Genomic DNA, 57,671 nt, shown 5'->3' with positions numbered 1-57,671 from the left:
TGATAATCTGAGTTGGATTTATTTCAGAAAATTTATCAAAAAAAGATGCAATAATAATCTTATTATTTATTAAATCAAGAAATAATTATTGACAAATTGATAAAATATAGAAGTAATTTATTCTAAAATGTTATGATTTAGTAAAATATAATCTGAAATTATTTATTGTGATTAGAATATTATAAGTAGAAAGCATAAAAAAGGTTTCGATTTTGTTCGAAACCTTCTTTTAATCTATTTTAATTCCAAGATAATCTAACAATGCAATACAATTCTCTTTGGAAAACTGAGCACCTTTTAATTCATTATCATTCGGATTTATAGTGAAGTTATAAGCCGTTTTGAAGTTGGCTTGCTTTAAATTGGTCTGATAGAAAATGGCGTGAGCCAAATTGCAGTTCATAAAATAGGCTTGACTGAGATCTGCAAAAGAAAATTCTACATTTTGTAAAGAACAATTGCTAAACTTTGTCTTTTTTAACGGTAATTCATAAAAAGATGAGTCGTTTAACGTACAATTTTCAAATGAAATACTTAATCCAAATTTGTTTGAATTTTCGAGATTGAAACCAATCATTTTACAATTAATAAATTCAACTTGCTGAAAGCTTGTATTTTCTAAAGACGAATTACTCAAATTACATTCGATAAATTGACATTGAATAAATTTGATATCGCTTAAATCTAATCCATTCAAATCACAACTTAAAAACTCACAATTCTCGTATTCACCAGCTATATTTTGATTTTCTGAGAAATTAATTTGTTCAAATTTTTCTTCGAAATGATAATCCATAAGCTATTTTTTTACGATCAAATTTCTTAGGGCTAACCAGAAAATCATCACAATCATGTCAATGTAAATAGTAACTTTTAATTGATCGATTTGCGAACAAAGATTTTTTCCTGTTATAGTAGAAATACAAGTGTCAACTCCGTCGGTTTCATATTTTATACTAACCATAGTGTTAATAATCATGTAAAAAACAACAGGAATAATAAGAATAATTATCGCTAAAATAATGTTGTAATATCGTTTTGAGATCATAATTAATCTTCGAATGTAACTTCTATTTCTTGTCCAAATTGTAAGATATAACCATTGTTGTCGTAGATTGCAAATTCGCGCATATCCCATTCAAAGGTCTCAATTTCATACACAACTTCGCAATCATCTTTCACCTGATTCCACAACTCGTCTATATTGTCTACAACAAAATAAAAAGAACCTGTGAAATTAGCTCGTTCAAAATCTGCTCCTTCATTTGGATAAGCCAACATAATTTCTACATCGTCTTTTTGCAAGCAAGCCCAAATCCAATCTTCATTTTGATCAGCAATTTTAAATCCTAATTTTTTATAGAATTTTGTTGTTTTTTGTAAATCTTTCGTCCAAATTATTGGGCGCAAACTTTTAAAAGCCATGTTATATTATTTTGGATAAAATTACTTCAATTTTTCTTAACTCTCAATTCCATTTTTAATGATAATTATGTTATTTATTCATATTATTTTACCGAAAGTTTATCCCATAAAAAAACTCCTATCAAATAGGAGTTTTATTCTCTAAATCAAAACTGATTTAAGGATTATATTTTTTGTTCAATGCTTTCAAGATTGCCCAAGTTTCAGCATCTACAACTCCATCGTATTTTTCTGGACGGAAATGCATCTGAAATGCCACAATCGCATTCTTAGTTTGTGCATCTATCATTCCATTTGTAGGAACGTTGTACCCATATTTTTTAAGATCAGTTTGCACTTGAGTGATAAAAACTGAACTTGTTGTATCCCAAGGATATTGTTGCATAAATACATACTTGTCTGTATCATCGTACCAAGCACCAACACCGTAATCTGTATATAATTTTTTCCATGGGAAAAGTGGACCCGGATCTGGTTTTCTTCCTGGCGCAACATCAGAATGCCCAATTACGTTAAAAGGGGAAATATTATAACGTTTCACAATATCTTGTGTCAATTCACCTACTTTTTTGATTTGATAATCTGGATAAGGCGTGTAATTTGGATAAGCATCTGTTCCTTTGTTTCCAAGATTCACGATTTCGATACCAATAGAAGAAAAGTTAATATTATCCAATCCTTTCCAACTACTAACACCTGCATGCCATGCACGTTTTGTTTCGTCAACTAAAAGATTAATTGTTTTGTCATCATAATCATTTACCAAATAATGCGCACTTACATCTTTCTGAGTCAATACTTTTAACGATAACTCTGTGTTAATAGCTGTGTAGTGTAACACCAAAAATCGCACACGTTCATCTTGCGAAATAGATGGATAATAATCTGTTGTCACCTTGTACTTGTCAAGCTTTGCAGCTCGAGTCATTTCCGGTTGATCTGTTTTTGAATTAATAATGACTGTGTCACGAATTACTTTTGTAATTGTTTTTGGTGGAACTTTTTTAGTTGCACAACTAGCCAAAATAAAAAAACAAGAAATTGCCGAAAATACTAATCCTTTAAAATTCATTCTTTTAGTTCTAAATAGTCTTTTGAATAGCCAAAATTAAGCCAAATAATTTAATTTTTTTTCTAAAAAGACTTGTTTTGCAATAAAAGTCAATATATATTTGCAACCGCTTTATGAGACTAATCAGTCTTATTTTTAAAAGTTAGGAGAGGTGCCAGAGCGGTAATGGAGCAGATTGCTAATCTGTCATCGGGAAACCGATGCCAGGGTTCGAGTCCCTGTCTCTCCGCTTTTTTAAAGCTTATAATAATACACCATTCGGGGTGTAGCGTAGCCCGGTCATCGCGCCTGCTTTGGGAGCAGGAGGTCGCAGGTTCGAATCCTGCCACCCCGACCACTCTTACTACAAGTAAGGTCAAAAACCCTCAAATTCTATGAATTTGAGGGTTTTTTGTTTTATTTCGTATCAAAATATCCTAAAGAATATCAATGTAAATGTGAGTAAAACGGTGAGTCTTTTTAAGTTTTAAATTTACTCACCGAATAGCTTTTAGTAAACTGTAAATCAGCTGTTTATTTAATTTATTTTGATGCTATTTGTTATTGTTTGACTTCTTTTCTGTGAGCCCATAAATAGTTGAGGCAAAAGAACTGCGCTAAGGAGCATTTGTCGAACTTAAAATAAATGGATATGAAGAGTAGAAACACCTTTGGGATTCAATTTGTATTGCGGTTACCCAAAAACAAAAAAGACGAGATGGCTGTTGTTTATGCACGAATTACAGTAAATGGTCGAAGAGCTGAAATTTCCTTAAAAAGCAAAGTATCGATCAACAATTGGGATGAAGCAAAAGGAAGAGCGAAGGGAAAACGAGATGAAATCATAAAATTGAACAGTCACTTGGAACAAGTGCGTTCATTGATTTTTGATAGCTATCAAGAATTGATACAGCAAAACAAACCAGTTTCGGTGGATGCCGTTAAAGCCAAGTACCTTGGTGAGGATATAGAAGAAACGATGACCTTGTTAAAGATGATTGACTATCATAAGCAAGTAGCTATTGGGAAACTTGCACCAGGCACCATGAAGAACTATTACACGACAGAGAACTATCTCAAAAAGTTTGTTAAACATCAATATAACAAAAGCGATATATCACTGGATGAACTCAACTATAGATTCATTTTGGATTTTGAAAACTTCCTTATTAATTATGAATCGGTTGATCATCATAAATCTCTTAATAATAATGGAGTGATGAAACATATGGAACGTTTGCGAAAAATCGTAAATATGGCTGTTATGATGGACTTACTGGAGAAGGATCCTTTTTCCAAATATAAACTCCACTTTGATAAAGTAGAACGTGGTCATCTTACGAAAGAAGAACTAAAGGTGTTAAGTAAGAAAAGCTTTAAAATTGAGCGATTACAAGCTGTACTTGACATGTTCCTCTTTAGTTGTTATACGGGGCTTGCTTACATTGATATATTCAATCTAACCCAAGAGAATATCGCTAAAGGAATCGACGGTCGGGACTGGTTAATGACCAACCGACAGAAAACAAACACATCAGTTAAGGTTCCTCTCTTGCCTGAGGCTGTTCAATTGATTAAAAAATATAAAGACCATCCTGTAGCTGTAGCAAAAGGCACACTTTTTCCAGTCGTTTCCAATCAGCGTATGAACGGTTATTTAAAAGAAATTGCGGAAATCTGCGGAATCGATAAGAATTTCACATTTCACCTTGCAAGACATACATTTGCTACCACCGTTACTTTGAGTAATGGAGTGCCAATAGAATCTGTAAGTAAAATGCTTGGTCACACTTCTATACGTACTACGCAGATTTACGCAAAGGTGGTGGAACATAAACTGAGTGAAGATATGCAGAATCTAAGGGAGCGAATGGTTGCTAATAATAGATGATTTCTAGAAAGCAAAATACCTTTTAGCGCCAAAGACTACCAATAGACGCCATATTATAAAGCTCAACATAAAAGTTTTGTTCATTTGGATTCATAAGGCATGATTTAGTATAAAATACTTTTTTTCTGCCTTTGTGATATAATTGAGTTTTAATGATAAAAACGAGAACAGATGAAAGTTGAGCTTATTACACGAGAAGATTTGGAGAACTTTAAAAAGGAACTTTTGCAAGAAATTAGAAGAAATACGCCACACCCTAGAAAATCAGCAGAAGAACCAAAGGAATGGTTGAAAAGCTATGAGGTGCGTAAATTATTAGGAATTTCGCCAGGTACACTTCAAAACCTTCGACTAAATGAAACGTTACCCTATACTAAAATAGGTGGTTTAATGTATTATCGTTATGAAGATATTCGGAAATTAATGGATGGAGTTGATGGAAGTTAGAATATTAGAAAGATGAATTAAGCAGGATTTCTAAATCCTGCTTTTTTTATGCCCCTATTTTTCCGTCCTAAAAGCACATTTATTCTTCCACTGTAAATTCATAGCGCATAAAGGAGCTTTTATTGGATATTTTGTTTTAAAAATATGTATTTGAATTATTTGTGAATGAAATGTATTTAAGGTAATAATAGCGTTTACAATTTATCAGTTGAAAAACTGCCTAAATTCCAAAGGTGTTTGCTTTGTTTTTTGTTTAAATAATTTACTAAAGGATTGTGGATGTTCAAATCCCAATTCGTATGCAATCTCACTCACTGACAAATTAGTTGTACTCAATTGCTGTTTGGCATAATCAATCAGTTTGTTTTGAATGTGCTGCTGGGTATTTTGTTTGGTGTGTAAGCGTAAAAGTGTTCCTAAATAATTAGGTGAAATGTTTAGTTTTTCAGCAAAATCAGCTACAGTAGGTATTCCTTTTTCTGCTAATTTGTTGCTTTCAAAATGCTCCGAAAGTAATGTTTCAAACCGCGCTAACAGTTCGTGGTTTGATTTTCTTCGGTTGATAAACTGACGTTCGTAAAAGCGTTCTGCATAAATGAGTAACATTTCGAGTTGAGTAACAATAAGTTCTTGACTATATTTATCCATATTGGATTGATATTCCTGTTCTATTTTCAAAAGAATATCAGCTATAATTTTCTCTTCTTTGTCTGATAGAAAAAGAGCTTCATTTACCGCATATTGAAAAAAATCAAAAGATTTTATTTTTTTTACCAAAGAGGTATTCCAAAGAAAATCGGGATGGATAAGCAATAACCAGCCCGTTGGTTCTGCTATAATATCTTGATTGATTTCTAGATTCAAAAATTGAAGAGGTGAAATAAAAGACAAAACACCCGAATTGAAATCGTACTGTTGTTGTCCGTAATTGAATTTAGCATTGACATTCCGCTTTAATCCAATCGTATAAAAGTTCTGAATCCATTTTACATTCGTATCATCAAAGGGATAGGAAACCCTGCTGTAATCAATCAAACTAATCAACGGATGTTCTGGATTAGGTAGGTTACAGAATGAGTGAAACTGGGCTATTGAATCAAGGCGGAATGTTTTTTCCATAATGCTAATTTAGTTTTTTTCTTTATATAAAATCATCCCAGCGTGATATAAAACACCGTCTTTAAATACACCGTCTGCTGTAAATCCTGTGTCATCTTTGTAATCAATATGATTGCCAGAAATTTTATAATTACCCTGATAAGCACTTTTTTGGTTTCCACGTGCTTCGTCATATCGGTTATTGGGTAGTAATTCGTGTCGAATATAACCATCTTTCGTTACCCACATACCGATATAATCTTTTGTTTCTTCTATTGTTTTATTTTGTTCCATTGGTATTTATTTAATATTTATACAACCTATGATTAAGAAAATAATCGATATTAAAATGCCGTAGAAAGCGTGTGTTTTTTCCATTGTTCAACATCGTTTGTCATGATTTCAATTTTTCTTTTCAGAATGTCGTAAGCATCATTGCCTAACAACAAGTGTACAGGAGGATTTTTTTCTTGACTGATCGCAATCAATACATCCGCAGCTTTTTCGGGATCATTGGGCTGATTACCACTGATGCTTTCAAGATGTGCCTGTTCGGATTGTCGAGCGGTTTCATACTCCTGCATCGGCAAATCCGGTGTTTTTACAGAACCTTTAGAGAGAAAATCCGTTCTAAAATAACCCGGGTAAACTACTGTAGCGTTTATCCCAAATATTTTTGCCTCTTCGGCTAATGCTTCGGTAAATCCTGCAACAGCAAATTTTGTAGCACAATAAATACCCCAACCAGGAAAACCAGCAAAAACACCACCTACCGATGAAACATTAAAGATATGTCCTGATTTTTGCTTTCTTAAATAAGGCATTGCATTTCTAACAACATTCAACGTTCCAAAAACGTTAATCTCAAAGTTTCCTCTTGCTTCATCATCAGTCAGTTCTTCCAATGTCCCAATTTGACCATAACCAGCATTGTTCACAACGACATCAATTCTACCAAAATGCGCGATACTCTTTTCAATGGCAGTTTTTACATCATTGTTGTCCGCTAAATTGACCGCAAGCGGCAAAAAGAGAGCGGTGGTGCTTCCGATTTCTTTTTCTAGGAATTCTAGAGTACGTGTAGTAGCCACAACACGATAGCCATGTTGTAATAATTTCTTCGCTAAAATTAGGCCTAGTCCTTTTGATGCACCAGTTACAAACCATACTTTTTTTGCTTCCATTTTTTACTTGTTTTAGTTTATGATGCAAAATTGAATAATTGCGAAACGGCTATAGTAGCTAAATCAATGAATATTGTAGTTAAATCGTGTTTTTATATTATTTAATTGGTGTAAGTACATTCCACTTTTTAGGAAAAACCTTGGAAACAATCTCTACAAAAATGCAGTAATCTTAACGTTCCTGATTCTTTTATACCCCTATTTTTATCCTCAAAGTACATTTATTTACCCTTTGCTAATCCCACCGCACATAAAAGAGCTTTGAATTGATTTTTGATTAAGAGTGTTGAAGCAAATCCCTTCCTGTTTCCTTTTCATTATTTTCTTCAACACCCTTACTATCGGTTCTTAAACCGATCGATTTAAGAAGGAGAACTAAGTTTGGTTTTAAGGGCTTATTTACTCAGTAACCGAAAGATAAGTTTCCACTTCCGCATCATTTCCGTGATAATATTTTTTGCCATGGATTGTAAAATCAGATTTGTAAGCGCGTTTTGAATTTAATTCTTTATCAGCCCATATTTCCAGCCAAGTGTTTCCGACAGCTTCGGGCATCTTTCCTTTTGATACAAGTTTCTGGTACGTGCAAGTTTCTATTTCGAGACCGACAAATCCATCGGGAATTATAGCCAATGAACTTACAGGCAGACCAATAATGGTGGTGTAAGCACCAGTGAAATCAGTTTCATAATCTGTATAAACAGCATAAATTTCATCACTAATCACATTAGGTATTTGACTTTGAATATCTTCCTTCCAGAATTTTTGCCATAATACTTCAATGTCAATTGCCGATTGTCCATTTGTATTAATTGTACGAGTTGAAATTCCAATGATCTGAAATTTTTGAATGGTTTGATTGTTCATTTTGTTCTTTATTTTTAAATGCACTACAAAAATAAAACACAACTGTGACAACCCTATGGCAAGGGTTAATCACATTTTTTTAATGTCATTTCAATATATTCTTCAAACGTGATTTTATGTTTTTCAAAAGAATCAGTTAACACGAGTAAACTCTTAATACGATCGAGTCGAAATGACCTGTAATCCTTACGTAGACGACAAAATGCAATCAATAACCAATTCTCTTGCGTGGTATAAATAGCAAACGGTTCTATGGTTCGTTGGGTTGTTTCATCATTATATGGTGAATGATATTGAATCTGAACAAGATTAAAATTCGTTAATGCCAGTTGTAAAATCGACAGATTATTACTGGTACGACTATTTTCTAAATTCTGCGCAGACAAAATTCTTTCCGAAAGCAAATTGGCTTTATCTTTTGTGTTATTCCGTAAGACAGCTTTTATCTTATGGATAGCATCTGTATAATCCTTTACCAATGAAGCATCTTTGTTCTTTCGTACCAATTGTTCGGCCGTAATTAAAGCATTGGCTTCGTTTTCAGTAAACATAACAGGAGGAATTCGGTATCCTTCCATTAATGTGTAGCCTTTTCCTTCCTCCGTCAATACCGGAACACCAGCTTGTTCCAAAGTTCTAATATCCCTATAAATGGTTCGTTTACTTATTTCGAATTTCTCTGCAAGTTCATTCGCCGTTAGAAGTCTTTTAGACTGTAATTGAATTAAAATGGAGGTTAATCTAGTTAGTCTTTTTGTATCCTTATCTGTCATTAATTGTTACGTGTTGAGAGCTCATTCTTTACTTCAAATTTACGAAATTATTCACTTGTAGGCTCTATGAAATAACATCGCTTATGATTGTTGTAAAGGAATAAATTTAAATCAAGTCAAAAGAGAAATAGCTGAGTTATGCAGGATTTCGGAATCCTGCTTTTTTTATGTCCTTATTTTTTATAAACAAAAGCACATTTACATTCCCCTCGCAAATCCCTCGCTGTAAAAGAGCTTTTGGCTATTTCTTAAATAGAAACTTGAAAAAAGAATCTCCTCTCTATTTTAGTAAGACATCCTTTTTTCAAACTTCTCTTGTAGGTTTTCACAGCCTACTATTATCCCACAAAATTAAGAACAGAATATTTCCATAATCAACCGATAAAAAGGCAGCCAAAGTACGGCGGTCACCCCACGCTCTAGTCCAACCAAAAGACTACGGCATAAACGGTTTCCTCCCTAAAGGTACCCTCCAATTATTCCGTTTCCTTTTGGCTTTTTCTATTGACCGCCTTGATCGTCTGCTTTCTTTTTTCCGGTTTTTCTTTTGGAAAAATTTATGCGAAGCAAGGCGAGCGACATCAAAAGTAAGCAGGTGACAAGAAAAGCGAACATAACAAATTGTACAATTTTAAAAAGGAACGATTATGAACATTATCGGACGATTGACGAGGGATGCGGAAGTACGCACCACGTCACAAGACAAACAGGTAGTAAGTTTTTCAGTAGCTACTAATGAAAGCTATCGAAACAAACAAGGCGAACGCATAGAGCAAACGACTTATTTCGATTGTGCCTATTGGATTTCTGCCAAGGTTGCAACGCTATTGACTAAAGGTACTTTAGTAGAACTTACAGGCAGGGTAAGCACTAGAGCGTGGACAGGGAATGACGGAGAACCAAGGGCAGGATTAAATTTCCATACTTCAAACATCAAGTTTCACGGAGGTATCAAAAGAAACGAAACTGTACAAGCTTCTACAAAATTTACGAGTATCAAGGTTACAGCAGAAGGAACGGAGGACGACCTCCCATTTTAAACACAAATATTCAATCATTTTTTAACATCATAATTTTAGAAATCATGGCACATAATATCAATTTTAACGAGAAAACAGGACGTTATTCATTTTTTAGCGTACAACAAAAAGCATGGCACGGATTGGGGCAAATTGTAGAGCAATACCCGACAAGTGCAGAAGCAATTAAACATGCGGGTTTAGATTACGAAGTTGTAAAATCGCCACTATTTACCAAAGGTTCGGGAATTATTGAAACGGCACAAGGTATCGAAATAGGCAGTAACGAATTGGAAGTACCTAACTACTTTGCTAATATTCGTACCGATAATAATGCCGTATTGGGTGTGGTCGGTAAAGATTACCATATCGTACAAAATAGAGAAGCTTTTAATTTTTTCGACGCTATTGTAGGTGGTGGCGATGGTATTCTGTACGAAACAGCAGGAGCGTTAGGAAATGGAGAACGTATATTTATTACAGCCAAATTGCCCGATTATATTCGTGTGGGCAATGGCGATGACGTAACCGAAAAATATATTTTCCTCACAACCTCGCACGATGGTAGCGGAAGTATTACAGCAGCGTTTACACCAATTCGTATTGTTTGCCAAAATACTCTAAACGCTTCTTTACGCAATATGACGAATGTTGTGCGTATCAAACACACTTCTGGAGCAAAACAACGTATTGAGAATGCTCATAAAATTATGGGATTGGCTAATACGCTAAGTACACAGCTAGAAAGTATCTTCAATGGTTGGACAAAGGTAAAAGTAACAGACCAAGAGGTTAAAAAGTTAATCCAGTTGGCACTTTGTCCGAATAAAGAAACATTGGATTTACTGCAAAAAGGTGCTGAAGACGAGATGTCAACCGTTTTTAAAAATGTTGTTGAAGATGCTTTTGCTTATGCGATGATAAGTGATACACAGCAAATGGAAACGACCAAAGGCACTTTGTTTGGAGCGTACAATGCCGTAACAGGCTACTATCAAAACGTAAGGAATTACAAAAATGATGAAGCCAAACTGCAAAGTATTGTATTGGGTGGAACGGCTCAACTCAAATCACAGAAAGCATTCGATTTATGTACCTCTTTTGCGACAGATGGTGCGGATATTCTAAACTTAATTTAATAAATCAACAGGCTACCACTTTAATCGGTGGTAGCCTACTAAAATCAAATAGTATGGCAAATTGGTGCAGTAATACGATAGTTTTTGAGGGAAACGAGGAAGCTATCAAACAGATAGAACAGCTTTTCCGAACAATGAGAAGCAAGGAAGAAAAAACAAACCAAGGGCAATTACCTGATTTTGTCACCGATGAAAATGGTGGTTACTTTTTTAATATCTATTCGAATGAAGGCGACACAGGTATTTTTCAATACGAAACAAAATGGTCACCCAATATTGAAATTGTTCAAAAGATAGCAGCCTACTACCAGGTGAATTTTGTACAGGATTATGAGGAAATAAGTAATCTTGTATATGGTAGAGTAACATTTTCGGACAAGCTACTCACAGATATTTATTTGGATGATGAAGATTTTGAACAATATCAGTTTGATGAAGAAACAGATACCTACTCTTTTGAGGGTGAAATCTATGACAGTGATTGTGAAATATTAGAAACGTTATTGGAAAGAAAAATTTGCCAGCCCTAAAGTATTAGGACTGGCGGCGAAAAGACGAATCCTTCCTTTGGTCGGAACCGTCTTTTCGTTTTTAATCGGAGCAACCACTTTGCAAAATGCTCCGCATAAAGCAAACAACTTGCGAAATATTTTGACGGATTTGTGAATCCGTATTTTTGAATAGGATTTGGGAAGTTAAAAAACAATTTCTTCCGATGGTCAAAAACGTTTTTTTACTAAATATGGTGCAACCACTTTGATAAATTGTTTACTTCGTCATTTTATCAAAATAGGTTGCGAAATATTTTCGTGGGATATTCGGTATCCCAATATTTGATTTTGAATTTACATCTTTTCTTTTCACACAGCGACCAAAGAAAAGAAGCAAAAGAACGTCGCTTTATTGATAACGTATTTTTAAATGATACCTGTTAAAGTGGTTCTTAAATTCATTAACTTAGTTTACGATTATAAAAATGAATTAATTGCGACTTTACTAAATACGAGTTGAGCATATTTAAGAATTATAAATAAGGATAAATGAGGACTCAGCATATGAATGAATTTACAAAAATACTAATGGGAAATAGTACCCCAATTGAAAAGAAAGGTAGAATGTTTATTTATGGAATTAACAACAGAGTTGAGGCAAGCCTTGAATTTATTAAAACGAAATATAAAAATTACCCTGAATTAGAACTTGCGATTGATTACATAGAATATTTTCATTCAGAAACGATTATAGCAGAAATTAGTCAATTGGAGAAACTTGGATATTATCCATCTACCGAAACTGAAATGGAACTTGATCATTCCATAAAACACGCATTGATTGGTTCATATAAATCGTCGTTTTCAGATTTAAGAAGAGCTTTAGAGTTAACGGTTACAGCTGTTTATTTATCATCAGAGGGAGTTGATAAGCAAAAAGCTGTCCAATGGATTATGTCGATTGAAGATACTCCTGGGTTTTCAAATGTTCTGAGTAAATTGATTAAAAATGGACGATTTAAAGATATAAATGAGAAATGTGAATGGAAGACTAATCTTCAAAAATTATATTGGCTGTTGTCTGATTTTAGTCATAATAAAGGACAATTGAAAGGGTATAGGGAATTAAACAATACAAATTTCTTTTCGGCAGGAACTTCTATGCCAACAATTAAAACTGATACTTTAAGATTATTTTGTGATTTATACATTAAGACTGTTAAAGAGATTGTTGCTTTACAATCCTTATATAACCCTGTGATTTTAATAGGAGTACCTTTTGAAGAGAAGTTTGGTATAGAAGGACCTATGTCAGGATATTTAAATGATATACAATCTGGAATGGTAAATAGTTTAATACCATTAGAATATAAGGAATATTTTAATCAGGTAATTGAGAATGATGAAGAAATAAAATCTGTAATCAACTATTTTAATTTATTACCTGACTTAACTGAGGAAGATTTAAAGGAACAAGCAAAACGACAGGATGTTTTTTTTAACGAAATGAAAAGCAAGAAGAAATAAGATCTAGCCGTTAACATGGTTTTACAAAATAACTGATTTTTGTTTAAATTAAAACTTTTCAATTCAATTTATACCTCTGACGCCAAGCTCCGAAGCGCTCCTGAAAGACTAACCACACAAAAATATATGGATTTTAAACACGAATTCTCAACTGTAGATTTACTAATCACTTCTAATTTTGAAACTAGAGGTGTTGATGCATTTATTTTAGCTTTAATAAAAGTTGAGAAACAAATGCGTAGAATATTTACTTTCTTAATATTTCAACATTCAAATTTCTCTGAAACCAAACATGCTCTTGAGTTACGTGATGTACTTTCCGACAATAGAGATATGTATTTTGAAAATTTTATAAACGGAATAGATAAAATTTACTCAAAATCTGTCAAATCAATTTACGGTGAGAATTATAATGAAGATCTCGAAAAAATTAAAGAAATCGTAAAAGATCGTAATAAGATTTTTCACGGGCAAATAACATCCAAAAAATTATCGAGAAAAGAGCTTTTAGAAAAAGTAGAAATTCTTAAAAATTGGAGTAAAAAAGTAGCTGAAAAATTTGAAGCAGAAATTGGCTATGATGGTTTTGCAAGAAACTCATATCAAAAAGCAAAAAAAGAATTGAACCTTATATCGATAAATGACTTTTCGAGTGTAGAAAAATTCAAAACGTTATTAGAAGAAATTGATAGAAAAGGAAATTTAAAAATTAAGCGTCACTTTAAAGAACCCAAATGATTAGAAAGAAGCAAAGAGTTCTTCAACATTTAATGGAGGACGAATCATATGAAATTATTAAAAGTCAAATTCCAAAACATTGGGTAATAAGAGAATTTAATCGACCAGATTATGGAATTGATTTAGTTATTGAACTTTTTGAATTAATTGATAATAATATTGCTGAGACCCTGGGCGAATTCATTTATGTTCAAGTAAAATCTGTCAAAGAATTGCAAGTCAAACAAGAAATTATTTATGAAGTTGGAAATGTTGCAAAAGGAGTATGGAAAGAAAATAGAAAATCATATACAACACTTGATGTAGTAAAATATCCTTTTGACACGACTTCAATTTTCACGATTCAATCACTTGGGGGTAGTGTTCCTGTGTTATTATTCGTTGTTGATATCAAAAATAGAGATACTTATTTTGTTTGTATAAACGATTATATTGATAAAATAATTTTACCACAGATCCCGAAATATGTTGAACAAAGTTCGTTGACGTTCAAAATACCAGCACTTAACAAACTATCTAACGTTGATATTGCAAATAATGCACTTAAATTTTATGGAAAAAGAGCTAAACTTCTTGCTGCTTTTTCGAAATTTTCATTTCAAAAAAATGAAATCAAACATATTTTCGGCTACAATGATTATCCGGTTTGGACGTACCGTAATGAAATAGAGAAAGATAAACAATATGAACCTGATGAAATTAAAACTCAACTTTTATATTTTGTATCTCAAATAGAAGATTTGGATATATGGCTACATAACGAATGGCAAGTATTACCACAAGCAAGATTTGACTTAGAGCAAATTAAAGTTCTTCTAAAAAGTGATGAAATCGATTGGAGGATAATGAAAGATAAGGTTATTGTTTTGTGGCATCAGTTAACAAATTTAGGAACCATGTATGAGGATATTTGTCGAGAGTGGTTTCTTCCTAAAATGATTAGCTTAATGACATCTTATCCAACAATGCCAGATATAATAATTGATGAAGAATAAAAGCAGATGGATAACAATAACTGTTTCACAAATAGTATTTCTTCAAAGTAATCAAAATATTTGACCTCGTTTAAAGCTTTTTAAGCGAGGTTTCTTATTTTATGAAGTCTGTTAATTAATTATTTTATGACTTTCTTGAAATTATCAACATCACTGCCAATTAGTAAATAGTTCGAAAATCCAATATCTAAGAGCGTATTGCCAACCTTTACATTGTCGATATCACTATGAGCATTAAGTTTAATGCTGGGATATTTCGTTCTGAATTCCTGGAGTTGTGCGAATATATTTTTGTCGTAAAAGTCGAGATCAAAAATACAAACATTGGGTAGTTCTGTTAATGAAGACAATTGCAATGTCCCTGTGCGATTATTTGTGAATGGTTTGACAGAAGAAAAGAAAGCTAATTTTAAATATATCCAAGGAGCTATTGCGAAAACAAAGGGTGAAAGTCCCGAGAAAAAAACAAGACAGAAAATCAAATTATAATCAAAAGTGGACTATTCTTTAAGGGTATCATAATGAAATTATACTGGCTGTTCAGCGGAGGGAAAAAGAATTCTAATTAATATTGACAACATTTTTTTTACCAAATGTGAAATAATTAAATAACATCAATTACTAATTTTGTAACAATGAAAAAATTGATTGAATATATTTTGCAGTTTGGGAACTTAAACAAACAACAAATAGACCTTATTACAAGTAGAGTAACAGAAATAGAACTTAGCAAAGATGAGTATTTTTCGGAAGCTGGTAAAATCCCCCGACAAGTAGCATTCGTAGTGGATGGGATTGTTCGTGGTTGCTATTACAATAACAAAGGAGAAGAAATTACACGTTGCTTTATTCCCGAAAATAATTTAGCAGTCGATTATACCAATTTTGAAAACAATTCTACTTCTACCGAATATTTACAGGCAAGTACCAAGTGTAAATTGGTTGTCTTTTCAAAACAAAATTGGGACGAGCTTTCGCTTACTATTGTGGGATGGGACAATATTAAAAATAAAATGGTACTAAAATGTTTCTATCAAAAATCAAGAAAGAGTCCTGTCATTTCACAAGACGCAACAACTCGTTATTTGGAATTTCTTGAAAATTATCCGACGTTAACTAATCGTGTTTCGCTTGCTCATATTGCTTCTTACTTGGGCATTACACAACAATCGTTGAGCAGAATTAGAAAAAACATTCGCTAAAATTAGTTTTTACCATTTGGTAAATAACTTCATTTTTTAATGATGCAACTTTACATCATAAATATTAAAAGATAGAAAATGAGAACAGCACTTATCACAGGAGCAAACAAAGGCATAGGTTTTGAGACAGCAAAACAACTTTTACGAGAAGGGTTTTACGTTTATCTTGGAAGCCGAAATTTAGACAATGGTTTACAAGCATCTCAAAAACTGAAAGCAGAAGGATTAACAAATGTAGAAGCCATTCAGATTGATGTAACCAATGATGTTTCCGTAAAAAATGCTCGTATTGAAATCGGCAATAAAACAGGCCGTTTGGATGTTTTAATTAATAATGCCGGTATCACTGGTGGTATACCTTACACAGCATTGGAAGCAAGTCCAAGTCAATTTTTCGAAGCATTTGATACGAACGTTTTTGGAGTAGCAAGAGTAACGCAGGCATTTATTGATTTGCTTAAAAAATCAGATGAGCCAAGAATTGTGAACGTAAGTACAAGCGTTGGTTCATTATCACTTCAAAGTGACTCTAATTGGTTAGGTTACAACTTTGCAAAATATGCTGTTTATGGTTCATCAAAAGCCGCTTTGAATATGTATACTGTTCATTTGGCTTACGAACTTCGTGAGACACGTTTCAAAGTAAATGCAATTTGTCCGGGTTACACGAAAACCGATTTTACAGGTTACAATGGTGGTGAAGTAGAAGTTGCTGCACAGCGCATTGTAAAATATGCCTTGTTAGACAAAGACGGAGTGACAGGGAAATTCATTAGCGAAGAAACCAATCCCGAAACAGGCGAAATTGCTTGGTAACAAAGGATTAATAAAAGGTTCTACTATTAATATCGGTATAAGGGAGAAATTGAAAGTTTCTCCTTTTCTTTTTGCAAACCTTTTATCTTACTTTTTTTAATTAGTCAAAATAAAGTTTGACTTTAGTTACGCACCGTGTTAGTCTAATATTTTTGGCTTTTAACCCAATACAAACTTAAAACATTGTTGGTATTAACATTACCTTATGTTTTTCTAATCTCTTCACGATGCTCCGTTCCCCAATCTGAAAGACTTCGAATCACAGTTGTTAATTTTTTTCCATGGGCAGTTAGTTCATATAATATGGTAACAGGGCGTGTGTCAAGAACAGTTCTAGTAACAAGCTTATTTAATTCTAATTCTTTGATTTCTTTACTCAACATTTTATTAGATATTCTATTCACGTCATTGAGTAAATCCGTGAATCTACGGTTTTGGTTAAAACAAAGAGAGGCAAGAATTGAAATTTTCCATTTGCCACTCAGCACATACATAGCATCATTTACTGCTCGTACGTGTGCATCGCATTCGTTGTTTGGGGCTTTTATCGCTGTCATATGTTACTTGGTTACCGAAAGGTTACAGTTACTTTTTGATACTATGTTACAAATATAAATACGTTAACATTATCTTTGCAAAAGAATTCAAAAGAATTTCTATAATAAATAATTAAATCCCTTTACAATGGAAAAGTTTACTCTCGTAATTAAATTTACAGCAAAGACTGATAACTACGAAAAATTTAAAGAAGCACTTACAAATTTATTTAAAAAAATAGATGAGCAGGAGAATTTTATGCATGCAACAATTCATCAGAACATTCAGAAACCCGAAGAGTTTTTAGTTTATGAGGCTTGGAATGAAGATATCGAACATTTTAAGAATGTTACATTAAAGCAACCACATGTTTTGGAATGGGAACAACTGTTGGTTGATATGGAAATAGTTCGTGATTATGCTGTTTACCAGTCATTTGCGAAATTCAAAAAGTAATTCTATTCTATCAGAAATCAATAATTAGATTATGGTCATATTTTTTGATATCTAGCATCTATGTTTTAAACGTCATTAAACACAAATAGTCCGATTTAATCGGACTATTTGTGTTTAGCTAAACTATTTATTATTTCGCAAATAATGCAGATTTTAATACCGCTGATGCTTGAATAATGGATGTTTTAACTGCTGGTATATGTTCTAAGGGATTCAACATTCCATAATCGTGAATAAAACCTTTGTATTCAGTAATTGTTGTCGGTACGCCAGCTTCATCTAACTTACGGGCATAAGCTTCACCTTCGTCATGTAAAATGTCATTTTCTGCCACTTGTACTAATGCTGGAGGTAATCCTTTTAATTCTTCAAGACTCGCTTGCAATGGTGATGCGTATTTGTTTTTTCTTTTTTCTGCGTCAGGCAAATAATTATCCCACATCCATTGCATTAATGGTGTTGTAAGGAATCTTTCTTGTGCGAATTTATCATAAGAACGTCTGGTAAAATCGGCATCAGTTACTGGCCATAATAAAATTTGTTGTTGAATTGTCGGCCCATTTTTATCTTTTGCCATTAAAGCCACAACAGCAGCCATATTTCCTCCGACACTGTTTCCAACGACTGCTAATTTGCTGCCATCAACTCCAATCTCTTTCCCATTTTCTGCAACCCAAACTGTTGCTGCATATGCTTGATTAATCGCTACCGGAAACTGCGCTTCAGGTGACGGAGTATAATCAGGAAAAACTGCTACAGCTCCACTTTGTACTACTAAATCACGAACCAATCTTTTATGTGTAGGATAATCTCCTAATACCCAACCACCGCCGTGGAAGAACATAAAAACGGGTGAATCTTTCTTCGCATGAAGAGGTTTTACAATATGCAATGTTAGATCTTGTCCATTGTATCTAATTACTTTTTCGGACTCCTGAATATCAGAATAATCAAAATCTACAGATGCTTGAGCATCTACTAATACCTGTCTAGCATCTTTGGGTGCTAAAGTTTCCAATGGGGATCCGCCTCCTTGGTTTAATACATTTAAAAAATCTCTAGTTTCTTTAGAAATATTTAAATCATTTGCTGCTGGTTTACTTTGTTGTGCCATACTTAATGAATTTAGAGTTAATGCAATTGCGCTTGTTAATAATAATTTTTTCATCTTATGTACTTATTAATTTTGATAGGACAAAGGTACTGTGGTTTACCATCTGAATCATTAGACGAATTTCATTAAGTATTGTACTTTTTTCTTTTTTATGGCGATAATTATAATTTTTTGGTTTTTATTGTTGGATTATTAGGTGTTTTTTGAGTTTTCGTTCCTGAAGTTCAAAGGTGATTGTCCCATTCTTTGCACAAAAAAACGATTAAAATAGGCAGGATCATCATATCCTAACGTATATGCAATTTCCTTAATACTTAATGAGGTGTATATTAATAATCTTTTTGCTTCTAATATGATACGATTCTTAATGTATTCATTTGGGTTTTCAAGATTTAATTTTTTAAATTTCGTTGTTAAGATCTTGGGAGAAGTTTCCAAAAGATCGGCATAATCACTGACCGAATGCTTTGAACGGTAATGTATTTCTATTAATTGACTAAAGTTTCTGAACAAATCTACGTCGAGAGGTATATTCGAACTGATTTTGTTTTCTAAATTTTGTTTTTTCCAAATACGAGTTGAAAATATAATTAATTTTTTTAAATAAATTCTCAACATTTCTTCAGTTGACGAATCTGCTAAGTCCATTTCATCTTGTATTTCTCTTAATGATTCTTTTACTTTATTAGATTCTTCAGTTGCTAATTGAATCATGGGTAACTGTAATACGTTACTGAATAATAAACCATCACAAGCAACTTCCTTATCATGTATCTGTATACAATAAAAATCTCTATTATAACCGATTATTTTATTAGATTCGCCTGTAATATGATCAATCCACACATATTGATTTACATTCACAAAAAACAAAGCATCATCCGAAAGATCATAAGTTTTAAAATCAATGGTGATGGTATTACCTTTCTCTAAAAAAATAACCTTAATTCGATCTTTAAGGAATTGCAAATTTGATAACAGTTGAGATTCCGATAGTGGATATAACGCTATCAATTTATGGTTATCTTGGAAATATGCTGTAGGAGACAAAGCCTGTGTAATTGACATAACTGTATCAAAATTAATAGTAAATATACCTAAATTTAAGTTTGGATATTTCAATTTACTATGGTGTTTTTTATATTGATCGAGAAGGTAGCGAAAAATTCATCATGTATCATTGGTAGTATAATTACCCAAAGCGTATTACTCATGTTCTTTCGTTGGATTATTATAAAATATAGTCTTTAATTGCTATAGATAGCTTTTTTAAAGTGATCAGCATCACTACCAATTAGTAAATAGGTCGAAAAACCAATACCCAAAAGCTTCTTGCCAACTTTTTCATTGTCAATATCACTATGGGCAATAAGTTTAATTTGGGGATATTTCGTTCTGAATTCCTGAAGCTGCGCCAATATATTTTTGTCGTAAAAGTCGAGATCAAAAATACAAACGTTGGGCAGTTCTGTTAATGAAGATAATTGCGATAATCCTTCATCAATGTTTTCTGAACGGAAAAACACTTCAAATCCGGAAGCAATGAGTTCATTATAAATACAATCCAGAAAAGGACTTTTATCATTGATAAATGCGAGATTGATTTTTTGTTGTGCAGTACCAGTTTCCATATACAATATCTTTTAGAGGTTGATGTAGCTCTGCACAAAAAATAAAGCGCAGGCAACTACACTTACACCGACATTGAGGCACTGGTATACCCGACAACGAATAAGCGAGCGCCCACGCCTATGGCATGAGCGTTCTTCCTTATTGTCCCGTTGTCTTAAAAATTACCAGTTTTCAATGTGGGACTTAAAGTAAAAACACTTTAAGATTTTTCTATATGTTACTACAAAGATAGTAAAGTGCTTCCGATACGAAAACACAATCTTCATAAAATTTGCTTATATGTGAGTAGTATTATTGATATGGTTGATACCCTTAAAAAACATAAAATCGGAAAACTTTTAGGTTGTCCAATTTATTTTAAAGAGGTATTTATAAAAATTATTTACGTTGAACAGGTTGTTCGATAGTTTCTTTTTCCTTCTCTTTTTTCTCACGAGAATAAGCCCATAATGCTAATAATCCGAAAATTATCATTGCGTAAGCTATCCATTTACCGATCCTTTCAAGAAGTTTAATAAAGACAGAACTCTCATAAGATGAAAATCCTTCTGCGCCCATTGGACTACGTCTGTAAAACTTTCTTCTGTTAATCCAGTAACGCAGTACCAATCCTCCAACCAAAAATAGTATTCCGATAACCAATGATGCAATCATAATAAAAGCTTTAAATCTACCCTTTAAAAATACGAAAAATTTTGCGTTCAGCATTTCACAAAGAGAAGAAATCCTGCTTTCTGGGCAGGATTTCTTTCTATCTTAATTAACGCTGTTAAACTGGAAATTCAATTGTTTTTCATTCCCAAAGCTATCCGAAATCCAGATATCGAAGGATTGTGATACAATGGAATTTGACGTGTAATACAAGCGAAATTGTTCCGCAGGTAATGAATAGAGGTCATTCGGTAGATAAGGAGCATCATCGTAATACCGCAATATTCCATTTCCGTCAAATTGGAAGTATCGTAAATAATATTGTGTATTATTGTAATTGCCTGTACGCTGAATGGTAATGCGTATTTCTATGGTTTGTCCATTGGCAACCTCTTTAGGTACTGGCATTACATTAATTTCGAAAGGAAAATCGTTTTGTATTTCAAGTCCGTCATCTTTGCTACAAGATGCCAACGAAAATGATGCTGAGAGGATTAACAGTAGTAATACTGTTTTTAATTTATTGAATATTGCTATCATGGTTTCTATTTTTAAAAGTTAAATCGTAATCCAACGCCTGCCGATGGTCGAAACTGTTCGAAATCTGTTCCGCATAAAACTTTTGTGCGTCCTTGTAGAATCACCACAAATCTGTCTGATAGATAGGTTTCAAAGCTCAGTCGTCCACCAGCTCCGTAGATGAAATTATCCTCGCTCAGTATTTTCGCTCCATCATATAATAATGTTTCCCCACGATTGATGGTTTCGTAACCAATCACTCCTATTAATGCGAAATTCAACGTAATGTTTTTTCGGGTGTCGCCTAACAGAAAGAAGCTGTAACCACCTTCAGCGGTATACGTTTCTTGTGGTATTTTTAGGTTTTTATAATTTTGAAATTGATGGTTGTATTCAAATGCCCACAACTGATAATTGCCGTTTGTTCCATTGACAGTCATTCCAATATTGATGTAGTAATCATTTCCGATTTTATCATTGGACAATATTCCTGTACTAACTTCCAAACCTTTCTGTTTAGGTAACATTCGTTGTGCCTGTGTTACCGTGATGGCCACAAAGAGCAGCATCATGGTATAGATATACTTTTTCATTGTACTTTAGTTTTAGGTTTATTAAAATTTCAGGTGCATATCGTTAATCAAACGAGCTTTGATTAAATCTGAATTTTCCACCTGAAGTGTTTGGTGTCTTCCGCCATTTCTCTCAAATATCTCAATCAGCAGTACCTTGTCATCCGCAATCGTAAATTGATCTAATAGAAACACATTCTGTTCCTCAGCTTGCCCTGAAATTTCTGTAAGAGGTTTATACGTTCGAAGTGGCGTTATTGAGCGTTCTTGTACCACCGTTCGGCTGGCTACTTTCTTATCGACAACTTTGAAATTGATAAAATCAATCTGAAAAGGCACATTCGTTTTGTTCTTCAACGCGGTGTGGAAATAGTATTTACCGTTGTGGATATAAATTCCTTTTAGGATATACTGAATACCGAAACTTTTAGCTCCAATATGCTTAACAATACGTTTGTCCTTGTTGTAGATGGTTTCTAAAAGTAGACCAGCTAGTGATGGTGAATTGTTGCCTAATTCTTCGAAAAGAACGTCGTTTCCATTGGCTTTGTCTACTGATTTTTGCATTGTCAAAAGATCATAACTCAATACGTCAGGATAAGGGCTGTAAAACACGTTGAAGCTGTAAAAACGTCCGTCATCGGTAATCACAGAAAAGTTGGTTTCAGTTTGAAAATCCCTTAGTGATGCTTTTACTCGTAACACGTTTTCTGCTTCTTCTGCTTTACCTGCTATCAGGTAGTCACTTCCCAAATCAACATAACGAATAGCAGTCGGGAAAATTAAATGAGATGTTTTGTCGTAAGTAACCTCCATACGGTAAGGTTCTATCTTGCCCAATGTAAGAGGTTCTTTGATGCTGTCTTGAGCATAAGATTGTATGGCAAAGCCGAATATCAGGGCGATTAACCAAAAGGTTTTTAAATGATTTTTCATCGTTTTAATAATTTATAATTGCACATTATTTTTTAGATACCAAGAAGACCTGATGTCCTGCCTTTAGGGTTACTTTTGGTGTTCTTACTTTTTTAGCGAAGTAACCCGAAATACCCTGTACTACGCCACGACTTAAGTCTGCGGCAACCTGCTGTCCGGCATTCTGCGTAAGCATCACACTGGTTCCGCCTGTCTGGCTCATGTTACCTGCCATTTCAGTAAGGGCATTCATTTCGGGCGAATACGGAACATACAAACCTTGTTGTCCATCCAAATCGTAAATAGTAATATCTACTGGAATGATATTTCCATCTAATTCTAGAGACGTAATCTTTAGTTGTAAACGTCCGCCTTGAAATTTAGCATTGGCTGTAACGACAGTTCCTTTGGGAATAGTACGCTCAGGAGTTTGAGCAGCTTCCAATAAACGCAATCTCACACCTGTTTCACCAATCACAGTTTGTGCATCATGCACACAGGCTTTGATGCTATTTTTAGGTTGTACAACTTGCTCTACCGAACCTGCGGTATAAAAACCACGGTTTCTGGTTTCGCTCCAATCTTCCAAAAAAGCACTGTCGGTAGGTTCACGATACAAGGCTGATACCGTATTCTTTCTTACAGATGTAAAGGATACGAAATGCTCTTTTTGATTGGAAGGTTTTACATTGGAATTTCCAGTAGGAACAACCGTTGTATTATCGGTATTTGTACCCGAAGGAAGATACTTCGCTGCCATTTGATAGGACTTTTCCATTAAAGCCAATTGATCATCCACGGTTGCAACTTTTGGTACATCTTTTTCCGCTAATTGTTCTTTTAAATCATCCAATTGTTTGCGGAGTTCGATAGCTTCCGAATTGTCGTCTTGATAGAATGAACCCAATGTATTTTGCATATTTCGGTAACTGTTCAATCCAGGATTGTTGTTTCTTCCTGCATTTCTACTACCACCATAATCGTAGCTTTCTTCTTCATCAGCATAGGATTCGTCGGTAAATTCTTCCTTATCTTCTATATTCCAATAATCGGACAAAGTGGCAAGTGCATTGCGTTTTTCTTGTTCTTTGTTATGAAGCATTTCTTGTTCGTACGCCTTACCTTTGTCATCGGGCATTCCTGCGCCGGTAGCTTGCGGTACGGCATCATTCAGTCCAAGATTTTCTAATACTTTTATGTCTTCTGATGGTTTAAAGATGAGGTACATACAACCTACAAAAACAACTGTCATTAAGCCGAATATTAGGGGCTTTTTAAGCTTTTCCTTAGTATCTAGTGTGCCGTTTTGCAACACATCAACGGTATCTTTCGGGATTCCCTCGGTTACCCGAACAACCGATTTTTTGTTTTCATTTTCTTTCATAAATCTTATTATTTAAATGTTAATAAGGTGTCTTGTAATCTTGTAGAAGATTCCTTCTTTTTAAGCACTGGGTTTTCGATATGCTTGATGTTGATGGCCTCGTTTGACGTAGCTGTATCATGCCATACGTTCCAAATAACGGCTGCAGTTAGTATGAAATACCCCATAAAAAAATATAAGGTGTATTGTCGTTGTTTCCGTAGCGGTAATGCTCGAAATCGATCGTCCAGCTTGTCAAAATGCTGCTCTATATTTGCTCTTAATTTTTTCATATCCTGAATTTTTAACGTTCAATGACTTCGATATCCCTGTTTTCTACTACTGCAAAATTTTCGATATTAAACCCTTGAGGATTATTATCAGAGCGAACAGAGTTTAAGAGATTGCAGGAAGTAATAAGGTTACGTTTGGTCACATTGCTCGAACGGATAATGAATTGTTTGGCATAGGTTCGCACCGAATAAGGATAGGTGTCGAAATTGCAAACGACACTATCAACCTCTATGCGTTGCTGTACGTTACCCGAAATAATGCGACTGTAATAGCCTTTTTCTGATAAGTCTTTGTAATAATCAAAGGCACTTTTATCGGCAAGATTGAAGGCTCTCTTCATATTGCTTTCAATAGCGTTCTTGTCAGGAGCGAGGGTAAAAAAGAGTTCGTGAAATCTCCGTACGTGTTCTCTTGCTTCCACAGGTCTGTTGATACTTGCATCTTGTGCTAAAGCCAGCATCAAGGATTTACCATTGTCTAGGACATAAACCTTTTGGCGTTGTTGCTCCGCAAAGCTGTAGGACTGCCATACGGCATATCCTACAACACTTATACAGAGTACGGCAAATACAATGGTGTACAGCCTGATTTGGCGAAAACTATTTTCAATATTTCTTAATGTTTTAAATTCCATTTTCTTGAATGATTAGATTGTTCTTATTTTCCCATCAATTTGCCACCGATGTTTCCTGCGGCTGAACCAGCTCCGGCTCCAGCAATATTTCCGGCTTTCATTGCAGATTGATTTACATTTCGAGTAAAATTTCCAGCTCCTCCAGCTTGGATTACCCAGCCTGTTACAGTCGGTATGGTGAAGTATCCGACAATGCCGATAATCATAAAAATGATGTACACGGTATTACTGGTATCAGGTATATAGGTCGGATCGGCTAACATGGCTATATCTCGTTCAAGTATCAGCGATTGTATCCTAGCAAGCATAGAGCTAAATAAATCAGAGACAGGTAACCAGAGGTAAACACTGACGTATCTCGTAATCCATTGCGTGAGCGTCGACTGAAAACCATCCCATACTGATATGGCAAAAGCTATGGGTCCGAGTATGGAGAGAACGATCAAAAAGAATGTTCGTATGGTGTCAATCACCAAAGCCGCTGCTTGAAAAAGTATTTCTAATAAATTGCGAAACCAGTCCTTTAACGCTTTTTCTACTTGATAACCTGTTCTATCCATATACATTCCAGCCATTGTTCCGATGTCAGATGGTGACCAGCCTAATTCATCCAGTTTTTTATCAAATTCTTCGTCTGATACCATATAGGCAGTTTCTGGATTTCTGACCATTGCCTCATATTCCAATCGGTCTTTTTGCTCTTGTAATTTGTTCAGATCAAGTACTTGATGTTCGAGTATGCTGTGAGTTCCAGTTACAATCGGACTTAGTACGGCATTAATAGTCCCCAAAACGATGGTCGGAAAAAACATGATACACAGTCCTAAAGCGAATGGACGTAGTAATGGGAAGACATCAATTGGTTCGGCACGACTTAAAGCTTGCCAAACTTTTAATGCCACATAAAATAATGCGCCCAATCCTGCCAAACCTTTAGCTACTGCCGCCATATCACCTGCAAGTGGCATCATATCATCATAAAGCGACCGCAGGAGTTCGTGAAGATTATCCCATTCCATCTTTACCAGTATTTTTGGTTAGCAGTTCCGTACAGATTTAGTACTCTTTTTGCATCATTTTTCTTTTTCGCTCTTAGGTAGCTTACAGAAATGTTTTTATTGGTATAGTAGCGTACAAGGCTGTGGTATTCTTTTACCTCATTGTACACTCGGTCAATAATGTCCATGCGTTCTTTGTCGTTCAGTGATAAGCTTGAAGAGGTTACAATCTGTTTCAACTCTTTCAACAGTTCACCACTTTCATTGAGTAATGCAGAATAACCGTTACCAATAGCGACCAATTCCTGTGGAGAGAAATTTGGATCGTTCATCATCTTACCAAAATTTTGTACATACATTTCGGATACATCGCCCACTAACAATACCGTTTGTTGAACTTTTCGTGCATCTTTTACAAGGTTGTTGATTGCTTTTAATTTGTCGTAATATTCTTTTCCTTGGTCATACACCTTCTTTACTTCGTTGAAGTTTTTAACGACGTTGCTTACAGTCGAAGAAGTTTGAATGATTTCGTTTGCGGAGTTAAGAATACCCGATGCCAGATTTGCAGGGTCGGTAACTACAAATTGGGCTTTTGCTGATGGTGCTGCGATTAACATGAATGCCGTGCACAGCAGATAAATTACTTTTTTCATTATTTCTGAATTTTTAAACTGAGCTTTTACAAGCTCCTTGTTAATGACTATTGTTTTGATTTGTCTCGCCTTTGCATAGCGATATGCTTAATAGCGAGTTCTACATTCCCGTCTAGTTCGGATGCGAGTTGCATGACTTCCATCTTTTCGGTCTCTTCGGTGGTATAAGCCAAATATTCTGCAACACTCACTTCGGTAGCGTATACAGCCGATTCTGTTCCACCTAATCCAATCCAAACTTCTTTGTAGAGTCGGTTTGTATCGTTGTTCATGTTGATAGAAAGTACCTGTCCTTTTTCTTTGTCGGTAAGACCTAACATCGCTTGTATATCATCGAACTTGTTCATGTACTTGCGTTGATCGAGCAGAATTTTACAATCGGAATTATTGATGATACTTTCCTTGACGATGGGCGATTGGATGATGTCGTCCACTTCTTGTGTCACTACTATGGCTTCGCCAAAGAATTTCCTAACGGTTTTAAACAGATATTTTATGTATTCCGCCATTCCTTCTTTGGCAATTGCCTTCCACGCTTCTTCGATTAGGATGAGTTTTCGGATCCCTTTTAATCTTCTCATCTTGTTGATGAAAACCTCCATAATGATGATCGTCACGATTGGAAACAGGATTTTGTGATCCTTTATCGCATCGATTTCAAACACAATAAAGCGTTTAGAAAGTAGGTCAAGTTGCTTGTCTGAATTGAGCAAGTAATCATATTCACCTCCTTTGTAATAAGGTTCCAATACGTTAAGGAAATTGGCAATATCAAAGTCTTTCTCACGAACTTGTTTTTCTTCCAATACCTTGCGGTAATCACTTTTTATATACTCATAAAAACCATTGAAGGAAGGAAATTCGCTATGCTGTTTAATACGGTCGATATAACCGCTTACGGCATTGGAAAGGGCTACTTCTTCGGATCGAGTTGGTGGATCATCATCGCGTTTCCACAAGGTTAGTATCAGTGTTTTGATACTTTCACGTTTCTCAATATCGAACACACCGTCATCGGTGTAAAAAGGATTAAATGCAATAGGGTTATCCTCGGTATAAGTGAAATAAACACCGTCTTCTCCTTTGGTTTTTCCCTTGATCAATTCACATAGTCCCTGATAGGAATTACCTGTATCCACAAGTAATACATGCGCACCTTGTTCGTAATATTGCCGTACCATGTGATTGGTAAAAAACGATTTCCCCGATCCGGATGGCCCTAAAATAAACTTGTTACGGTTTGTGATGATACCACGTTTCATTGGTAAATCCGATATATCCAAATGAATTGGTTTTCCAGTCAAACGATCAGCCATCTTGATACCGAAAGGAGAGGATGAATTGTGGTAATTCGTTTCTTCAGTAAAGAAACATAAGGCAGGTTCTATGAAGGTATAGAAACTTTCCTCGCTGGGAAAATCACCTGCATTCCCTGGCATTCCTGCCCAATACAAAGTGGCGACATCCGTTGTGTTATGACGAGGTTTGCATTCCATTAATGCCAAGGCGCTACCACAATCATTTTTCAATTGTTTTAATTCTGCAGGATCTTCCGACCAAGCCATGATGTTAAAGTGTGCTCGAATAGAAGAAAGTCCAAAGGAATGTGCTTCGTTCAGATACTTTTCTATCCATTCTTTATTGATTTGATTTGCCCGACTATAACGAGCCAATGAGTGCATATTCCTTGCAGACTTCTCGAACTTTTGAAGATTGTCTTCGCTGTTATCCAAAAACAAATATTGATTGTAGATATGGTTACAACTCAACAACAATCCTACGGGTGCAGCAAAGGATAAACGGCAATCACTACGATCGGTTGATAGCTTTTCAAAACGAGTATCTGCTGATACTGTTCCGGGTAAATCATCCGTATCGGATAGCGTGTGTAGGCTCAACCTTTTGTTGCCAATGCGGATTTCTTCGGTTCCGAGTGCGATATCCTGCATCGGCGTTCCTGCGTCTCTTGAAAGCGTAAGGTATTGTTCCAGCAGTCCCTGTTTTTCGTCCGTTCCAATGATATCGTCTTCGCTCAATCGTTGCAAGGTTATGAAACCACTATCGTTCACAATGCGTTCAAATTGAGCAACTGCTTCCAGAAAATGCTGTATTGTTTCCTTGTTTCTGATTTCCTTTGGAATCAGCGTGCCTTTGCAAAGTGAACTAAAGTTGCTTTGCATACGCATTCTTTCTTTAGTCGTTTTAGTCAAAAACAAATAGCAATAGTGGTTCAAAAACGGTCGTTCGTTGAAATGTCTTTGATAACTTTTAGATAGAAAACTTTGGTCTTCTTGTGCCAAATCGGGTGTATAATTTTCTTTGATATACCAGTCTTGTTTATGAACGACCGTAAAATCAGGCAACGTCTTGATCGCCTTATGCCAAGCGGAATGTATGGCTTCATATTCAGCAGAAGCTACCGTGAATAATTCCGGTAAACGCACCTCAAAACAGGCAGTAATGTCTGCGTCTTTGGAAAGAATACAGTTGTTTTCTACTGCCAGCAAAGGAAATTTGTTTTCCAATGTGGTCGTCTTTGATACATTTCTCATACGGCTTTTGATTTAGGAGTGAATTTTAAATAGCGGTGTATGGGTTTGCGACAGATGATGTAACTGGGATGTCTTTTGTTGGCACCCACTTTCATTAGTCCGTGTTCGCCGTATTTCCTATTCAGTGAAAAGGTTTGCCAAATAATTAGCGAGGCACCACCACCTCCAAGTAGTAGACAGATGTAAGAGTTTACACCTGCCATATACAAGATCATCACGAAAATGAGTGTACCGAGCAATCCGCCTGCAAAAATGAACAGGTATTGCGCTTTCAATCCCTTAAATTCTACGGTTCTGCCAATCCCTTTGTTAATGTTGTAACTGTTCATAAGGCAAAGGATTAAAGGAAGAATGAACGCAGAATCGTAGCTGCAACGATTAGGAAGATACAAGCACCAAACCAGCTTGCTGCCGTTTTACTGGTATCAGGATCTCCACTACTAAACTTGTTGTACACCTTTACCCCACCGATCAGTCCAACTACCGCCCCGATGGCATAAATTAATTGAGTTGCAGGGTCGAAATAAGAGGTGACCATTTGGGTAGCTTCGGTAATACCTGCGGTACCGTTTCCCTGTGCGAATACACCCATTCCTGATAGCATTGCAACGACTGCCATCAAAACTTTTTTTCTTTGTTTTTTCATAATTGAAACACATTAAATTGTTATTGTCTTCCCGCTTATTGCGGGCTTCGTGACAAAGGTGTTTCAGAAACAAAGGCGTTATAACAAAGTGGCAGTCAAAGGAATTGTTTGGCTGAGAATGGCGGTTATATCAAGAATTATTTTATATTAGTAGTTTTATTCTCTGAATTAACACAAAGCTTCAAAATTGACTAGTAATCTTATAAAAAGAACCAAAACAGAATTTATTGTTTTGCCTGCCTTTCATGGTGATTGTATTCTCATTAAAACTTATGATATTAACCATAATGAGTTTACTATACTTATTGATGGAGGAACTGCTCAAACCTTTAGATATTCTTTAAAGGAAGAACTTAAAAATATTTCTCGCATCAATCTTCTTATTCTCACACATATTGATTCTGATCATATTGCTGGATTAATTAATTTTTTTAAAAGCAGTTTAATTGATAATATTAATATTGATGAAATTTGGATGAATAATCCTGATTTAGTTGAAGTAAATAATGGGGAGTTGATTAGTGTAAAACAGGGAGATAATTTTAAGAAATTGATCCTTGAGAAAAAGTCAGAAACTAAACTTTCTCAAATTTCTATATCGGATAGACTTCTTAATCGCTCAGGAATTGAATTTACTATCCTATCACCAACATCTGCTATTGTAAATGAACTTTATGAACGTTGGGAATCATTAAGGTTACTACAAAACAATAAGTCAAATATTTCTTCTGTTAAAAGTGCTTATACTCTATCATTAGAAGAGTCGAATAAAATATCTTTTTCTCCAGACAAAAGCATTAATGAAGATATATTTAATTCTTCATCTATTTCCTTTTTATTGAAATGTCCAGATATTTCTTTATTACTGCTTGCTGATTCTCGTCCAGAAATTATAGTTCAGAGTTTAAGAGATTTCGGAGTCAATGAAAAAGATCCTCTTATTGTTGATTATGTAAAAGTTTCGCATCACGGGAGTTTAAATAATACTTCCCAAGAGCTCTTGGGCTTGATAAAGAGTAATAATTACTTAATATCTACAAATGGAGGAACGGCTGATCATAAGCATCCATCAAGAGAAACCATTTCTCGCATAGTATACAACTCTAATAGAAATGATGAGGTATTAAACATCTTTTTTAATTACACTCTCAACAGTTTGAGAGAACGAATAGGTGATTTTATTAACGAAATAGACCTAGAGCATGGAAATTGGAATGCAACAAGTCAAAATAGATTTTAGAACTTATGACACATAATCAAGCTGAAAAATATTGTGTTCGAGTTAAAAGTAATGGACATACTGGTAGCGGAGTTCTGTTGTCAGGTAATGAAACTTTTTATGTTTTAACGGCTGCACACTGTTTGGGAGATAGTATGCCCAATATTGAAGATATTAAAATAGAAAAGCAAAACGACTATACTTCAGATTTTAAAGGAATAACAACTGTAGAAATTAAAGAGTTTAATCAGGAACTTGATTTTGCTTTAATAGAAATTGACTTTGATGACGAAGATAAACTCCTTTACCAATATAAATTAGGAAGGGGTGTTCTATCAGAAAATGAAATAAAATTTTGTGGTTATCAAGGAGTAAATATTAATCAATATAGACCTTTTAATGGAACAGTTTTGTCTGTTAGTGACGATTTAGGCCGATTTAAAATTACGTTACAAAATGAAACATTTGATCAAGCAGGAGAAGATGGACAATATGTAGCAAAAGGATTATCAGGAAGTGGAGTGTTTATTTACAGACATAATTCTCCTTTTTTAATAGGGATATTAAACTCTGTAATCTCTGAAAAAGCATGGAATGATGATATTGACTGTTGCTCAATAAAACATATTGAAAAATATATTTCGGAATATGTTGATTTATCAGATTTTGATAATTTAAAAAAATGGAATGAAAATATAGAAAAAGAACGTACTGAACGTGAAATTGAAGCATTTAAGAATGAAAATAGTGATTTTTTTGAAAAACTCTATAGAAAAAATCAAGTATTGTATCCTGAAATCTCAAAAGCAAATACTATTACAGCAAAGCAAATCAGAAAATTTCTTGCGATGAAAGATAACGTTAGAACTATTGAAAATGATTATCCGATATTATTCTCAAATTTTAAAAATATCGTAAAACGATTTGTTGATCAAGTTGAAGACGACTATTCAAGAAGTGTTAGCCAAAATAGTGAAGCAATTAATCTAAAAATGGAACTACAAAACCAATTGAAAAGTGAATTTGAGATCTTGCCAAATTTCACAAATTTAGACCTGTCTGAATATCAAATCATTGAATGGTTGGGGATATGTACTTTAAATTTTACTACTAATGATTGATATTAAATTAGATCAGAAACCAATCTCGGTATCAATAAGATATAATGGTTACTATAAAGTAGTTCTATTATTGGCTATAATTAAACATTGTGGGTATGCCAAAAAAGCCAGCTTAGAACTAATTCATATTGTTTTTTGGAGCTTACGTAATGATAATAATTATCAAGTTCTACTTGATTTATCAAATCAAGTAAGAAAAAATTTAATACCGTGGACTTTTGAACATGGTATAGATGAAGTTTTAGCTTTAGGCCTCATTAATGGATATATTGAACGAGTTATCGTCACTCAAACACTCGAAATAAAAATAACAGATAAAGGCAACAATATTATTAATTCAATAAACCAGTTCGAACTTTTTCAAGATGAGTTGCAAAAAATAAAAGATCTTGGAATAATACCCAAATCAAGATTAACTTCTGCAAACAAGAATTGGAAACTATTATAGAAAGATACATATGTTCAAGATAAATAAATTAAAAGCAGAAATTCTATCTGATAAAAGTGAAGACATTACAGATTTATATGGTTTTGAATTTCAATTTGAAAAAGGTTTGAATATTATCGCAGGACCAAATTCAAGAGGAAAAACAACGATTAATACTTGTATCTATTATGCCTTAGGTATGGAGGAACTACTCGGTGCTCATAATGAAAAAGCATTAGATAAAGCATTAAAAGAAGAATTTACAATTAAACCAAGTGAAGAGGAAGAAGGGATAAATTATAAGGTACAATCGTCCAAAATTTTGTTAGAGATTGAAAATGATAATAACGAAATCGTTTTCTTGGAAAGATATATCACAACAAATACTGAAGACATAAAATCGTCTAATATCACTGTTTATAATTCATCACTTGAAGACAGGGATAATGACAATATCCAAATTCAGCAAAATATTCTCTTTGTAAATGGAAGAGGTAATAATGAAGATCCAAATAGTTTTTATAATTGGTTAAGTGGCTTTATGAATTTAGAACTTCCTTTGGTGAGTAATAGTTCTCGTACAGATAATTATAGCCCTCTCTATCTTCAAACAATATTCTCTGCTTTATTCATTGAACAAACAAAAGGTTGGTCTGACTTTTTTGCTACAATGCCTTTTTTCGGTATTACTAAGGCAAAAGAAAAAATAGTTGAATTTTTATTAGGACTAAATGAAATTCGACTTTCAACAGAAAAAGATGTCCTTAATAAGGAAAAAAATCTAATAACCGATGACTGGAAAAGGAAAATAAAGGCTTTTTCTTATTTAGAAAAGCAAACAAGTTCGACAATTGTAAATGTTCCAGAAGAATTGACCACAGACAAATCGGAGATTGAAAAAATAAATGTTGTTTTCTCTACCTCTGAAAATGAGAAAGTTACTTTCAATCATTTTATGACGGAAAAAACAGAAATGGTCAAAGAATTAGAAAATAGACCCATTTCTACTATAAAAGAAAACCGTGAACAAACCGTTTTAGAATTCAATAAACAAAAGCAAGAGTATTTTGAACTGAAAGAGTATATTGAAAAATTTGAAGGTAAACTACGTATTGATAAACAACAGGATTTCAACTTAAAAAATCAATTAAGTATTGTAGACGTTGAGATTAAAGATCATATAAATCTACAAAAAGTTTTTAGTGAAAATATTATTAATGAGCATGGAGCAAATCAATGTCCAACCTGTACGCAACCAGTATCAACAAACCTGATTAATACAAGAAATATAAGTATACCACAACTTACACTTGATGAGAATACTAACTTTTTGCGAAGTCAAAGAAAGATAATACAAACCTCGATTAATAGTTTAATTGAAACAATTAGTGAAAAAGAAGTACTTCTTACCTATTTTAAGAACAACTTACGCCAAAAAGAAATATTAATTAAATCAATTTCAAAAGATTTGATTTCCGATGATAGAGCCTTCTCTGAATCAGAAATAGTAAGAAAGCTCCAGCTTGAAAGGGAGATTGAAAAATTAGATGATCTTAAAAACTCTATTTCAGCTTTAAAAGCAGAATTAGTAGAGCTGGCTAATAAATACCATAATAACGATATTAAGATGGGTACTTTAGGGAAGTCTGAGCAAGAGGATGAGAATAAGCTGGTTAGTTTTGAAACTAAATATAAGAATTTCCTTTTCGGATTTGGGTATGACAGTAATGAGAAATATCAGATATCTATCAATAGGAAAGAGCCGTTCAAATATTTTCCAGTTTATAAAAATCACAGAAATGATAACAACCCTCAATCCATAAGAATAAACTCTTCTGCTTCTGATTTTGTACGTAATATTTGGGCTTATTCTTTAGCTTTATTACAGAATGGAATTAACCATCCTGGTATTATTATGTTTGATGAACCAGGACAACACAGAACTAATTTAAATAGTTTAAAAGCTTTATTTAAAACTTGTTCAGAAATCGGAGAAAGACAGACAATAATTTTCACTTCGATTGATAAGCAGTTGAATGATGATGAAATGATTGATTTGGATCTGCTTATAGAAGACTTAGAAAGTGATAAATATAAACTTATTCGGTTAGATAATCTTCATAAAGTAATTAGAAAACTATAAGACTATTAAAAAATGATATTAGGGAGTTTGCTCACACAAACTCCCCAATATCAAAATCCTCTAAATCATTTTTCCGCAAAGTGGAAGAACCGGTTTCCGTTTTAGAAGAAAGGCTACTGTCCAATAGCTCTGCTATTTTTTGGGAAGCACCCTCCATAGAATTTTCCAGTAGGCTGAATAATTCGGTTCCTTGTATTTTTTGAACTATAGCTATCGCTGTTTCCTTTTGAGATTGCTCCAATTTTTCTTTTTGTAGCAACATCCCCACGGAGCTGAGTTCTTCAAAGGTAACCCCTTGAGCAAAACCGTTATCGCTACTGGATATTCCGTACCTGTTCCATTCTTCTTCCTCATCTTCAAAATCAGGCATATTACTGAAAACTTCGTCCAGTTCTTCCTGCGGAATTTGAATACCAACGATTTCGTCGTATTCTATGTCTAAATTAGCTGGGTTTATCTCTTTATCTTCTAGTTGGCTTTCGTTGGAAACCTTTGACAATGAAAGGCTTCTTACAGGTTTTGGCTGCCCCATAAGATCAGGCAGATTCTGATTTACTTTTTTTTGTATGTTATGTTGTCTAGGTTGTTTCTTACTGATGATTTTGTCCTGTAAAAGCAGGTAAATGATTATAATAAGGCATAATACAATTATTATTTCCATAGCTATATTTATTTTTTAAATTGGTTTGTACTTATCATTATAACTCTTCGTAATCTGTTCACTAAATTCCTGAAAGTGGTGATCTAATAAATTGTCCAGATAGGCATAAATTGTAATTTTGTCTTCGCCAATCACTTGAATAATGCGTGTCAGCTTTTCGTGAAATTCTGGTCGTATATAAACAGTTTTACCATCACGGGCATTCGTTTACGATTTTTTGAAAAAGGTATTTTCGTAATAGGTTTCAATAGTCCGCTTTGTCCGGCTCTTTTCCCTAACCGCAGGTTTGTTCTGTTCGACCTCTTGTTTTACCTCTTCGGTTTCGGTTTTCTTTTCGGGTTCTTTGGCAGGTTCGGGAGGGAGCTGTAAGCCGTCCATTTTCACACCGTCCACCATTAGACTCATCATCAGTTCCTCGTTAATATCGGGAGTAACTTTTTTTTTGTTTCCTTTTTCCATAGTGTTTATAATTGAGTGATTTTTAAAAATTCGTTCATAAACAGGTCTAACTGGCAGTTTTTCATCAGCCGTTCATCGGGAGGTAACAGCGTGGAGCGGAAAACAGCTTTGCTGTTCGCTTCGCTTTCTTTACGAAAACGAGTACTACTCTTGACCTGGCTTTGCATAAGACTAAATCCTAACTGGTGGATAAGGCTGTTATAAACTTCATACAACGGTGTGCTTTCTCTGCCGTCCACTTGGTTCCAAAACAGGTTAATGGTTTCTATGGAAGTTTCTCCTTGTTTCATAATAATGTCCTGCAAAAGTTGCGTAAAAACAAGCGTACTTTCCATTACCACACGGTCTGCCGTAATGGGCGTAAAAATGTGGTGCATCCCTGCCAATGCTTTCAGAATGCCCGCCGTATTGACTGTTCCCGGTAGGTCGAAGAACACGATATCAATCGGTACTGGAGAAGCATCTACATATTCCTGTGCTTTTTCCAATACGCTGTCCGCTCCGTGCTTTATAATCTCATAGGCCTTTTTGTTGATGGTTATAAATTGGTTATACGCCTGTTTTTTCAAGGCTTCGTTTTCCATTACCATTTTCAAATCACGCTCTTTCATTTTCATAAGACTATGCTGTGGGAAATCCGTGTCAAATACGGCTACATTGTAGCCCAAACGATAATGCAGGGTACTCGCAACGAGCGTTGTAAATGTACTCTTACCGACACCGCCTTTTTGTGAAGAAAAGGCGATAAATACTGTTTTGTGTTTTGTACTCATATCTCTACTTATTTATTTATACTCCATTAACTATGTGCGTAAGTGCTGATGTAAGCAGTCAGATACCTATGTATTTGGATATGTTACTCTGTACCGATATACTTATGCAGATAGTTATCTACTTATGCACTTGAATACACGCCTACATCGGTAGGCAGATAGATTGATCTGTACCCACAGACTTACTTACCTATGCATTTGCATTTCTCCTTATCCATATACATAACCAAGTATCTGAACAGGTACTTTTCTATGTACCTGTTTGCTTGATTACTTACCTCCGCAGTTAGGTGCTTATGTTGTTACCTGCATAACCATCTACGCACTTATATCCTTTTGTTGGTACAAATAAAAAAAGATAAACAAGCGGTTCTTTCAATGTGGCGGTATTTGGCATTCAAAAGCAGTTTTTGGCACTATGGTATAGTGCAATCGTTTAAAAAAGAGAGCTTTATTTTGTGTAGTGATATTTATTAACAGATTTATGCTTAATGCTTTTGACAAAATGGAGGTAATAGCAACGGCTATCAAGCCGTTTTTTCCTGTTACATTTAATCCGTTCCACAGGGCGGATTTTTGTGTTCACCAGAACACGGCAAGTTGTGTTTTGAGGCACCCGAAACTGAGTTTAGTGCCTCAAAACAACTTGCCCTTGCAGGGAGCAAAAAAAATCCTCCGAAGTCGGCTTTTCGTGTAAATTATAAATGGATTATTGATGAATGAGAGTAAAAACAACAAACACAATAAGGGCGGTCGCAAGCCAAAGCTTAACCCCAGTACCAACCGCCACGTTTTCCGTTTGACAGATGATGAAAATGCTAAACTTTTGACGCTTTTTGAAGCATCAGGAATGCCCAATAAAGCCAAGTTTATCATATCTCAAGTGTTCGGAAAGGAGATGAAATCGGTTAGAATTGATAAAGGAACGGTCGATTATTATATGCGATTGACTTCCTTTCATAGTCAATTTCGAGCAATAGGAGTGAATTATAATCAAATTGTAAAGCTGTTATACCGTCATTTTTCGGAGAAAAAAGCAGCAGCATTCCTTTATAGATTGGAAAAACAGACGGCTGAAATGGCGATGTTGTGTCAAAAAATAATACAGTTAACCGAAGAATTTGAAGTTAAACACCTTAAAAAGAACCCTAAGAATGATAGCTAAAATTGGAAGAAGTGCAAATTTGTACGGTGCTTTGGCGTATAATAATCTGAAAGTAGAAAAAGAAAGTGGACAAATTTTGTTTGCTAATAAGCTAATTGAAACGCCAAACGGAGCATATACTGCTGCTCAATTAACCCAATCTTTTGAACCGTATTTGATTGCAAACCGCAATACAGAAAAACATACGTTGCATATTTCGCTCAATCCTGATCCGAAAGATCAAGTAAGTGATGATAAATTTCGGGAAATGGCACAGGAATATATGCAGGAAATGGGTTATGGTGAACAGCCTTTTATAGTCTTTAAACATACCGATATAGACCGTAGTCACATTCATATTGTATCGGTTTGTGTGGATGAGAATGGAAAAAAGATTTCGGACAAATTTGAGAAAATGCGATCAATGAACGTATGCCGAGAGCTGGAAAAAAAACATAACTTGACACCTGCAACCGATAAGGAATGCAAGCAGAAAGATAAGATTTTCCGTGCGGTGGATTATCGAGCAGGTGATGTGAAAAGCCAAATTTCATCAGTCATTCGACACTTACCAAATTACTATCAATTTCAGACTTTGGGCGAATACAATGCCTTGCTATCCCTGTTCAATATTACCATCGAAAAAGTGGAAGGCGAACTGCATGGAAAGGTACAAAAGGGATTATTGTACATACCATTAAATGAGAAAGGTGAAAGATCCAGTCATCCGTCTAAGGCTTCGGCGTTTGGGAAGAACGCAGGACTAACTGCTTTGAAACTCCATTTTGCGAAATGCAAAACAGGTTTAAAAGATCACCCAAGTAGGCAGATCCTAAAAGCTGCAATTTCTATTGCCCTGCAAACGACCAACAATGAACAGGCTTTTAAAAAGCAATTAGGGGAACAAGGTATTAACATAGTAGTCCGCCGAAACGATGCAGGCCGTATTTATGGTATTACATTTATAGACCACAATTCCAAAATCGTATGGAACGGCTCACGTTTAGCAAAGGAGCTTTCTGCCAATATCTTTAATAATTACTGGAACAATAACATCAAACCCGAATTTAAAGAGCCTAGTCAACCTCAACAAAAAGTATCACATTCCAACGATAAAGATAATTTACCTTTTGAAAAACCTCATCAATTATTCGACTTTTTAAATACGGATAAACACGAAGACGGATTGATTGAATCATTGGGAGGTTTAATTCCCGAAGCACAAGGTGAAGATTATGAGGAACAAGATTTTGCTAATAAAATGAAACGTAAACTAAAAAGAAGTTCAAATTGAGCTTTCTATGTCTTTAAGCTGTTTTGGAATGCTATTTTGGAAAAGAACGTATACTTAACAGGTTGAAATAATTGTTAACTAAAGTGCATTCAAAAAATGCCTAATAATCTTAACAAAGACAATAATGACAAAAGTAAGCCTAAGTATAATCTTTGTCTCGCTGAAACTAAATATCTTCAGCCTTAATAATTAAAAGATAAATTTATAACCAGCCCCCCTAATACTCATTAACTGAATACTAGGGTCATCCTTAAGCATTTTTCGTAAATGGGACATAAAAACATCCATACTTCTCGCATTGTAGTAGTTATCATCACCCCAAATTTTAATTAAGGGTACCTGTCTTTCTAGCAGGATATTCCGATGATCAAGAAGAATTTCTAACAATGCTGTTTCTTTATAAGATAACGAATAAGTTTCAATTGGTGTCTTTAGCTGTTGGGTTAATATATTTAGTTCACATCCGCCGAAATGCTTTCGATTTGATGTTAGATTGCTGGATTCTTTAAGCGTGTCAAATCGGGTTAGCAGTTCTTCCATTCTGACTAATAATTCGCCCATATTGAATGGTTTTCTTATATAATCGTTACCACCGCTTTTAAAGCCCTTAATTACATCTTGAGGTAATGATTTAGCGCTAATAAAAATAATTGGGATTTTACTTTCCATACTACGGATATCTTCAGCGAGTGAATATCCATCTTTTAATGGCATCATAATATCGAGTATACAAATGTCAGGAGGATTGGTAATAAAGAGATCCAATGCCTGTTGCCCATTAGCTACTGCGAAAACTTCATATCCGTTATTTCTTAATCCTTCACTGATAATATGTGCCAATGTAGGCTCGTCTTCTGCGTATAAAACTTTATAATTCATTGTATGCTGGTAATTCTATAATAAATTTACTTCCTTTTTCTGACTCACTACGTAGATATATCCTTCCGTCATGCAGTTCAACTATGTTTTTTACATAATCGAGTCCTAGCCCAAAACCTTTAACATTGTGTATGTCACTACTGTTCGGTATCCGGAAATAGCGTTCAAAAATACGTTTATGATATATACTGTCTACACCTGGTCCATTATCTTCAAAAATGATTATAACTTTGTCATCGATATTTTTTATGGATATTGTAATAACCGCATTTGAACCAGAATATTTTAAAGCATTATCCATGAGGTTATAAAATACATTGACCAGATGTATAGGGTCACCGTCTACAAAAGATGGTTCATCCACAGGAACATATACTATAGTTGTTCCCTGAGTATTGCGAAGCCGCATAGAAGAAATTACGCTCTCAAGCCCTTGTTGTACATCATAAAGCTCTTTTCTAAGTTTAACATTGCCATTCTCTAATTCGTCAAGATGGAGAACTTTGTCGATCATAAGCTTTAATCGATGAAGCTCGGATTTACTGATATCAAGGTAATTTTTCAGTTTTGTAGGTTCCCTATAAAGCTGATAACGAGTAACTGCATCAAGTGCAGCCTCTATAACCGATACTGGTGTTTTTAATTCGTGGGTCATATTGCCAGTAAAGTCAATTCTAGCTTGGGTATACATCCTTTGCATCCGTATCATTCGGAAGAGAAAAATAAATGCCAGAGAAGTAACAATCAACATCGAGAAAGAAGATAATAAATAATAACGTAATCGGTAGTAAACCACCGATTTGATTGAAGGCACCACCAACTGATAGCTATGTAGGAAAAAATTGAGATTATAGCTATAAAGTTGACTTTGATAGTCAGCTTTCTTCGCTTTTTCCAAGTCAGCCTTTGATTCTGGCTTGCCGCTGTAATAATTATATAAAATATGGTAAGTTTCCATATTCAGTTGTGCTTTCAAACATTCTGCTTTTACCAGACTATCCATCCGTTGCAGGTCTCTTTTGTCAGAAGCAATTATGGACTCCAAGGTTTCTCCCTCATCAAAGGTACGTTCTATGTTATTTTGTATATGTCCTACTTTGTCGTTTGCAATATTAAAGCCAATTGTAAGAAAAGTACTATCTGATGTGATTTGTGAGCTAAAACTTCCGCTTAAATGACGCTCTTGAAGCCGACTAAAAGACTGCTTGATTTGTAGCCACTCAGGAGAAAGAAAAAAACTTCGGAAGTTTTCACTTTTTTCGTGGCCTTGGGCTACACTCAGATAGTCACTTGTACGCGCAGCATTACTTACTGCCTGATCGAGATCACGCTTTACCTGTATTTGTTCGGCATCAAATAACTGAATGAACCAAACTATTTGTAATGTGATACAGCAAAGCATAGCGAAGGTAGTTAGTAGGTAGGCATATTTTTTTGTAAACCATTTCATAATGCTAATTTAAGTCAAATACATGCTTTTTCGCTCAACCCACTATACAATTTAACCATGTTTAACCTTGCTTAACTGAGTATAACATTAGGCTAAAGTAAGTTTGCAGTATGAAAAAATATATATTATTTCTTGTCCTATCTATTCCTTTAATTGTTAACGCTCAATTTAGAGTAACAGGTAATATTAAAGACAGTGATGGGTATCCAATTGATGCAGCCACTGTTATATTGAAACAAAATAACAAAGAAATTACTTCTGCCTTGGCAGACCAAGGTAATTTTACTCTAAACTACAGTACATCTGGAACCTATACTGTTTACGCTTCGTTTATAGGTTACGAAGAGTCCGAAATTACGGTTCAACTACCTCAAGACAGCATTGTTCTTGTTATGGTTCCAAAGGATGAACAACTTCAGGAGATTCTGATTACTGTTCGCAGACCACTAATTGAACGTAAGATTGACAGGGTTGTTTTCAATGTTGAAAATAGTATCATTGCTTCTGGCGGAAGTGCATGGGATGCTCTTACCAAGGCACCAGGGGTACAGTCTGGATCTGATAATAACCTTACTGCTAACAGAAAGAATGTACAGGTTTATCTAGATGGTAAGGCTCTCAAACTCTCCGGAGATGATCTGTCATCTTATCTTCAGGGATTGCCCTCAGACCTGATAGCAAAAGTGGAGGTTTATACAAATCCACCTGCTAAATTTGAAGCGGATGGAACCTCGGTAATTAACATTCTAACCAAGAAAGCAGATAAACCTGGATTGAATCTTTCATTAAATAGTGGTCTTATCCAAGGAATCTATAGTAGTTACAACAGTAATGGAAATTTTAACTACAGAAAAGATAATCTCAACATTTACGGAAGTTATGGATTTGCACATAGGCATAATTTTCAGGACCATGACAATTATATTAATTATGGTGATTCATTCTGGAATGCCCCGAATCACATTATAAACCGTTCTAAAAACCATAATTACAGATTGGGGGCTGACTATCAGTTGGCAGATAATCAGATTTTAGGATTATTAATAACAGGAAATAATCGTACGGGCAGCAGTTATGCTCACTCGCTAACTCAGGTAACTGGTGAACAAATGGTATTGGATTCTACATTAATAACAGATAATTCTAACAGAAATTCAGGTGCTCAATATGCTTTCAATCTAAATTATAATATCAAATTTAACTCTGGTAAAAAAAGTATTAATCTTGATTTTGATTATTTGCCTTATCAAAGTAATAATGACAGTTGGGTAGATAATATTTCGTTGCTTCCAAATGGCTCACAAACATTTGATCAATTTCATATCTATACACCTAGCTCACAGAAAATAGATATATATTCAGGGAAAGCCGAGATGAGTTATCAATTGTTTGGAAAATGGGAGTCAACCTCTGGTTTAAAATACAGCAATACAAAAAGCTTTAGCAATTTTGATTATTTTAATCGTAATGAATCTTCATTGGAAAATGTTTCTGCTAATTCCAATTATTTTGTTTACAAAGAAAAAACAGTTGCAGCCTATACAAGCACTTCCGGGACATTTGGAAAATGGACTATGAATGCAGGACTTCGCGGTGAATATACTATGATTGATGGGTATTCGATTACACTGAAAACTTTAAATACCAAAAGTTATTTTAAGCTTTTTCCAACGCTTTTCCTTCAATATGAATCCGATGAAGATAACCAGCTACAGTTCAACTATGCCTACCGAATTGAGCGTCCTGAATATAGCCGTTTGAATCCCTCTAAACTCTTCAATTCTCCATTTAATATTTATGTAGGAAATCCAGCTCTTCAGCCATCTTTTACGCACAACTTAGAGCTTAATTATACGTATAGACAAAAATATGGCATTACGGCATATTTCACTAAAACCACTGATATTTTCTCTAATATCAATATACAGGACAATGCAAATAAGATCTATTACGGAACTCATGCAAACTTGGATTTAAGCATGAGTACAGGAATTCGTTTGTCTGCATCCATTCGGGTTTTAAACTGGTGGGATATGGATTTCCTTGCAGACTTGTATAGGCAACAGGATAAGTCAGTCTATCTTTCGAGTAATTATAATTATCATATATATTCCCATAATGCCACATTAAAGCAGTCATTCACTATTGATAAAAAATTAGCACTGAAAGCAGAAATTAGTGCTACTAGTATCGGTCCAAGCATTCAAGGGATTTACCGTCAAAAGCATAATTCTGAAGTCGATGCAGGAGTTAAGGTAAACATCTTAAAAGGAAACGGTACTTTGCGGTTAACTGCAAATGACATTTTCAATACTAACTATTATCTTGTTCGTATTAATTATCTTGACCAGCAGAGTACTTCTTTACATCGAATTGAAAGCCGTAATTTTTCATTAAGCCTCTCGTACAGACTTGGTAAATCCGTGACTGATTCACACAAGCGGATAACCAGTAGCGAGGAGGAGAAAATGCGTACGCAGTGATTATTATAGATGAAGGGGCACGCTCTGTACATCATGCGAAAGAATAGTTTATTATTAATTAATTCGGACTGTTACGAAGAAATGATGAAGATTATAAAGAGCAGGATTTTGTTAATAAGATGAAGAAGAAATGCAAACGTAAAAGAAGTCATCGGTAATATTTAGCCAATTATCGCCACGTACCGCCATTGTCTGCCACATTCTTAAAGATAGACTTAATTGCCATTAAATTCACGCCCGAACATTAAAAATTAAAATAATGCAAGGAGAAGACGATTTAAGAGGTTTAGCCAAAATAATGGCTTTTATGCGTGCAGTAAGTATTCTTTTAGTATTGATGCACCTTTATTGGTTTTGCTACGGTTTTTTTTTAGAATGTGGCTGGACGTTGGGAATCATCAATAAAATATTAGCAAATTTTGATAGGACAGCTGGTCTGTTTGCTCACACACTTTATACCAAGGTATTTGCTTTGCTATTGTTGGCTTTAAGCTGTTTGGGAACAAAGGGTGTAAAGAATGAAAAAATAACATGGTCTAAGATTTATGTGGCTTTGGGAATTGGCATTGTGTTGTTCTTTCTGAACACACCTTTATTAAAGTCATCTCCGGTTATAGGCACATTTTTGTATATTCTTACAATCTCGTTAGGATATATTTCTTTGATGATGGTTGGCCTATGGATGAGTCGATTGCTCCGTACCAACTTGATGAATGATGTTTTCAATAACGAAAATGAGAGTTTTCAGCAGGAAACAAAATTGATGGAAAATGAATATTCAGTTAACTTACCTACCAAGTTTTATTATAAAAATAAATGGAATGAGGGGTGGATAAATGTTGTTAATCCATTTAGGGCAACCATCGTATTAGGAACTCCTGGTTCTGGAAAATCTTATGCAGTTGTGAATAATTATATCAAGCAGCATATTGAGAAGGGATTTAGTATGTATATCTATGATTTCAAGTTTGACGATCTCTCGACAATAGCCTACAACCATTTATTGAAGAATAGGGATAAATACAAAGTTCAACCGAAATTTTATGTAATAAACTTTGATGATCCACGTAAAAGTCATCGTTGTAATCCCCTCAATCCTAATTTTATGACGGATATATCTGATGCTTACGAAGCGGCTTATACTATTATGCTGAACTTGAATCGCAGCTGGATACAAAAGCAGGGAGATTTCTTTGTAGAATCTCCAATTATCTTACTCGCTGCTATAATCTGGTACCTTAAAATTTATGAGAACGGCAAGTATTGCACATTCCCCCATGCTATTGAATTGCTAAACAAGAAATATGCAGACATATTTACCATTTTGACTACATATCCCGATTTAGAAAACTATTTATCGCCTTTTATGGACGCTTGGCAAGGTGGTGCTCAAGATCAATTACAAGGACAGATAGCATCGGCTAAAATTCCACTATCAAGAATGATTAGCCCACAATTGTACTGGGTGATGACAGGTGATGATTTTACACTAGATATTAATAATCCTCAAGATCCGAAGATACTTTGTGTGGGTAACAATCCTGACCGTCAAAATATTTACTCCGCAGCTTTAGGCTTGTACAATTCACGAATTGTAAAATTGATTAATAAAAAGGGACAATTAAAAAGTTCGATTATCATAGATGAGCTACCCACGATTTATTTCAGAGGACTAGATAATCTTATCGCAACTGCGCGAAGCAATAAGGTTGCGGTTTGCTTGGGTTTTCAGGATTATTCTCAATTATTACGTGATTATGGAGATAAAGAAGCTAAGGTAATTCAGAATACTGTTGGTAATATTTTCTCTGGTCAGGTTGTGGGCGAAACGGCAAAAAGCCTATCTGAACGATTCGGCAAAGTATTGCAGAAACGCCAAAGTATGACGATTAACCGCAGCGATAAATCTACCTCAATTTCCACACAATTAGACAGCCTTATTCCAGCTTCCAAAATTTCAACGCTTACACAAGGGATGTTTGTTGGTGCAGTATCGGACAACTTTGATGAACGTATTGAGCAGAAAATCTTCCACGCTGAAATTGTAGTCGAAAATGAAAAGGTGGCTATTGAAACCAAAGCCTACCAAAAGATACCGCACATTTTATCTTTTGTTGATGAAAACGGTGTTGATAATATGAAGCAGGAAATTGAATCGAATTACAAACAGATAAAATTAGATGTTATTCAGATAGTTGAAAGGGAAATGGAACGTATAAAAAATGATCCTGATTTACAACATTTGATGCAATGAGTAAAGAGAAAAAAAATAGATGTTTTAACAAGATTCTATAAAATTTTGGAATGCTATTTATTTAAAATAGTTAATTCCTCTTCAAATTCTATATCTAGTTTTTCTTTTCGAGTCTTAAGTAAAAGGGCTATATATAAAAAATTCTGATACTTTTATTCTAACGAATTTTCATCCTAATAAAAAAAGAGATGGATGTAAACAAATTCAATTTTATAACTGCAAGGATCAAGTTTGTTAAAGAAAAAATGTTCATGTATTATCTGTTTTTGATTGTTTTTTAACCAACTGTATTACAGATGTTTAATGTGGTTTTGTTTATTTGTGAGCATTCTGAGTAATTTCATCTTAAATTTAGGTTTCATTTGAATCTATAACTATGGATTTTGATTAGGTGTTGATGAAATTTTTAGATAAATTTGTGTAACAATTATATAATATATGAAGGCACGCTCTATCTTAAAGAACCAGAATGGTCTTACAAAAACACCTGAATTTAATGAAACTGAATGCCTATCTATCAAAAAGACTATAGAAGAACACACGGACGATGTCTATAATTCATTATACGACTACTTTCGAAATTATACGAAATTTCAACTGACGCAAACCCATCAAGGGTTGATTAGGGCTGCGTTTAAACTCGAAAAGGTCGGTCGTCGTCAATTTATTGTACAAGAGGGGGATATCTGCAAATATATTTGCTATGTTATATCAGGAGCTTTACGGATTTATTCAGTAAACGAACGTGGTCAGGAAGCCGTTGTGGCATTTGCCATTGAAGATAATTGGATATCGGACTGGGAAAGTGTTGTAGCACAAACTTCAAGCCGATACTATATAGATGCAGTAGAAGACTCTGAGATCTTGCGAATATCACCTGTTCAGCTTCATGCTTTGGAGGCTGAAGTTCCCGCTATAGGTGAGTTTCTTCGTCTTGAACAAAGATTAGTAGCTGTTAATACACAAAAAAGAATACATGCTGCTATTAGCATGAATGCTGAAGAAAGATACCATGATCTGTTGGAGCACCATCCTGAATATTTTCAAAAGTTTTCACAAAATATGATCGCTTCTTATTTAGGAATTACACCAGAAACGCTTAGTCGGCTAAGAAAACGCTAAAATTCTTTATACATTTAGTTATTATTGAAACTTTGCAAGTAACCATTTCTTGTTTTTATTTTCAGATAGTCTGTGAAATTATATTATGTAAGATTATCAGTTCTGAAATTATCCAAATTATCTTTTTATTTATGCTTTATTACATTTTTTGATAAAAGTCAAGAAATAGGATTTTACTGCCAACTATCTTTGCTTTAAATAAAATCGTAAAGTATGAAAACAGTATTAATTACCGGAGCAAATAAAGGTATTGGCTTCGAATCAGCACGTCAGTTGTCACAAAAAGGATTTCACGTATTTCTAGGTAGTCGTAACTTAAGTAACGGATTAAAAGCTATAGAAGAATTAAAATCAGAAGGATTAACCAATATTGAAGCTATTCAAATTGATGTGACTAACGAGGATTCGATTAATGCAGCCCGTATGGAAATCGAAAAAAAAGTTGGATCATTAGATGTGCTGATTAATAACGCAGGAATAAGTGGAATTGATCTTGATAGTGAAGGACACATGGTTCCTCAAACTGCTATCGATACTGATATAGCAGTATACCAGAAGGTTTACGACACGAATGTTTACGGCCCCGCAAGAGTTATCAAAGCATTTATTGATCTTCTAAAAAAATCTCCAGAACCGCGGATCGTAAATCTTAGCTCAAGTCAAGGATCTCTTACCTTACACAGTGACCCAAGTTACCTTTATTATGATGTAAAAGGAGTGGTGTATCTTTCTTCAAAAGCTGCATTGAATATGTATACGGTTAACCTTGCTTATGAGCTCCGTGATACGAGTTTTAAGGTTAATGCTGTTAGTCCTGGATTTACAGCAACGGATTTTACAGGTAAGAACGGTGGGTCTGTTGAAGCGGCCGCAGGACGTGTTATTAAATATGCGTTGATTGGGCAAGATGGTCCAACTGGAAAATTTTTCTGTGAAGAAACAAACCCAACTGGAGCAGGCGAAATTCCATGGTAAAAGTAAAATAAGATGCTGAGATAATTTGTCAGCATCTTGTTATTATAGCAAGAATATTTGTAATAAATTCAGTAGGTTTTTAAAGGTATATTTATGTTTGAAGATAAAAAAGGTTTAGTATTCATAGTGGATATCAGTGGATATTCGCAGTTCATTAGAGAATTAAGTCCAAATGTGGGCATTTCGGTTATTCGTCATTTACTACAAGGAATAATTGAAAGTAATTTTCTTTCTTTTAAAATATCAGAAATAGAAGGAGATGCTATTCTTTTTTATTATTTAGGTGTACCTCCTTCAGTAAAAAATGTTTTAAAACAGTTTGATCAAATGCGCACTTCTTTTAAAAAGATATTAAGTCGTTACTATTCAGATGTTGCTAATATTAAACTCCTTGATTTGAAAGCTATAGCACACTATGGTACATTAATAGAGTTTAAAATAAATCGCTTTTGTAAGCTATTTGGAAATACCTTGATAGATGCACATAGATTATTAAAAAATAGTGTGCCTTCTGATGCCTACGTACTGTTAACGACCGATTATTTAGAGCAGATAGGTAATTATCCTTTAGACTATAATACTGAATTTGGCACATATCAATGTGATATTTATGATGTAGGATCGCTTTGTTACAGGTATTTTTCTTTTAACAATGCAATTTTAAAATAAAATTTCAGTAGTACAAAGTATCATTTCTTTTAATAATTCTAATATTATTTAAAAAGTTTATCAAAAAAATATTTAAAGTAAGACTTGCATTTTTTTAGAAATTTTATTTAAAGTACCATGTCAAATAATCTATTTACCTTATTTCATGAGTAGTATTAGTAATGGTTTGAGTTGTAATTTGGAATGTGAATATTAGAGTAATTTTAACTTACTTTCCAGTAAATTGTGTACCTCATATATGAATAAAGATCGGGAATAAATTTTGTTCAGTATTCCTTTTCTTTTATTTCTGTGCTATAGAATTAAAGTGTTAATCAAACAAAATCATGGGGACATAGATTTAAAACTCTAATGTTAGGATGAAAGAATTTTATAATAATTTACATTTAAAACTTGAAACAGAAATAGACCAATTGGAATTATCAGTTAATTGCTCAATAAAAAGTTCAGAATTAATAATACTTCTAATTGTTAAATATCTCGCTGAAGTAAAGGAACATGTTCTAAAAACAGGGTTTAATAGTGTTAATGATGAAATATACTTTTTCAAACATGAAAAACCAAATCTTGTTTCGAAACTTATATATTACAACTCTATTTATAAAATTGAACAGGCGAAAGTATGACGAGCGTATTCTGTTATATCTAAAGTGGTTGTCAGAGGTCATACTTGGCACTAAATGGCTTTTTGTCTGCTTGAGTGTTGGTTAAAACTGTCTCGTATAAACTGATGCACGTCCGATAGTTTATAATAAAGTTTTCCACTAATCGTATAATAGGGGAGTTTCCCAGACGAGCGATATCGCTGCAACGAGCGACTGCTGATTTTTAGCATTTGTAACAAATCTTGATTATCCAATAATTCTTCACCGTCTATGTTGTTACGTTTCTTTTGTAAGTCGTCAATATTGTCGGCAAGTATGTCAAGTCGTCCCATAAGGCGCTCCATCCATGCTAAAAATTCTATTCTGTCAATATTCATAGTACAAGCTTTTAATATTACATCTACAAAATTCCTAAAGGATCAATAGTTTATCCGCCAAGTCTTGCCAATTGGTTTTGATGTTTTTTGCTTTTTTTTATTCCTTGTAAATTGATTGCATAACAGGTGGTTGTATGCAGTTTCTCTGTTTTGTAGATATGATTAGGAAAGGTTTGCCAATTGGCACATATGGGTATAGAAAAAGCAGTACTGGTTTGGTACTGCTTTGATTGTAGAAGCTTCCTTTAAATTAAAGATCCCTATCCATATATTCTTCAAGTGAGGATTTAAGCTGATCTAAAAAAGCAGTTCGTGAGCCAGCTCTTGTTTTCATTCTGTGAAACGCATGGTGGACATCGTTTAATGGAGTTTGAAATACTATTTGAAAAATTAAGGCTAGCTTTTTTATACCTATTTTTCCATGTGATACAGAACATGATGCATAGAGAGCATAAATTAGTTCTATAAGTGCATTTTGTGAATTCGACCAAGCAATATCCTTATTAGCATTTCCACTTATTAATGTAAAGTCTGAATTTCCCTCAGGACTTGTCTTCTCTAGAATGTATTTGTATAATAACTCGTTAGCAATTATATAGGCGGTCTTATTATCATAGTAGGTGGAAAAGCTTAAATCGATTTCGAATACACCACTTTTTAGTCCATCATGATAATTGACTTGACCGAGTCGAAAGTAAATGTTATCCTTATCTTTCCTGCCTGTACGATAATACCTGTAAAAATCTTCTTTACAGATATTTTCTGAATAATCAGATTTAAGATTTTTTAAAAGCTTCTGAAAATAGATCTTATGTAGTTCACCGTTACTCACAGGACAATTGGTTTCAATCCGGAAAACTTTATTATAATAAATAAGTTTACCCAATACCTGTGGTTTGATATTTTTGAAGAAATCAATTTCTTGATCTTCATCATAAAACCCATTTTGCAAAACCATTATTTTTAATGAACCAAGCATCTCATTTAGGAACAAAGTCATTTGGTATGCTTCATCGGCCATTAGCATCGTTTGTGAAGATAACTTTTCTTCTTGTCGATGAATTTTTGATAAGATTTTACTCAATACGATTTCCATAGCATAGCCTTATTTTTAAGTTTTTACTATTTATTTCGGAGTTACAACTACAGTTGTAATCCCAAAATTTGGAATTTCAAATCAAACTATTTCCACATATTGTCCCCCAGTTGGGGGATTTTTATCATTATTATAGTAGAATGATGATAAAAATAATCGCTGTAAAGTGGTTCAAAGCGTGTTTAAATGCGCTTTTTTAGACTTTTAAATTTTATTTCCGAAAATTTCGTGTTGTAAATTGTTGCGGTTCAGTATATTTGAATTTTATTGTTTTTTATTAGCAATAAAAACCTCCAAAATGTATTGCTGATTTGTTTAAGATAGCTATATTTGCATCATCGAATTACAAACTATATGTGAGTAAAACGGTGAGTAGTTCTTGAATAAGAAAGTCAATTTATTGATACATAGACATTTGAGTGATAGGATTCTCGTCCTGCCACCCCGACGAATTTTAGTAATAAAATTTTGGATTGGTCCAGTAGCTCAGCTGGATAGAGCAACTGCCTTCTAAGCAGTAGGTCTCAGGTTCGAATCCTGACTGGATCACAATCTAAAGAAACCCACACTGATTATCAGTGTGGGTTTTTTGTTTATTTCTTTTTTAATACGATCAAATTTTGAACAAAATTGTAAATCACTATTTTCGGTGAGATGCTTATTGTAAAGTTTACTTATTTTTATTTTAAATAAATTGTATGAATCAGCCTACCAAAATAAAAATTTCAAGAATATTTTTAGGATTGACAATTTTCTTCTTTCTATGCTTTATTATTATGTATAATATTGATGGAACTGAGATTGCTAGAAGTCAAAATTTTATGTTCGATTTTATAGCCATTACAGGGTTTGCGTCTTTTATTTTATGTCCACTTTTTTCAATATTATCAATTATTTTTAACTATAAAAACTGGATATTATATCTTGTATTACTTCTAAGTTTTATTCCCTATTTTGGAATTTCAAAACTATTTGAACATGCTAATTTCGGAGGAAGTTTTTAGACTTGTACTAAATTTTCTCTCCCTTTTTCACTCAATTGCTTAAAGTTAATTGCAGGAATAGTTGGATTCAATTCAGATTTAAAATTGGTAACACTAGGCGTTTCAAAAAAATCTAATTCGTACAAACCATCTTCTACAAATTGACAATCATCGGTTAAAATATAGATTTTAGGAAAACTTGGTTTTCGTTCTATTTTTACTTTTTTGATGTTATTCTGATCCGTAAAAACTTCTCCTTTCTTAGTGTTTGCCATTGTTTCTTATTTAGACAACAAATTTCTTAATAATATTGAATATTAAAAAAATCAATCCGTAATATTCAAAATATTTCTACCTTCGTTACAAATAAAACCACGTGAAATATACAATTCTAGCAATACTTTTGTTTCTCTTTTTAGGATTAACAAGTTGTTTACCAACTAAAACAGTTACTGAATCGAAAACTGTGACTCCAGAAATTAGCGATTTGTCGGGTAAATGGAATATAAATGATGGAGGAGATTACATTATTTTTGAAGATGCTACCAAAAAGATGGTGATGAAAACGGCTTGCGGAATAATTACGGCTGATTATACCAAAATAAATCAAGCAATAATTTTTAATCATTTAAAACAAGTGAATTCTGATTGCGAAATTCCTCAAAATTTGATTCAAAATTTGCAAAAAACTGCATATTTTAAAGTAAAATCATCAAATCAAATTACTTTTTATGATGAAGCTCATCAAGAAAAGCTAACTTTGAAATTAATAAAGTAAATCGCCAAGAAAAATATATTATGCTTAGCATAATTTTTTATTAAATTTGTCTAAATTTCTAATGTTGAAGAAAATTTTAAGTTATCCGTTATCTATAATCTTTTATATTTTTTATGGATTAACGTTGTTGGTAATGCATGTTGTGCAATGGTTGTGCTATAATTTAGGAGGTTATGCTGCTCATCATAAAAGTGTAAAAGTGATGAATGGTCTTTTGGTTTTTTGGACAAGAATTTTGGGTACAACGTATATCTATAAAGGACACGAAAATTTGATACAAAATGTACCATTGATTTTTGTGAGTAATCACCAAAGTATGTATGATATTTCTCCGTTGGAATATGATTTGGCTGATTATCACCCAAAGTTTATTTCGAAAATAGAATTAGGTAAAGGAATTCCGAGTGTGTCGTACAATTTAACGCATGGAGGTTCTGCATTAATCGATCGTAAGAACGGAAAACAAGCAATAGAAGAAATAAAAAAATTAGCGCAATACATTCAGAAAAATAATTATTCAGCTATTATTTTTCCTGAAGGTACAAGAAGCAAAAATGGAGTACCAAAGGCTTTCAAAGAAAATGGATTGAAAGTTTTGACGAAATATGCTAAAGACGCTTATGTTGTTCCAGTTACGCTAAATAATACGTGGGAAATAGAAAAGTGGGGTAAATTCCCGATGTATTTGGGCGCGAAAGTAACGATACAATACCATAAACCCTTAAAAGTGAGTGACTATAAGTTTGATGAAATATTCGAGCTTACCGAAAAAACTGTAAAAAGTAGTATAACCGCATAAAATAATTATATGTCAATAAAAAATGTTCGCCTGGAAGTAATGCAATTTCTTGAGAAAGATATTGATGCTTATATGGACAAATTCTTAGTTCCAGCCGATAAAATTTGGCAACCAACAGATTTTTTACCGAATTCTCAAACAGATTCTTTTTTTGACGAAATCAAAGAATTACAAGAGCTTTCGAAAGATTTGCCAGATGATTTCTGGATTACATTGATTGGAGATACCATTACCGAAGAAGCTTTGCCAACCTACGAATCTTGGTTGATGCAAATGGACGGTGTAGTAGATGAAGAAGGAAATTACCTAGAAAATGGTTGGGCAAAATGGATTCGCCATTGGACAGGAGAAGAAAATCGTCACGGTGATGTTTTGAATAAATTTTTGTATTTATCAGGACGTATCAATATGCGCGAGGTTGAAGTAACAACGCAGCATTTGATAAATGACGGATTTGATATTGGAACAGCACACGATCCTTATAAAAACTTTGTTTACACAAGTTTCCAAGAGCTAGCAACTTATGTATCGCATAATAATGTATCAGCAATTGCAAAAAAATACGGAGCGAAAAAATTATCGCGTATGTGTAAAATCATTGCAGGAGATGAAATGCGTCACCATTTAGCTTATACAGAATTCGTTCGTCGTATTTTCGAAGCTGATCCTTCAGAAATGATGTTAGCTGTTCAACATATGTTCAAACTTAAAATTGTAATGCCAGCGCATTTCTTAAGAGCTTCTGGAGAAGAAAGAGGTACTCTATTTGATGCGTTTTCAGATGCAGCGCAACGTATTGGTGTGTACACAGCATTTGATTACATCGATATTATGCGAAAATTAATTGAAGCTTGGCAATTGGATAAAATCTCTGGGTTGAATGCCGAGGCTGAAAAAGCAAGAGATTACATTATGAAATTCCCAGATAGAATGGATAGAATTTCGCAACGTATTGTGATTCCTGAAGATGGACCACAATTCAAATGGTTATTACCAGCTACGTCTAAATAGATTATTATAATCAAAATCATATAAAAAAGAGGCAATTCAAAATAGAATTGCCTCTTTTTATTTAGTAACTTTAACCAACAAACAAATTATAAACAATTACTTATGGACGATTTTATTGCTGCCAGAAGTCAAATGGCGATGTCGCTTGCCTTTCACATTGTTTTTTCGTGTGTTGGAATGGTGATGCCTTTTATGATGGCAATTGCTCACTACAAATACCTCAAAACTAAAAACGAAATTTACAAAGGGTTAACCAAAGCTTGGAGTAAGGGAGTTGCGATTTTATTTGCTACGGGAGCAGTTTCTGGTACAATGCTTTCGTTTGAGTTAGGATTATTGTTTCCTAAATTTATGGAACACGCTGGACCAATTTTCGGAATGCCATTTTCGTTAGAAGGAACAGCTTTTTTTATTGAAGCTATTGCTTTAGGTTTTTTCCTTTATGGTTGGGACAAATTCAATAAATGGTTTCATTGGATTTGTGGTGTAATCGTTGGCGTTAGTGGTTTAGCTTCAGGAATTTTGGTTGTTGCTGCAAATGCTTGGATGAATTCTCCATCTGGTTTCGATTTTGTAAATGGTGAATATCTTAACATAGATCCTGTAAAAGCTATGTTCAACGATGCATGGTTTTCACAAGCGTTGCACATGACAATTGCAGCTTTTTGTGCGACTGGATTTGCGGTTGCGGGTTTACATGCTTATCTTATTTTGAAAGGTAAGAATGTAAATTTTCATCGAGAAGCATTCAAAATTAGTTCTGTTTTAGCAATTACAGCAGCAATGTTAGCACCTTTGAGTGGTGATATTTCAGCGAAAGATGTAGCAAAACGTCAACCGATTAAATTGGCTGCGATGGAAGCGCATTTCAAAACAGAAGAAAGTGCTTCATTTGTTTTGGGTGGAATAGTGGACGAATCGAAAGAAGAAATTAAATACGCAATAAAAGTTCCGGGCGTGTTAAGTTTCTTGGTTCATTCAGATTTCAAAACACCTGTAAAAGGTCTAGAAGAATTTCCGAAAGATGAATGGCCGCCTGTGGCAGTTGTGCACTATGCATTTCAGATTATGATAACATTCGGAATGTTGATGATGGGAATAGCTGTGATTTATTTGATTGCGCAATTTTTTAAGAAAGATTGGCGAACAAAACGCTGGTTTTATAAATTGTTTATGATTGCGACACCTTTTGGATATATCGCTTTAGAAGCAGGTTGGACGGTAACAGAAGTTGGTCGTCAACCGTGGATTATTTACGGAATTATGCGAACGGTAGATTCCATCACGCCAATGCCAGGAATCCAATATTCGTTTTACATTTTCACGTTTGTATTCATCACATTGTCCATTATTTTGGTGTTCTTAATGAATCGACAAATACAAATGGTTGCGAAGCTTTATGATCCAGAAGATCCAAATTATAAACCAGAAAAACATTAAGTATGATTTACGTAGTAATAGCATTTTTGTGGGTTGCCATCTGTTTATATTTAATTTTAGGTGGAGCAGATTTCGGTGCTGGAATTGTCGAATTATTTTCTGAAAAGAGTTACAAAAAACGTACGCAGAAGATTATGTACAATTCGATTGGACCAATTTGGGAAGCAAATCATATGTGGTTAATCATTGCCATTGTGATTTTGTTTGTCGGTTTTCCTAAGGTTTATGCAGATGTTTCTAATTATTTACATATTCCGTTGGTGATTATGTTGTTGGGAATCATAGCGCGTGGAACATCGTTTACGTTCAGAAATTATGATGCAATCAACGATAAATGGCACAATTTGTATGATGTCATTTTTACTTATTCAAGTGTTGTAACACCTTTGTTTTTGGGTATAATAGCAGGATCTATCGTTTCGGGAAGTATTGATGACAATGCACTTTCCTTTCAAGATGCGTATCTATTTTCGTGGTTAAGTTGGTTTAATTTTTCGGTCGGAATTTTCACTGTTGTGATTTGTGCTTTCTTGGCTTCGGTTTATTCCATTCAAACTGTTAAAAACGAAGAAGATAAAGTGATTTTGAGAAAACGTGCTAAGATTTATACAGCTTTAATTTTTGTTGCTGGAGCATTGGTATTTGCTGTTTCACTTTGGAAAAACATTCCATTATTTAGTTGGATAACATCAGAAATTTACGGTTATATCGCAATCGCAATTGCTTCAATCTCGATTGTATTATTACTTTCTGCCTTAAATAAAGCGAAAGATTCTCTTTTGAAGGTTTATGCAGGAATAATTGTGATGATGATTTTGTTTGCAGCATCTTATTCACACTTTCCAAATTTAGTATTATTCAAAGATGGTTCAACATTATCTTTATTGAAAGATTATGGTGCAATGAGCACAATAAATATGTTAGCTTGGGCATTATTACTCGGTTCGATATTTATTTTACCATTTCTATTTTACTTGATTTATTCGTTCAATCAGAAGCAAAAAATATAAATATCCGTTCCAAATATTATTACAAACAGACTTGTTTGTAATGTTTGTCAAGAAGATTTTATTACAAACATACTTGTTTATAATGTCTGTCAAGAGGATTTTATTACAAACATACTTGTTTATAATGTTCGTCAAGAAGATTTTATTACAAACATACTTGTTTGTAATGTTTGTCAAGAAGATTTTATTACAAACATACTTGTTTGTAATGTCTGTCAAGAAGATTTTATTATAAACGCACTTATTTGTAATCAACTGAGTCCTCGGGAAAGGATAAACATAGCTGTTTGTAATTAA

General features: G+C 34.1%; 60 protein-coding genes, 3 tRNA genes and 1 pseudogene. 31 read left to right on the top strand and 33 right to left on the bottom strand.

The features are described from left to right. Positions 1-229: 229 nt before the first annotated feature. The 4 genes from B4A23_RS01525 to B4A23_RS01510 form a co-directional block, all read right to left on the bottom strand. Entirely contained in the window at positions 230-796 is a 567-nt protein-coding gene (locus B4A23_RS01525) for a pentapeptide repeat-containing protein (protein WP_291116039.1), read from the bottom strand. 3 nt (positions 797-799) lie between these two features. After that, positions 800-1,048 (bottom strand): hypothetical protein, encoded by a 249-nt coding sequence (locus tag B4A23_RS01520; RefSeq protein ID WP_038333664.1) that lies wholly within the window; start codon positions 1,046-1,048, stop codon positions 800-802. Positions 1,049-1,050: 2 nt separating this feature from the next. Beyond that, positions 1,051-1,425: a VOC family protein gene (locus tag B4A23_RS01515; protein ID WP_280045753.1), complete on the bottom strand. Its 375-nt coding sequence runs from the start codon at positions 1,423-1,425 to the stop codon at positions 1,051-1,053. Positions 1,426-1,582: 157 nt separating this feature from the next. Continuing rightward, the gene (locus tag B4A23_RS01510; RefSeq protein WP_280051687.1) at positions 1,583-2,497 is read right to left on the bottom strand and encodes an N-acetylmuramoyl-L-alanine amidase; all 915 of its coding nucleotides are present in this window, start codon (positions 2,495-2,497) and stop codon (positions 1,583-1,585) included. A gap of 145 nt (positions 2,498-2,642) precedes the next feature. Between B4A23_RS01510 and B4A23_RS01505 the strand changes: the two genes are divergently transcribed. The 4 genes from B4A23_RS01505 to B4A23_RS01490 all read left to right on the top strand — a co-directional run bounded on the left by B4A23_RS01505 (position 2,643) and on the right by B4A23_RS01490 (position 4,814). Next, positions 2,643-2,726: transfer RNA gene (locus B4A23_RS01505), tRNA-Ser, on the top strand. Positions 2,727-2,756: 30 nt separating this feature from the next. Beyond that, positions 2,757-2,834 (top strand) — tRNA-Pro (locus B4A23_RS01500). 294 nt (positions 2,835-3,128) lie between these two features. Then, a complete protein-coding gene (locus tag B4A23_RS01495) occupies positions 3,129-4,367 on the top strand; it encodes a site-specific integrase (RefSeq protein WP_291116033.1) in 1,239 nt (412 codons plus the stop codon). A 171-nt stretch (positions 4,368-4,538) separates the two neighbouring features. Then, on the top strand, positions 4,539-4,814 hold the full coding sequence (locus tag B4A23_RS01490) for a helix-turn-helix domain-containing protein (RefSeq protein WP_291116030.1): 276 nt from the start codon (positions 4,539-4,541) through the stop codon (positions 4,812-4,814). A gap of 204 nt (positions 4,815-5,018) precedes the next feature. Here B4A23_RS01490 and B4A23_RS01485 read toward each other — a convergent pair whose 3' ends face one another. The 5 genes from B4A23_RS01485 to B4A23_RS01465 all read right to left on the bottom strand — a co-directional run bounded on the left by B4A23_RS01485 (position 5,019) and on the right by B4A23_RS01465 (position 8,736). Beyond that, entirely contained in the window at positions 5,019-5,933 is a 915-nt protein-coding gene (locus B4A23_RS01485) for a helix-turn-helix domain-containing protein (RefSeq protein ID WP_291116027.1), read from the bottom strand. A 9-nt stretch (positions 5,934-5,942) separates the two neighbouring features. Then, positions 5,943-6,206 (bottom strand): Atu4866 domain-containing protein, encoded by a 264-nt coding sequence (locus B4A23_RS01480; protein ID WP_291116024.1) that lies wholly within the window; start codon positions 6,204-6,206, stop codon positions 5,943-5,945. 50 nt (positions 6,207-6,256) lie between these two features. Further along, positions 6,257-7,096, bottom strand: coding sequence for an SDR family NAD(P)-dependent oxidoreductase (locus B4A23_RS01475; protein WP_291116021.1), 840 nt, complete (start codon positions 7,094-7,096; stop codon positions 6,257-6,259). 399 nt (positions 7,097-7,495) lie between these two features. Beyond that, positions 7,496-8,014, bottom strand: a complete 519-nt coding sequence (locus B4A23_RS01470; protein ID WP_349679933.1) for a GyrI-like domain-containing protein — start codon at positions 8,012-8,014, stop codon at positions 7,496-7,498. 14 nt (positions 8,015-8,028) lie between these two features. Continuing rightward, the gene (locus B4A23_RS01465) at positions 8,029-8,736 is read right to left on the bottom strand and encodes a helix-turn-helix transcriptional regulator (RefSeq protein ID WP_291116018.1); all 708 of its coding nucleotides are present in this window, start codon (positions 8,734-8,736) and stop codon (positions 8,029-8,031) included. A gap of 647 nt (positions 8,737-9,383) precedes the next feature. On the opposite strand from B4A23_RS01465, the gene B4A23_RS01460 reads away from it, so the two are divergent. The 8 genes from B4A23_RS01460 to B4A23_RS01425 all read left to right on the top strand — a co-directional run bounded on the left by B4A23_RS01460 (position 9,384) and on the right by B4A23_RS01425 (position 16,663). Further along, on the top strand, positions 9,384-9,776 hold the full coding sequence (locus B4A23_RS01460; protein ID WP_291116015.1) for a single-stranded DNA-binding protein: 393 nt from the start codon (positions 9,384-9,386) through the stop codon (positions 9,774-9,776). A gap of 44 nt (positions 9,777-9,820) precedes the next feature. Then, complete coding sequence (locus B4A23_RS01455) at positions 9,821-10,894, top strand: DUF932 domain-containing protein (protein WP_291116012.1); 1,074 nt, start codon at positions 9,821-9,823, stop codon at positions 10,892-10,894. Between the two features lie 53 nt (positions 10,895-10,947). Continuing rightward, on the top strand, positions 10,948-11,424 hold the full coding sequence (locus B4A23_RS01450) for a hypothetical protein (protein WP_291116009.1): 477 nt from the start codon (positions 10,948-10,950) through the stop codon (positions 11,422-11,424). Positions 11,425-11,949: 525 nt separating this feature from the next. Then, a complete protein-coding gene (locus B4A23_RS01445; RefSeq protein WP_291116006.1) occupies positions 11,950-12,912 on the top strand; it encodes a hypothetical protein in 963 nt (320 codons plus the stop codon). Positions 12,913-12,951: 39 nt separating this feature from the next. Next, the gene (locus B4A23_RS01440) at positions 12,952-13,650 is read left to right on the top strand and encodes a hypothetical protein (RefSeq protein WP_291116003.1); all 699 of its coding nucleotides are present in this window, start codon (positions 12,952-12,954) and stop codon (positions 13,648-13,650) included. After that, positions 13,647-14,645 (top strand): DUF4365 domain-containing protein, encoded by a 999-nt coding sequence (locus tag B4A23_RS01435; RefSeq protein ID WP_291116000.1) that lies wholly within the window; start codon positions 13,647-13,649, stop codon positions 14,643-14,645. The genes B4A23_RS01440 and B4A23_RS01435 overlap by 4 nt, the downstream gene beginning before the upstream one ends. A 635-nt stretch (positions 14,646-15,280) precedes the next feature. Beyond that, on the top strand, positions 15,281-15,847 hold the full coding sequence (locus tag B4A23_RS01430; RefSeq protein WP_291115997.1) for a Crp/Fnr family transcriptional regulator: 567 nt from the start codon (positions 15,281-15,283) through the stop codon (positions 15,845-15,847). Between the two features lie 78 nt (positions 15,848-15,925). Further along, positions 15,926-16,663 carry an SDR family oxidoreductase gene (locus B4A23_RS01425; RefSeq protein ID WP_291115994.1) on the top strand — a complete coding sequence of 246 codons (738 nt, stop codon included), beginning with the start codon at positions 15,926-15,928 and terminating at the stop codon, positions 16,661-16,663. Between the two features lie 203 nt (positions 16,664-16,866). Here B4A23_RS01425 and B4A23_RS01420 read toward each other — a convergent pair whose 3' ends face one another. Further along, positions 16,867-17,220, bottom strand: coding sequence for a winged helix-turn-helix transcriptional regulator (locus B4A23_RS01420; RefSeq protein WP_291115991.1), 354 nt, complete (start codon positions 17,218-17,220; stop codon positions 16,867-16,869). A 127-nt stretch (positions 17,221-17,347) separates the two neighbouring features. Here B4A23_RS01420 and B4A23_RS01415 point away from each other — a divergent pair, with 127 nt between their 5' ends. Further along, a complete protein-coding gene (locus tag B4A23_RS01415) occupies positions 17,348-17,656 on the top strand; it encodes a putative quinol monooxygenase (RefSeq protein ID WP_259190202.1) in 309 nt (102 codons plus the stop codon). A 130-nt stretch (positions 17,657-17,786) separates the two neighbouring features. Here the strand turns inward: B4A23_RS01415 and B4A23_RS01410 are convergent, their stop codons facing one another. From B4A23_RS01410 to B4A23_RS01340, 15 genes are all read right to left on the bottom strand, one after another. Beyond that, the gene (locus tag B4A23_RS01410) at positions 17,787-18,824 is read right to left on the bottom strand and encodes an alpha/beta hydrolase (RefSeq protein ID WP_414647045.1); all 1,038 of its coding nucleotides are present in this window, start codon (positions 18,822-18,824) and stop codon (positions 17,787-17,789) included. Between the two features lie 138 nt (positions 18,825-18,962). After that, positions 18,963-19,892, bottom strand: a complete 930-nt coding sequence (locus B4A23_RS01405) for a helix-turn-helix domain-containing protein (RefSeq protein WP_291115986.1) — start codon at positions 19,890-19,892, stop codon at positions 18,963-18,965. A gap of 125 nt (positions 19,893-20,017) precedes the next feature. After that, entirely contained in the window at positions 20,018-20,401 is a 384-nt protein-coding gene (locus B4A23_RS01400) for a DNA-binding response regulator (RefSeq protein ID WP_291115983.1), read from the bottom strand. 379 nt (positions 20,402-20,780) lie between these two features. After that, complete coding sequence (locus B4A23_RS01395; RefSeq protein ID WP_291116227.1) at positions 20,781-21,056, bottom strand: molybdenum ABC transporter permease; 276 nt, start codon at positions 21,054-21,056, stop codon at positions 20,781-20,783. 102 nt (positions 21,057-21,158) lie between these two features. Then, complete coding sequence (locus B4A23_RS01390) at positions 21,159-21,593, bottom strand: DUF3872 domain-containing protein (protein ID WP_291115980.1); 435 nt, start codon at positions 21,591-21,593, stop codon at positions 21,159-21,161. An 11-nt stretch (positions 21,594-21,604) separates the two neighbouring features. Then, positions 21,605-22,165 carry a conjugal transfer protein TraO gene (locus B4A23_RS01385; RefSeq protein ID WP_349679932.1) on the bottom strand — a complete coding sequence of 187 codons (561 nt, stop codon included), beginning with the start codon at positions 22,163-22,165 and terminating at the stop codon, positions 21,605-21,607. A 21-nt stretch (positions 22,166-22,186) separates the two neighbouring features. Beyond that, positions 22,187-23,080 (bottom strand): conjugative transposon protein TraN, encoded by an 894-nt coding sequence (traN, locus tag B4A23_RS01380; RefSeq protein WP_291115975.1) that lies wholly within the window; start codon positions 23,078-23,080, stop codon positions 22,187-22,189. Between the two features lie 25 nt (positions 23,081-23,105). Continuing rightward, on the bottom strand, positions 23,106-24,443 hold the full coding sequence (traM, locus tag B4A23_RS01375) for a conjugative transposon protein TraM (RefSeq protein WP_291115972.1): 1,338 nt from the start codon (positions 24,441-24,443) through the stop codon (positions 23,106-23,108). Between the two features lie 8 nt (positions 24,444-24,451). Further along, a complete protein-coding gene (locus B4A23_RS01370) occupies positions 24,452-24,715 on the bottom strand; it encodes a nitrogen regulatory IIA protein (RefSeq protein WP_291115969.1) in 264 nt (87 codons plus the stop codon). An 11-nt stretch (positions 24,716-24,726) separates the two neighbouring features. Next, positions 24,727-25,350 carry a conjugative transposon protein TraK gene (gene traK, locus B4A23_RS01365; protein WP_291115966.1) on the bottom strand — a complete coding sequence of 208 codons (624 nt, stop codon included), beginning with the start codon at positions 25,348-25,350 and terminating at the stop codon, positions 24,727-24,729. A 23-nt stretch (positions 25,351-25,373) separates the two neighbouring features. After that, the gene (gene traJ / locus B4A23_RS01360; protein ID WP_291115962.1) at positions 25,374-26,369 is read right to left on the bottom strand and encodes a conjugative transposon protein TraJ; all 996 of its coding nucleotides are present in this window, start codon (positions 26,367-26,369) and stop codon (positions 25,374-25,376) included. Positions 26,370-26,371: 2 nt separating this feature from the next. Beyond that, on the bottom strand, positions 26,372-27,004 hold the full coding sequence (locus tag B4A23_RS01355; RefSeq protein WP_291115959.1) for a DUF4141 domain-containing protein: 633 nt from the start codon (positions 27,002-27,004) through the stop codon (positions 26,372-26,374). A 47-nt stretch (positions 27,005-27,051) separates the two neighbouring features. Continuing rightward, a complete protein-coding gene (locus B4A23_RS01350; protein ID WP_291115956.1) occupies positions 27,052-29,556 on the bottom strand; it encodes a TraG family conjugative transposon ATPase in 2,505 nt (834 codons plus the stop codon). Beyond that, positions 29,553-29,885 (bottom strand): DUF4133 domain-containing protein, encoded by a 333-nt coding sequence (locus B4A23_RS01345; protein ID WP_291115953.1) that lies wholly within the window; start codon positions 29,883-29,885, stop codon positions 29,553-29,555. The genes B4A23_RS01350 and B4A23_RS01345 overlap by 4 nt, the downstream gene beginning before the upstream one ends. 11 nt (positions 29,886-29,896) lie before the next feature. Beyond that, entirely contained in the window at positions 29,897-30,202 is a 306-nt protein-coding gene (locus B4A23_RS01340) for a DUF4134 domain-containing protein (RefSeq protein WP_291115950.1), read from the bottom strand. Between the two features lie 187 nt (positions 30,203-30,389). On the opposite strand from B4A23_RS01340, the gene B4A23_RS01335 reads away from it, so the two are divergent. Genes B4A23_RS01335 through B4A23_RS01320 form a run of 4 tightly spaced genes read left to right on the top strand, consistent with a single transcriptional unit; the run spans position 30,390 to position 35,112 of the window. Then, the gene (locus tag B4A23_RS01335) at positions 30,390-31,442 is read left to right on the top strand and encodes a ComEC/Rec2 family competence protein (RefSeq protein WP_291115947.1); all 1,053 of its coding nucleotides are present in this window, start codon (positions 30,390-30,392) and stop codon (positions 31,440-31,442) included. A gap of 5 nt (positions 31,443-31,447) precedes the next feature. Further along, on the top strand, positions 31,448-32,542 hold the full coding sequence (locus tag B4A23_RS01330; RefSeq protein WP_291115944.1) for a trypsin-like serine protease: 1,095 nt from the start codon (positions 31,448-31,450) through the stop codon (positions 32,540-32,542). Further along, the gene (locus B4A23_RS01325) at positions 32,535-32,990 is read left to right on the top strand and encodes a hypothetical protein (RefSeq protein WP_291115941.1); all 456 of its coding nucleotides are present in this window, start codon (positions 32,535-32,537) and stop codon (positions 32,988-32,990) included. Before B4A23_RS01330 ends, B4A23_RS01325 begins: the two co-directional genes overlap by 8 nt. Positions 32,991-33,000: 10 nt before the next feature. Next, positions 33,001-35,112, top strand: a complete 2,112-nt coding sequence (locus B4A23_RS01320; protein WP_291115938.1) for an AAA family ATPase — start codon at positions 33,001-33,003, stop codon at positions 35,110-35,112. 31 nt (positions 35,113-35,143) lie between these two features. Here B4A23_RS01320 and B4A23_RS01315 read toward each other — a convergent pair whose 3' ends face one another. The 3 genes and pseudogenes from B4A23_RS01315 to B4A23_RS01305 form a co-directional block, all read right to left on the bottom strand. Next, complete coding sequence (locus B4A23_RS01315) at positions 35,144-35,773, bottom strand: conjugal transfer protein TraD (protein WP_291115937.1); 630 nt, start codon at positions 35,771-35,773, stop codon at positions 35,144-35,146. Positions 35,774-35,788: 15 nt separating this feature from the next. After that, positions 35,789-36,232: pseudogene (locus B4A23_RS01310) on the bottom strand (DUF3408 domain-containing protein). A gap of 5 nt (positions 36,233-36,237) precedes the next feature. Then, positions 36,238-37,005 (bottom strand): ParA family protein, encoded by a 768-nt coding sequence (locus B4A23_RS01305; protein WP_291115934.1) that lies wholly within the window; start codon positions 37,003-37,005, stop codon positions 36,238-36,240. Positions 37,006-37,720: 715 nt separating this feature from the next. Here B4A23_RS01305 and mobA point away from each other — a divergent pair. Together mobA and mobB are read left to right on the top strand one after the other, a co-directional pair. Further along, positions 37,721-38,170, top strand: a complete 450-nt coding sequence (gene mobA, locus B4A23_RS01300; RefSeq protein ID WP_291115931.1) for a conjugal transfer protein MobA — start codon at positions 37,721-37,723, stop codon at positions 38,168-38,170. Further along, positions 38,160-39,443 carry a conjugal transfer protein MobB gene (gene mobB / locus B4A23_RS01295; protein WP_291115928.1) on the top strand — a complete coding sequence of 428 codons (1,284 nt, stop codon included), beginning with the start codon at positions 38,160-38,162 and terminating at the stop codon, positions 39,441-39,443. The genes mobA and mobB overlap by 11 nt, the downstream gene beginning before the upstream one ends. 189 nt (positions 39,444-39,632) lie before the next feature. Here mobB and B4A23_RS01290 read toward each other — a convergent pair whose 3' ends face one another. Both B4A23_RS01290 and B4A23_RS01285 read right to left on the bottom strand, forming a co-directional pair. After that, positions 39,633-40,322: a response regulator transcription factor gene (locus B4A23_RS01290; protein ID WP_291115926.1), complete on the bottom strand. Its 690-nt coding sequence runs from the start codon at positions 40,320-40,322 to the stop codon at positions 39,633-39,635. Beyond that, the gene (locus B4A23_RS01285; RefSeq protein WP_291115924.1) at positions 40,312-41,772 is read right to left on the bottom strand and encodes a sensor histidine kinase; all 1,461 of its coding nucleotides are present in this window, start codon (positions 41,770-41,772) and stop codon (positions 40,312-40,314) included. The genes B4A23_RS01290 and B4A23_RS01285 overlap by 11 nt, the downstream gene beginning before the upstream one ends. A 110-nt stretch (positions 41,773-41,882) precedes the next feature. Here B4A23_RS01285 and B4A23_RS01280 point away from each other — a divergent pair, with 110 nt between their 5' ends. The 6 genes from B4A23_RS01280 (at position 41,883) to B4A23_RS16525 (ending at position 49,901) form a co-directional block, all read left to right on the top strand. After that, positions 41,883-44,255, top strand: coding sequence for an outer membrane beta-barrel family protein (locus B4A23_RS01280; protein WP_291115922.1), 2,373 nt, complete (start codon positions 41,883-41,885; stop codon positions 44,253-44,255). A gap of 259 nt (positions 44,256-44,514) precedes the next feature. Continuing rightward, the gene (gene mobC, locus B4A23_RS01275) at positions 44,515-46,509 is read left to right on the top strand and encodes a conjugal transfer protein MobC (protein WP_291115920.1); all 1,995 of its coding nucleotides are present in this window, start codon (positions 44,515-44,517) and stop codon (positions 46,507-46,509) included. 438 nt (positions 46,510-46,947) lie between these two features. Further along, a complete protein-coding gene (locus tag B4A23_RS01270; RefSeq protein ID WP_291115918.1) occupies positions 46,948-47,631 on the top strand; it encodes a Crp/Fnr family transcriptional regulator in 684 nt (227 codons plus the stop codon). Positions 47,632-47,844: 213 nt separating this feature from the next. Further along, complete coding sequence (locus B4A23_RS01265; protein ID WP_291115916.1) at positions 47,845-48,606, top strand: SDR family oxidoreductase; 762 nt, start codon at positions 47,845-47,847, stop codon at positions 48,604-48,606. 93 nt (positions 48,607-48,699) lie between these two features. Then, on the top strand, positions 48,700-49,275 hold the full coding sequence (locus B4A23_RS01260) for a DUF2652 domain-containing protein (protein WP_291115914.1): 576 nt from the start codon (positions 48,700-48,702) through the stop codon (positions 49,273-49,275). A gap of 359 nt (positions 49,276-49,634) precedes the next feature. Continuing rightward, positions 49,635-49,901 carry an RteC domain-containing protein gene (locus B4A23_RS16525; RefSeq protein WP_414647044.1) on the top strand — a complete coding sequence of 89 codons (267 nt, stop codon included), beginning with the start codon at positions 49,635-49,637 and terminating at the stop codon, positions 49,899-49,901. A 50-nt stretch (positions 49,902-49,951) separates the two neighbouring features. Here the strand turns inward: B4A23_RS16525 and B4A23_RS01255 are convergent, their stop codons facing one another. Further along, on the bottom strand, positions 49,952-50,257 hold the full coding sequence (locus B4A23_RS01255) for a helix-turn-helix domain-containing protein (protein ID WP_291115912.1): 306 nt from the start codon (positions 50,255-50,257) through the stop codon (positions 49,952-49,954). A 250-nt stretch (positions 50,258-50,507) separates the two neighbouring features. Then, entirely contained in the window at positions 50,508-51,353 is an 846-nt protein-coding gene (locus B4A23_RS01250; RefSeq protein WP_291115910.1) for an RteC domain-containing protein, read from the bottom strand. A 475-nt stretch (positions 51,354-51,828) separates the two neighbouring features. Here B4A23_RS01250 and B4A23_RS01245 point away from each other — a divergent pair. Next, a tRNA-Arg gene (locus B4A23_RS01245) sits at positions 51,829-51,902 on the top strand. A 451-nt stretch (positions 51,903-52,353) separates the two neighbouring features. Here the strand turns inward: B4A23_RS01245 and B4A23_RS01240 are convergent. Next, positions 52,354-52,611, bottom strand: coding sequence for a hypothetical protein (locus B4A23_RS01240; RefSeq protein WP_291115908.1), 258 nt, complete (start codon positions 52,609-52,611; stop codon positions 52,354-52,356). A 101-nt stretch (positions 52,612-52,712) separates the two neighbouring features. On the opposite strand from B4A23_RS01240, the gene B4A23_RS01235 reads away from it, so the two are divergent. The 5 genes from B4A23_RS01235 (at position 52,713) to B4A23_RS01215 (ending at position 57,374) form a co-directional block, all read left to right on the top strand. Further along, on the top strand, positions 52,713-53,114 hold the full coding sequence (locus B4A23_RS01235) for a hypothetical protein (protein ID WP_291115906.1): 402 nt from the start codon (positions 52,713-52,715) through the stop codon (positions 53,112-53,114). 64 nt (positions 53,115-53,178) lie between these two features. Further along, a complete protein-coding gene (locus B4A23_RS01230; protein WP_291115904.1) occupies positions 53,179-53,913 on the top strand; it encodes a lysophospholipid acyltransferase family protein in 735 nt (244 codons plus the stop codon). 9 nt (positions 53,914-53,922) lie between these two features. Then, on the top strand, positions 53,923-54,924 hold the full coding sequence (locus tag B4A23_RS01225; protein WP_038333672.1) for an acyl-ACP desaturase: 1,002 nt from the start codon (positions 53,923-53,925) through the stop codon (positions 54,922-54,924). A 102-nt stretch (positions 54,925-55,026) separates the two neighbouring features. Continuing rightward, positions 55,027-56,364 carry a cytochrome ubiquinol oxidase subunit I gene (locus tag B4A23_RS01220; protein ID WP_038333673.1) on the top strand — a complete coding sequence of 446 codons (1,338 nt, stop codon included), beginning with the start codon at positions 55,027-55,029 and terminating at the stop codon, positions 56,362-56,364. Between the two features lie 2 nt (positions 56,365-56,366). Further along, positions 56,367-57,374 carry a cytochrome d ubiquinol oxidase subunit II gene (locus B4A23_RS01215; protein ID WP_286485489.1) on the top strand — a complete coding sequence of 336 codons (1,008 nt, stop codon included), beginning with the start codon at positions 56,367-56,369 and terminating at the stop codon, positions 57,372-57,374. Positions 57,375-57,671 lie beyond the last annotated feature (297 nt).

Source organism: Empedobacter sp. UBA7248 (assembly GCF_002472945.1).
GTDB lineage: Bacteria > Bacteroidota > Bacteroidia > Flavobacteriales > Weeksellaceae > Empedobacter > Empedobacter falsenii_C.
The sequence above is the reverse complement of the archived record's forward strand: the minus strand, read 5'-3'. Positions and strand labels throughout refer to the sequence as shown.

What these genes read in the sequence shown, in the direction of transcription:
- B4A23_RS01525 (WP_291116039.1), bottom strand. Translation starts at nt 796, where the DNA reads ATGGATTATCATTTCGAAGAAAAATTTGAACAAATTAATTTCTCAGAA.
- B4A23_RS01520 (WP_038333664.1), bottom strand. Translation starts at nt 1,048, where the DNA reads ATGATCTCAAAACGATATTACAACATTATTTTAGCGATAATTATTCTT.
- B4A23_RS01515 (WP_280045753.1), bottom strand. Translation starts at nt 1,425, where the DNA reads ATGGCTTTTAAAAGTTTGCGCCCAATAATTTGGACGAAAGATTTACAA.
- B4A23_RS01510 (WP_280051687.1), bottom strand. Translation starts at nt 2,497, where the DNA reads ATGAATTTTAAAGGATTAGTATTTTCGGCAATTTCTTGTTTTTTTATT.
- B4A23_RS01495 (WP_291116033.1), top strand. Translation starts at nt 3,129, where the DNA reads ATGAAGAGTAGAAACACCTTTGGGATTCAATTTGTATTGCGGTTACCC.
- B4A23_RS01490 (WP_291116030.1), top strand. Translation starts at nt 4,539, where the DNA reads ATGAAAGTTGAGCTTATTACACGAGAAGATTTGGAGAACTTTAAAAAG.
- B4A23_RS01485 (WP_291116027.1), bottom strand. Translation starts at nt 5,933, where the DNA reads ATGGAAAAAACATTCCGCCTTGATTCAATAGCCCAGTTTCACTCATTC.
- B4A23_RS01480 (WP_291116024.1), bottom strand. Translation starts at nt 6,206, where the DNA reads ATGGAACAAAATAAAACAATAGAAGAAACAAAAGATTATATCGGTATG.
- B4A23_RS01475 (WP_291116021.1), bottom strand. Translation starts at nt 7,096, where the DNA reads ATGGAAGCAAAAAAAGTATGGTTTGTAACTGGTGCATCAAAAGGACTA.
- B4A23_RS01465 (WP_291116018.1), bottom strand. Translation starts at nt 8,736, where the DNA reads ATGACAGATAAGGATACAAAAAGACTAACTAGATTAACCTCCATTTTA.
- B4A23_RS01460 (WP_291116015.1), top strand. Translation starts at nt 9,384, where the DNA reads ATGAACATTATCGGACGATTGACGAGGGATGCGGAAGTACGCACCACG.
- B4A23_RS01455 (WP_291116012.1), top strand. Translation starts at nt 9,821, where the DNA reads ATGGCACATAATATCAATTTTAACGAGAAAACAGGACGTTATTCATTT.
- B4A23_RS01450 (WP_291116009.1), top strand. Translation starts at nt 10,948, where the DNA reads ATGGCAAATTGGTGCAGTAATACGATAGTTTTTGAGGGAAACGAGGAA.
- B4A23_RS01445 (WP_291116006.1), top strand. Translation starts at nt 11,950, where the DNA reads ATGAATGAATTTACAAAAATACTAATGGGAAATAGTACCCCAATTGAA.
- B4A23_RS01435 (WP_291116000.1), top strand. Translation starts at nt 13,647, where the DNA reads ATGATTAGAAAGAAGCAAAGAGTTCTTCAACATTTAATGGAGGACGAA.
- B4A23_RS01430 (WP_291115997.1), top strand. Translation starts at nt 15,281, where the DNA reads ATGAAAAAATTGATTGAATATATTTTGCAGTTTGGGAACTTAAACAAA.
- B4A23_RS01425 (WP_291115994.1), top strand. Translation starts at nt 15,926, where the DNA reads ATGAGAACAGCACTTATCACAGGAGCAAACAAAGGCATAGGTTTTGAG.
- B4A23_RS01420 (WP_291115991.1), bottom strand. Translation starts at nt 17,220, where the DNA reads ATGACAGCGATAAAAGCCCCAAACAACGAATGCGATGCACACGTACGA.
- B4A23_RS01415 (WP_259190202.1), top strand. Translation starts at nt 17,348, where the DNA reads ATGGAAAAGTTTACTCTCGTAATTAAATTTACAGCAAAGACTGATAAC.
- B4A23_RS01410 (WP_414647045.1), bottom strand. Translation starts at nt 18,824, where the DNA reads ATGAAAAAATTATTATTAACAAGCGCAATTGCATTAACTCTAAATTCA.
- B4A23_RS01400 (WP_291115983.1), bottom strand. Translation starts at nt 20,401, where the DNA reads ATGGAAACTGGTACTGCACAACAAAAAATCAATCTCGCATTTATCAAT.
- B4A23_RS01395 (WP_291116227.1), bottom strand. Translation starts at nt 21,056, where the DNA reads ATGATTGCATCATTGGTTATCGGAATACTATTTTTGGTTGGAGGATTG.
- B4A23_RS01390 (WP_291115980.1), bottom strand. Translation starts at nt 21,593, where the DNA reads ATGATAGCAATATTCAATAAATTAAAAACAGTATTACTACTGTTAATC.
- B4A23_RS01385 (WP_349679932.1), bottom strand. Translation starts at nt 22,165, where the DNA reads ATGAAAAAGTATATCTATACCATGATGCTGCTCTTTGTGGCCATCACG.
- traN (WP_291115975.1), bottom strand. Translation starts at nt 23,080, where the DNA reads ATGAAAAATCATTTAAAAACCTTTTGGTTAATCGCCCTGATATTCGGC.
- traM (WP_291115972.1), bottom strand. Translation starts at nt 24,443, where the DNA reads ATGAAAGAAAATGAAAACAAAAAATCGGTTGTTCGGGTAACCGAGGGA.
- B4A23_RS01370 (WP_291115969.1), bottom strand. Translation starts at nt 24,715, where the DNA reads ATGAAAAAATTAAGAGCAAATATAGAGCAGCATTTTGACAAGCTGGAC.
- traK (WP_291115966.1), bottom strand. Translation starts at nt 25,350, where the DNA reads ATGGAATTTAAAACATTAAGAAATATTGAAAATAGTTTTCGCCAAATC.
- traJ (WP_291115962.1), bottom strand. Translation starts at nt 26,369, where the DNA reads ATGGAATGGGATAATCTTCACGAACTCCTGCGGTCGCTTTATGATGAT.
- B4A23_RS01355 (WP_291115959.1), bottom strand. Translation starts at nt 27,004, where the DNA reads ATGAAAAAAGTAATTTATCTGCTGTGCACGGCATTCATGTTAATCGCA.
- B4A23_RS01350 (WP_291115956.1), bottom strand. Translation starts at nt 29,556, where the DNA reads ATGAGAAATGTATCAAAGACGACCACATTGGAAAACAAATTTCCTTTG.
- B4A23_RS01345 (WP_291115953.1), bottom strand. Translation starts at nt 29,885, where the DNA reads ATGAACAGTTACAACATTAACAAAGGGATTGGCAGAACCGTAGAATTT.
- B4A23_RS01340 (WP_291115950.1), bottom strand. Translation starts at nt 30,202, where the DNA reads ATGAAAAAACAAAGAAAAAAAGTTTTGATGGCAGTCGTTGCAATGCTA.
- B4A23_RS01330 (WP_291115944.1), top strand. Translation starts at nt 31,448, where the DNA reads ATGACACATAATCAAGCTGAAAAATATTGTGTTCGAGTTAAAAGTAAT.
- B4A23_RS01325 (WP_291115941.1), top strand. Translation starts at nt 32,535, where the DNA reads ATGATTGATATTAAATTAGATCAGAAACCAATCTCGGTATCAATAAGA.
- B4A23_RS01320 (WP_291115938.1), top strand. Translation starts at nt 33,001, where the DNA reads ATGTTCAAGATAAATAAATTAAAAGCAGAAATTCTATCTGATAAAAGT.
- B4A23_RS01315 (WP_291115937.1), bottom strand. Translation starts at nt 35,773, where the DNA reads ATGGAAATAATAATTGTATTATGCCTTATTATAATCATTTACCTGCTT.
- B4A23_RS01305 (WP_291115934.1), bottom strand. Translation starts at nt 37,005, where the DNA reads ATGAGTACAAAACACAAAACAGTATTTATCGCCTTTTCTTCACAAAAA.
- mobA (WP_291115931.1), top strand. Translation starts at nt 37,721, where the DNA reads ATGAATGAGAGTAAAAACAACAAACACAATAAGGGCGGTCGCAAGCCA.
- mobB (WP_291115928.1), top strand. Translation starts at nt 38,160, where the DNA reads ATGATAGCTAAAATTGGAAGAAGTGCAAATTTGTACGGTGCTTTGGCG.
- B4A23_RS01290 (WP_291115926.1), bottom strand. Translation starts at nt 40,322, where the DNA reads ATGAATTATAAAGTTTTATACGCAGAAGACGAGCCTACATTGGCACAT.
- B4A23_RS01285 (WP_291115924.1), bottom strand. Translation starts at nt 41,772, where the DNA reads ATGAAATGGTTTACAAAAAAATATGCCTACCTACTAACTACCTTCGCT.
- B4A23_RS01280 (WP_291115922.1), top strand. Translation starts at nt 41,883, where the DNA reads ATGAAAAAATATATATTATTTCTTGTCCTATCTATTCCTTTAATTGTT.
- mobC (WP_291115920.1), top strand. Translation starts at nt 44,515, where the DNA reads ATGCAAGGAGAAGACGATTTAAGAGGTTTAGCCAAAATAATGGCTTTT.
- B4A23_RS01270 (WP_291115918.1), top strand. Translation starts at nt 46,948, where the DNA reads ATGAAGGCACGCTCTATCTTAAAGAACCAGAATGGTCTTACAAAAACA.
- B4A23_RS01265 (WP_291115916.1), top strand. Translation starts at nt 47,845, where the DNA reads ATGAAAACAGTATTAATTACCGGAGCAAATAAAGGTATTGGCTTCGAA.
- B4A23_RS01260 (WP_291115914.1), top strand. Translation starts at nt 48,700, where the DNA reads ATGTTTGAAGATAAAAAAGGTTTAGTATTCATAGTGGATATCAGTGGA.
- B4A23_RS16525 (WP_414647044.1), top strand. Translation starts at nt 49,635, where the DNA reads ATGAAAGAATTTTATAATAATTTACATTTAAAACTTGAAACAGAAATA.
- B4A23_RS01255 (WP_291115912.1), bottom strand. Translation starts at nt 50,257, where the DNA reads ATGAATATTGACAGAATAGAATTTTTAGCATGGATGGAGCGCCTTATG.
- B4A23_RS01250 (WP_291115910.1), bottom strand. Translation starts at nt 51,353, where the DNA reads ATGGAAATCGTATTGAGTAAAATCTTATCAAAAATTCATCGACAAGAA.
- B4A23_RS01240 (WP_291115908.1), bottom strand. Translation starts at nt 52,611, where the DNA reads ATGGCAAACACTAAGAAAGGAGAAGTTTTTACGGATCAGAATAACATC.
- B4A23_RS01225 (WP_038333672.1), top strand. Translation starts at nt 53,923, where the DNA reads ATGTCAATAAAAAATGTTCGCCTGGAAGTAATGCAATTTCTTGAGAAA.
- B4A23_RS01220 (WP_038333673.1), top strand. Translation starts at nt 55,027, where the DNA reads ATGGACGATTTTATTGCTGCCAGAAGTCAAATGGCGATGTCGCTTGCC.
- B4A23_RS01215 (WP_286485489.1), top strand. Translation starts at nt 56,367, where the DNA reads ATGATTTACGTAGTAATAGCATTTTTGTGGGTTGCCATCTGTTTATAT.